49 protein-coding genes, 1 tRNA gene, 13 pseudogenes and 2 riboswitches (1 of these 65 running past the window's edge) are annotated in these 56,621 nt (G+C 57.4%); of the genes and pseudogenes, 28 read left to right on the top strand and 35 right to left on the bottom strand.

Annotated elements, in window-relative coordinates; translation table 11 throughout:
- Together JCM25354_RS13475 and JCM25354_RS13470 are read right to left on the bottom strand one after the other, a co-directional pair.
- Positions 1–1,054 carry the 5' portion of a YncE family protein gene (locus tag JCM25354_RS13475; RefSeq protein ID WP_025886387.1) on the bottom strand. The gene continues 254 nt to the left of window position 1, outside the view, so the window shows 1,054 of its 1,308 coding nt (coding positions 1–1,054); its start codon is at positions 1,052–1,054; its stop codon lies off the left edge, out of view.
- Between the two features lie 25 nt (positions 1,055–1,079).
- Entirely contained in the window at positions 1,080–1,847 is a 768-nt protein-coding gene (locus JCM25354_RS13470) for a creatininase family protein (protein WP_051537419.1), read from the bottom strand.
- A 188-nt stretch (positions 1,848–2,035) separates the two neighbouring features.
- On the opposite strand from JCM25354_RS13470, the gene JCM25354_RS13465 reads away from it, so the two are divergent.
- A complete protein-coding gene (locus JCM25354_RS13465) occupies positions 2,036–2,548 on the top strand; it encodes a DUF2721 domain-containing protein (RefSeq protein WP_025886385.1) in 513 nt (170 codons plus the stop codon).
- Between the two features lie 180 nt (positions 2,549–2,728).
- Complete coding sequence (locus JCM25354_RS23135) at positions 2,729–2,860, top strand: hypothetical protein (RefSeq protein ID WP_279379583.1); 132 nt, start codon at positions 2,729–2,731, stop codon at positions 2,858–2,860.
- Positions 2,861–2,952: 92 nt separating this feature from the next.
- Here JCM25354_RS23135 and JCM25354_RS19110 read toward each other — a convergent pair.
- From JCM25354_RS19110 to JCM25354_RS23585, 9 genes and pseudogenes are all read right to left on the bottom strand, one after another.
- Positions 2,953–4,603, bottom strand: a pseudogene (locus tag JCM25354_RS19110) (ArnT family glycosyltransferase).
- 8 nt (positions 4,604–4,611) lie between these two features.
- Positions 4,612–5,337 (bottom strand): glycosyltransferase family 2 protein, encoded by a 726-nt coding sequence (locus JCM25354_RS13450; RefSeq protein WP_025886384.1) that lies wholly within the window; start codon positions 5,335–5,337, stop codon positions 4,612–4,614.
- A gap of 51 nt (positions 5,338–5,388) precedes the next feature.
- A complete protein-coding gene (locus tag JCM25354_RS13445) occupies positions 5,389–5,916 on the bottom strand; it encodes a F0F1 ATP synthase subunit B family protein (RefSeq protein WP_025886383.1) in 528 nt (175 codons plus the stop codon).
- A 12-nt stretch (positions 5,917–5,928) separates the two neighbouring features.
- Positions 5,929–6,402: a F0F1 ATP synthase subunit B family protein gene (locus JCM25354_RS19105; RefSeq protein ID WP_243444078.1), complete on the bottom strand. Its 474-nt coding sequence runs from the start codon at positions 6,400–6,402 to the stop codon at positions 5,929–5,931.
- A gap of 148 nt (positions 6,403–6,550) precedes the next feature.
- Complete coding sequence (locus JCM25354_RS13435; RefSeq protein ID WP_025824649.1) at positions 6,551–6,775, bottom strand: ATP synthase subunit C family protein; 225 nt, start codon at positions 6,773–6,775, stop codon at positions 6,551–6,553.
- Between the two features lie 57 nt (positions 6,776–6,832).
- Complete coding sequence (locus JCM25354_RS13430) at positions 6,833–7,582, bottom strand: F0F1 ATP synthase subunit A (protein WP_025886382.1); 750 nt, start codon at positions 7,580–7,582, stop codon at positions 6,833–6,835.
- Between the two features lie 88 nt (positions 7,583–7,670).
- On the bottom strand, positions 7,671–8,012 hold the full coding sequence (locus JCM25354_RS13425; protein ID WP_025886381.1) for an AtpZ/AtpI family protein: 342 nt from the start codon (positions 8,010–8,012) through the stop codon (positions 7,671–7,673).
- A gap of 125 nt (positions 8,013–8,137) precedes the next feature.
- The gene (locus JCM25354_RS23590) at positions 8,138–8,320 is read right to left on the bottom strand and encodes a hypothetical protein (protein WP_369345794.1); all 183 of its coding nucleotides are present in this window, start codon (positions 8,318–8,320) and stop codon (positions 8,138–8,140) included.
- Positions 8,321–8,707: 387 nt separating this feature from the next.
- Positions 8,708–9,563: pseudogene (locus tag JCM25354_RS23585) on the bottom strand (chloride channel protein); the annotation flags it as partial.
- 489 nt (positions 9,564–10,052) lie between these two features.
- On the opposite strand from JCM25354_RS23585, the pseudogene JCM25354_RS19095 reads away from it, so the two are divergent.
- Positions 10,053–10,831: pseudogene (locus JCM25354_RS19095) on the top strand (alpha/beta fold hydrolase).
- Between the two features lie 31 nt (positions 10,832–10,862).
- Positions 10,863–12,254, top strand: a complete 1,392-nt coding sequence (locus JCM25354_RS13410) for a M20/M25/M40 family metallo-hydrolase (RefSeq protein ID WP_025886380.1) — start codon at positions 10,863–10,865, stop codon at positions 12,252–12,254.
- Positions 12,255–12,290: 36 nt separating this feature from the next.
- On the opposite strand, the gene JCM25354_RS19090 is transcribed toward JCM25354_RS13410, so the two are convergent.
- Complete coding sequence (locus JCM25354_RS19090; RefSeq protein ID WP_369345793.1) at positions 12,291–12,920, bottom strand: DNA-3-methyladenine glycosylase family protein; 630 nt, start codon at positions 12,918–12,920, stop codon at positions 12,291–12,293.
- 240 nt (positions 12,921–13,160) lie between these two features.
- Between JCM25354_RS19090 and JCM25354_RS13400 the strand changes: the two genes are divergently transcribed.
- Both JCM25354_RS13400 and JCM25354_RS13395 read left to right on the top strand, forming a co-directional pair.
- Positions 13,161–14,258 carry an energy transducer TonB gene (locus JCM25354_RS13400; protein WP_025886379.1) on the top strand — a complete coding sequence of 366 codons (1,098 nt, stop codon included), beginning with the start codon at positions 13,161–13,163 and terminating at the stop codon, positions 14,256–14,258.
- Between the two features lie 7 nt (positions 14,259–14,265).
- Positions 14,266–14,733, top strand: coding sequence for a YbaK/EbsC family protein (locus JCM25354_RS13395; protein ID WP_025886378.1), 468 nt, complete (start codon positions 14,266–14,268; stop codon positions 14,731–14,733).
- A gap of 151 nt (positions 14,734–14,884) precedes the next feature.
- On the opposite strand, the gene gcvP is transcribed toward JCM25354_RS13395, so the two are convergent.
- The 3 genes from gcvP to gcvT form a co-directional block, all read right to left on the bottom strand.
- Positions 14,885–17,752, bottom strand: coding sequence for an aminomethyl-transferring glycine dehydrogenase (gene gcvP / locus JCM25354_RS13390; RefSeq protein WP_025886377.1), 2,868 nt, complete (start codon positions 17,750–17,752; stop codon positions 14,885–14,887).
- A gap of 86 nt (positions 17,753–17,838) precedes the next feature.
- Positions 17,839–18,204, bottom strand: a complete 366-nt coding sequence (gene gcvH, locus JCM25354_RS13385) for a glycine cleavage system protein GcvH (protein WP_025886376.1) — start codon at positions 18,202–18,204, stop codon at positions 17,839–17,841.
- A gap of 28 nt (positions 18,205–18,232) precedes the next feature.
- Entirely contained in the window at positions 18,233–19,366 is a 1,134-nt protein-coding gene (gcvT, locus tag JCM25354_RS13380; RefSeq protein ID WP_025886375.1) for a glycine cleavage system aminomethyltransferase GcvT, read from the bottom strand.
- A gap of 118 nt (positions 19,367–19,484) precedes the next feature.
- Positions 19,485–19,574, bottom strand: a riboswitch (glycine riboswitch).
- A gap of 61 nt (positions 19,575–19,635) precedes the next feature.
- On the opposite strand from gcvT, the gene JCM25354_RS13375 reads away from it, so the two are divergent.
- From JCM25354_RS13375 to JCM25354_RS22735, 6 genes and pseudogenes are all read left to right on the top strand, one after another.
- A complete protein-coding gene (locus tag JCM25354_RS13375; RefSeq protein WP_025886374.1) occupies positions 19,636–19,938 on the top strand; it encodes a putative quinol monooxygenase in 303 nt (100 codons plus the stop codon).
- Positions 19,939–20,152: 214 nt separating this feature from the next.
- Positions 20,153–22,459: pseudogene (locus JCM25354_RS19085) on the top strand (proline dehydrogenase family protein); the annotation flags it as partial.
- Positions 22,460–22,539: 80 nt separating this feature from the next.
- Positions 22,540–23,184: an aldehyde dehydrogenase family protein gene (locus JCM25354_RS23120; protein ID WP_084294776.1), complete on the top strand. Its 645-nt coding sequence runs from the start codon at positions 22,540–22,542 to the stop codon at positions 23,182–23,184.
- Positions 23,184–23,762 carry a hypothetical protein gene (locus JCM25354_RS20340; protein WP_051537415.1) on the top strand — a complete coding sequence of 193 codons (579 nt, stop codon included), beginning with the start codon at positions 23,184–23,186 and terminating at the stop codon, positions 23,760–23,762. The genes JCM25354_RS23120 and JCM25354_RS20340 overlap by 1 nt, the downstream gene beginning before the upstream one ends.
- A gap of 127 nt (positions 23,763–23,889) precedes the next feature.
- On the top strand, positions 23,890–24,735 hold the full coding sequence (locus tag JCM25354_RS22740; protein WP_243444077.1) for a M61 family metallopeptidase: 846 nt from the start codon (positions 23,890–23,892) through the stop codon (positions 24,733–24,735).
- Positions 24,736–24,773: 38 nt separating this feature from the next.
- Positions 24,774–25,865: a M61 family metallopeptidase gene (locus JCM25354_RS22735; RefSeq protein ID WP_243444076.1), complete on the top strand. Its 1,092-nt coding sequence runs from the start codon at positions 24,774–24,776 to the stop codon at positions 25,863–25,865.
- Positions 25,866–26,073: 208 nt separating this feature from the next.
- Here the strand turns inward: JCM25354_RS22735 and JCM25354_RS13360 are convergent, their stop codons facing one another.
- A complete protein-coding gene (locus tag JCM25354_RS13360) occupies positions 26,074–26,430 on the bottom strand; it encodes a RidA family protein (protein ID WP_148301517.1) in 357 nt (118 codons plus the stop codon).
- Here JCM25354_RS13360 and JCM25354_RS13355 point away from each other — a divergent pair.
- From JCM25354_RS13355 to ptsP, 5 genes are all read left to right on the top strand, one after another.
- Positions 26,417–26,956, top strand: a complete 540-nt coding sequence (locus JCM25354_RS13355) for an HPr kinase/phosphorylase (RefSeq protein WP_148301516.1) — start codon at positions 26,417–26,419, stop codon at positions 26,954–26,956. The genes JCM25354_RS13360 and JCM25354_RS13355 overlap by 14 nt on opposite strands.
- 44 nt (positions 26,957–27,000) lie before the next feature.
- Complete coding sequence (gene rapZ / locus JCM25354_RS13350; protein ID WP_025886371.1) at positions 27,001–27,972, top strand: RNase adapter RapZ; 972 nt, start codon at positions 27,001–27,003, stop codon at positions 27,970–27,972.
- Between the two features lie 76 nt (positions 27,973–28,048).
- On the top strand, positions 28,049–28,648 hold the full coding sequence (locus tag JCM25354_RS19075; RefSeq protein ID WP_025886370.1) for a PTS sugar transporter subunit IIA: 600 nt from the start codon (positions 28,049–28,051) through the stop codon (positions 28,646–28,648).
- Complete coding sequence (locus tag JCM25354_RS13340; RefSeq protein ID WP_025886369.1) at positions 28,545–28,829, top strand: HPr family phosphocarrier protein; 285 nt, start codon at positions 28,545–28,547, stop codon at positions 28,827–28,829. The genes JCM25354_RS19075 and JCM25354_RS13340 overlap by 104 nt, the downstream gene beginning before the upstream one ends.
- Entirely contained in the window at positions 28,822–30,645 is a 1,824-nt protein-coding gene (gene ptsP, locus JCM25354_RS13335) for a phosphoenolpyruvate--protein phosphotransferase (RefSeq protein ID WP_243444075.1), read from the top strand. Before JCM25354_RS13340 ends, ptsP begins: the two co-directional genes overlap by 8 nt.
- A gap of 45 nt (positions 30,646–30,690) precedes the next feature.
- On the opposite strand, the gene JCM25354_RS13330 is transcribed toward ptsP, so the two are convergent.
- Positions 30,691–31,086 carry a DUF3597 domain-containing protein gene (locus JCM25354_RS13330; protein ID WP_025886367.1) on the bottom strand — a complete coding sequence of 132 codons (396 nt, stop codon included), beginning with the start codon at positions 31,084–31,086 and terminating at the stop codon, positions 30,691–30,693.
- A gap of 261 nt (positions 31,087–31,347) precedes the next feature.
- Between JCM25354_RS13330 and JCM25354_RS13325 the strand changes: the two genes are divergently transcribed.
- A complete protein-coding gene (locus JCM25354_RS13325; RefSeq protein WP_025886366.1) occupies positions 31,348–32,175 on the top strand; it encodes a sulfotransferase family protein in 828 nt (275 codons plus the stop codon).
- Positions 32,176–32,191: 16 nt separating this feature from the next.
- Here JCM25354_RS13325 and JCM25354_RS23785 read toward each other — a convergent pair.
- Together JCM25354_RS23785 and rlmB are read right to left on the bottom strand one after the other, a co-directional pair.
- Positions 32,192–33,188 (bottom strand): annotated as a pseudogene (locus JCM25354_RS23785) (zinc-binding alcohol dehydrogenase family protein).
- Between the two features lie 102 nt (positions 33,189–33,290).
- Entirely contained in the window at positions 33,291–34,082 is a 792-nt protein-coding gene (rlmB, locus tag JCM25354_RS13315; protein WP_025886365.1) for a 23S rRNA (guanosine(2251)-2'-O)-methyltransferase RlmB, read from the bottom strand.
- A 95-nt stretch (positions 34,083–34,177) separates the two neighbouring features.
- Here rlmB and JCM25354_RS13310 point away from each other — a divergent pair.
- The 3 genes from JCM25354_RS13310 (at position 34,178) to JCM25354_RS19065 (ending at position 35,711) form a co-directional block, all read left to right on the top strand.
- Positions 34,178–34,263 (top strand) — tRNA-Tyr (locus JCM25354_RS13310).
- 244 nt (positions 34,264–34,507) lie between these two features.
- Positions 34,508–34,999 (top strand): nucleoside hydrolase, encoded by a 492-nt coding sequence (locus JCM25354_RS23115; RefSeq protein ID WP_279379581.1) that lies wholly within the window; start codon positions 34,508–34,510, stop codon positions 34,997–34,999.
- The gene (locus tag JCM25354_RS19065; RefSeq protein ID WP_279379580.1) at positions 34,980–35,711 is read left to right on the top strand and encodes a nucleoside hydrolase; all 732 of its coding nucleotides are present in this window, start codon (positions 34,980–34,982) and stop codon (positions 35,709–35,711) included. The genes JCM25354_RS23115 and JCM25354_RS19065 overlap by 20 nt, the downstream gene beginning before the upstream one ends.
- Positions 35,712–35,817: 106 nt before the next feature.
- On the opposite strand, the gene JCM25354_RS13300 is transcribed toward JCM25354_RS19065, so the two are convergent.
- On the bottom strand, positions 35,818–36,762 hold the full coding sequence (locus JCM25354_RS13300) for a carbohydrate kinase family protein (RefSeq protein ID WP_035447871.1): 945 nt from the start codon (positions 36,760–36,762) through the stop codon (positions 35,818–35,820).
- Between the two features lie 57 nt (positions 36,763–36,819).
- Positions 36,820–37,509, bottom strand: a complete 690-nt coding sequence (locus JCM25354_RS13295; RefSeq protein WP_051537414.1) for a transaldolase family protein — start codon at positions 37,507–37,509, stop codon at positions 36,820–36,822.
- Positions 37,510–37,643: 134 nt separating this feature from the next.
- On the opposite strand from JCM25354_RS13295, the gene JCM25354_RS13290 reads away from it, so the two are divergent.
- Positions 37,644–38,624 carry a sugar-binding transcriptional regulator gene (locus JCM25354_RS13290; protein ID WP_025886362.1) on the top strand — a complete coding sequence of 327 codons (981 nt, stop codon included), beginning with the start codon at positions 37,644–37,646 and terminating at the stop codon, positions 38,622–38,624.
- 98 nt (positions 38,625–38,722) lie between these two features.
- Here the strand turns inward: JCM25354_RS13290 and JCM25354_RS13285 are convergent, their stop codons facing one another.
- The 3 genes and pseudogenes from JCM25354_RS13285 to JCM25354_RS13275 all read right to left on the bottom strand — a co-directional run bounded on the left by JCM25354_RS13285 (position 38,723) and on the right by JCM25354_RS13275 (position 40,928).
- Complete coding sequence (locus JCM25354_RS13285) at positions 38,723–39,226, bottom strand: hypothetical protein (RefSeq protein ID WP_035447868.1); 504 nt, start codon at positions 39,224–39,226, stop codon at positions 38,723–38,725.
- Positions 39,227–39,254: 28 nt separating this feature from the next.
- Positions 39,255–40,593, bottom strand: a pseudogene (locus JCM25354_RS19060) (ammonium transporter).
- The gene (locus JCM25354_RS13275; RefSeq protein WP_025886360.1) at positions 40,590–40,928 is read right to left on the bottom strand and encodes a P-II family nitrogen regulator; all 339 of its coding nucleotides are present in this window, start codon (positions 40,926–40,928) and stop codon (positions 40,590–40,592) included. The pseudogene JCM25354_RS19060 and the gene JCM25354_RS13275 overlap by 4 nt, the downstream one beginning before the upstream one ends.
- A 169-nt stretch (positions 40,929–41,097) precedes the next feature.
- Here JCM25354_RS13275 and JCM25354_RS19055 point away from each other — a divergent pair.
- Both JCM25354_RS19055 and cysE read left to right on the top strand, forming a co-directional pair.
- Positions 41,098–42,320: pseudogene (locus JCM25354_RS19055) on the top strand (UbiH/UbiF/VisC/COQ6 family ubiquinone biosynthesis hydroxylase).
- Positions 42,317–43,117 carry a serine O-acetyltransferase gene (gene cysE, locus JCM25354_RS13265; RefSeq protein ID WP_025886359.1) on the top strand — a complete coding sequence of 267 codons (801 nt, stop codon included), beginning with the start codon at positions 42,317–42,319 and terminating at the stop codon, positions 43,115–43,117. Before JCM25354_RS19055 ends, cysE begins: the two are co-directional and overlap by 4 nt.
- A gap of 7 nt (positions 43,118–43,124) precedes the next feature.
- Here cysE and JCM25354_RS13260 read toward each other — a convergent pair whose 3' ends face one another.
- From JCM25354_RS13260 to JCM25354_RS13225, 8 genes and pseudogenes are all read right to left on the bottom strand, one after another.
- On the bottom strand, positions 43,125–43,682 hold the full coding sequence (locus tag JCM25354_RS13260; protein WP_025886358.1) for an AIM24 family protein: 558 nt from the start codon (positions 43,680–43,682) through the stop codon (positions 43,125–43,127).
- Between the two features lie 114 nt (positions 43,683–43,796).
- The gene (locus tag JCM25354_RS13255) at positions 43,797–45,254 is read right to left on the bottom strand and encodes a carbohydrate porin (RefSeq protein ID WP_025886357.1); all 1,458 of its coding nucleotides are present in this window, start codon (positions 45,252–45,254) and stop codon (positions 43,797–43,799) included.
- A gap of 110 nt (positions 45,255–45,364) precedes the next feature.
- A pseudogene (locus JCM25354_RS19050) lies at positions 45,365–47,956 on the bottom strand (MMPL family transporter).
- Between the two features lie 115 nt (positions 47,957–48,071).
- A pseudogene (gene ribH, locus JCM25354_RS19045) lies at positions 48,072–48,544 on the bottom strand (6,7-dimethyl-8-ribityllumazine synthase).
- Positions 48,545–48,554: 10 nt separating this feature from the next.
- Entirely contained in the window at positions 48,555–49,844 is a 1,290-nt protein-coding gene (locus JCM25354_RS13240; RefSeq protein ID WP_035447866.1) for a bifunctional 3,4-dihydroxy-2-butanone-4-phosphate synthase/GTP cyclohydrolase II, read from the bottom strand.
- A pseudogene (locus JCM25354_RS19040) lies at positions 49,841–50,451 on the bottom strand (riboflavin synthase). The gene JCM25354_RS13240 and the pseudogene JCM25354_RS19040 overlap by 4 nt, the downstream one beginning before the upstream one ends.
- Positions 50,451–51,550: pseudogene (gene ribD, locus JCM25354_RS19035) on the bottom strand (bifunctional diaminohydroxyphosphoribosylaminopyrimidine deaminase/5-amino-6-(5-phosphoribosylamino)uracil reductase RibD). Before ribD ends, JCM25354_RS19040 begins: the two co-directional pseudogenes overlap by 1 nt.
- Positions 51,551–51,613: 63 nt before the next feature.
- A riboswitch (FMN riboswitch) is annotated at positions 51,614–51,761 on the bottom strand.
- Between the two features lie 194 nt (positions 51,762–51,955).
- A complete protein-coding gene (locus JCM25354_RS13225; RefSeq protein ID WP_025886355.1) occupies positions 51,956–52,150 on the bottom strand; it encodes an entericidin in 195 nt (64 codons plus the stop codon).
- A 226-nt stretch (positions 52,151–52,376) separates the two neighbouring features.
- Between JCM25354_RS13225 and JCM25354_RS22715 the strand changes: the two are divergent.
- Together JCM25354_RS22715 and JCM25354_RS22710 are read left to right on the top strand one after the other, a co-directional pair.
- Positions 52,377–52,814, top strand: a pseudogene (locus JCM25354_RS22715) (deoxyribodipyrimidine photo-lyase); the annotation flags it as partial.
- A 158-nt stretch (positions 52,815–52,972) separates the two neighbouring features.
- Positions 52,973–53,839 (top strand): cryptochrome/photolyase family protein, encoded by an 867-nt coding sequence (locus JCM25354_RS22710; protein WP_243444069.1) that lies wholly within the window; start codon positions 52,973–52,975, stop codon positions 53,837–53,839.
- On the opposite strand, the gene JCM25354_RS13210 is transcribed toward JCM25354_RS22710, so the two are convergent.
- The 3 genes and pseudogenes from JCM25354_RS13210 to JCM25354_RS19020 all read right to left on the bottom strand — a co-directional run bounded on the left by JCM25354_RS13210 (position 53,834) and on the right by JCM25354_RS19020 (position 55,514).
- The gene (locus JCM25354_RS13210) at positions 53,834–54,082 is read right to left on the bottom strand and encodes a hypothetical protein (RefSeq protein WP_025886353.1); all 249 of its coding nucleotides are present in this window, start codon (positions 54,080–54,082) and stop codon (positions 53,834–53,836) included. The genes JCM25354_RS22710 and JCM25354_RS13210 overlap by 6 nt on opposite strands.
- The gene (locus JCM25354_RS20335; protein WP_025886352.1) at positions 54,079–54,435 is read right to left on the bottom strand and encodes a hypothetical protein; all 357 of its coding nucleotides are present in this window, start codon (positions 54,433–54,435) and stop codon (positions 54,079–54,081) included. The genes JCM25354_RS13210 and JCM25354_RS20335 overlap by 4 nt, the downstream gene beginning before the upstream one ends.
- Positions 54,436–54,453: 18 nt before the next feature.
- Positions 54,454–55,514, bottom strand: a pseudogene (locus JCM25354_RS19020) (A/G-specific adenine glycosylase).
- Between the two features lie 9 nt (positions 55,515–55,523).
- Between JCM25354_RS19020 and JCM25354_RS13195 the strand changes: the two are divergent.
- The gene (locus tag JCM25354_RS13195) at positions 55,524–56,135 is read left to right on the top strand and encodes a DUF721 domain-containing protein (RefSeq protein WP_243444068.1); all 612 of its coding nucleotides are present in this window, start codon (positions 55,524–55,526) and stop codon (positions 56,133–56,135) included.
- 287 nt (positions 56,136–56,422) lie between these two features.
- A partial coding sequence (locus tag JCM25354_RS21425) for a hypothetical protein (protein WP_159103503.1) occupies positions 56,423–56,621 on the top strand: 199 nt, incomplete at its 3' end.

The following is a 56,621-nucleotide window of genomic DNA, read 5'->3' as shown; positions in this document are numbered from 1 at the left end:
AAACGCTGCCGGGGCTATGGCGAGGCCCATGGATCTTGTGCGAACCGCGATTGGCCACATACATAAATTTGCCGTCACGGCTAGGGTATTCGCCATGTGTACCGGGACCGGTCGGAATGAAACCCGTTTCCCTGAAGCTGTCGCCATCAACCACAAACACACCATCAGCATGCATGTCGGCGATATAGAACTTATGCCCGTCCGGCGCTGTGAGGATATCCTGAGGCATGCCACCCTTCGAGAGCTTCAGATAGCCGACAAGGCTGCGATTGACCGTGTCAATCTTGGCCAGATAACCACCGAACTCACAGGTGAAGATGGCATAGCGTCCATCTATCGAGAAATCGGCGTGATTGATGCCCTTGCATTGCGGGGCTTCAACAGAGCCGATCAGCGCCATGCTATGCGGATCACGGAAATCGAGACGTTCATGCGCTTCGGCTACCACGATGGCGTATTTGCCATCCGGAGTGAAATACATGTTGTAGGGATCATCAACCTTGACCGCTGTGCCAGGCTTGCCCGTGCGCGGGTCGATGGGCGTCAGGCTGCCATCATTGCTGCCTTCGGCATTGTTCGTCACCCAGAGCGTACGCAGATCCCAGCTCGGGACCACATGCTGGGGGCTGCGACCGACCTTGAAGGTATCGACCACCCTGAATGTCGCCGGATCGATCACCGATACGCTGTTACCACGCAGATTGGGTACATAGACGCGGGCAAGATCATCCTTGATCGCAGGCGAGATACGGCCGGCGACCGTCTCGCTATAGATATTCTTCGGATCGATAACCGCAGGCATGCCAGGAATAGTCTGTACAACGCCAGGCGTTACCGGCGCGCCAGACACTGTCGCATCAGGGGCTGCACTCGTGGCCGGGGTTCCTCCCTGTACAGCGGTCTGGGCCGGGGCCGCAGGCACTGCCGTATTGGCTGACTGTGAAGAGGAAACCGGAGCGCCATTCGATGTGACGTCCTGAGCCCATGCTGCGGGAACAGCACCAAGCGTCAGGCCGAACAGCGATACGATGAACGCATGATGTGAGAACTTCATAGATGCTCCTTGAAAACGACTCATCTCAGCGGGCCTTGCCAAGGGCACGGAGCGCTGCCTGAACCTGAATCTCTGTACCAATCTCTCCCAGCGCCGCGGTAGCGGGTCGGGGGTCTCCTCCGTAAACGCCCTGAGCGATTCCCGGCAGCGGTGCTGCTTTCAACGCGTCCAGCCTGACCATGGTCGGGTCAATGGCCAGCATGAGCGCCGTATCACTCAGATCGGCATGTTTGCCGAGGGCAGCGCCATATCCTCTCTGACGTAGCGTATCGGCAAATGCGCCGCCAATACTGTCATAATATGCCGCCAGATAGAGGGCATCCCCCTGGCCACGCCATTTATTGTTCAGCTTTGCCACAGCTGCCTTGAGATAGGACAAATATCCACCGTGATCTGCAATGAAAATCACATGGCGGAACCCCTGAACGTGAAAACTCTCGCCAGCCCCTTCAATCAGACCTTCAAACACGGCGGGCGGAATCGATATTGTCCCGGCGAAACGCATATGCGAACTGCGCGGCGTCGTAGTGCCCTCAGGCACATAGGCAATGACCGGTGCGACCAGCGCATGCCCAAGACGCCCGGCAATATGCTCTGCCTGAACCTGCGCCCGGATATTATGCTTGCCGACCGCAATATAGGGACCACTCTGCTCCGTACCACCGACAGGAACGATAATCGTATCGGTTCCATTCTGGATCTGCGCCTGAATCTCGGTCCAGGTCAGTTTTTCAAAGGAAACTGTCCCGGCATGAGCCGCATGTGTCGCTCCATATAGAATAGTCAACGCCATGAACAACTGACGTGCGACAGGACGCAGGCAGGTAATAAAGGTCACGCTCGAGATTTCCTCAAAAGAAACGTCCCTTGTTCTATCACAGGTGCAGACTGGCGCCAGAGCCTGGTCTCGATGTTGCAGAGTTTTGCTGGCACTGTAAAACACATCACTGATTTCACATCAGTTATGGAGCCACCGTCCCCATGCCGCTCGACCCCGTCGGCCTTAATGCTCTTCTGGCACCCGAACCGATCGATAGCGTGGCACATGTCATTCAGGTCGCGTTAACCCCTGTCTTCATGCTGTCAGGCGTGGCGTCCCTCCTGACACTCTTCAATACGCGGCTCGCCCGCGTGTCCGATCATGTGGAAGAGGTAGCCCACCGCCTGAACGAGACAAACGAGGATAATGACGAAACAGCTCGGCTCGAACGTCACCAGCGCCGTTTGCGGCGTCGCATTTTTGCTCTCGATTCTGCAGTCATGCTTGGTGGTGTGGGAGGCGCTTCAACCTGTGGCGCCGCTCTGGCCCTGTTCGTCGGCAGTCTTCACAACAGTCAGACGGTAGCCTGGCTCATCTTTCTGTTTGGCGGCGCGCTTTTCTGCACTGTGGGAGCACTTTCGGCATTCCTAGCTGATACCTTTCTTGCCTGGCACGGCCTGAAAAGAGACGGGGCTCTCCCCAAGCCGGTGCCTGTGATCAAAGCAACAAGATAGCGGTCTCCCTAGGCAAGAGAGTAATTTTATTACCATAATACCAGGCAAATAACGATCAAATAGATATACAGTTCGTTCCATGCATTTACTGCATTGCTGAAGCGCGTTTTCGACGATTGTCTTTGATCAGGTTTGAGCGCTTTTTCCGCCGCCACACTTCAAATATCTTGGAAAAACCTGATGTTCACCGTTGAAATTGCCAATCTTATCGCCCACCCGCTTACTGCACTCAGCGCATTGACAATGATCTCTTTCACCCCTGTCATTGCTGCACTTCTTGTTGCAACGATCGCTGCAGACAGAACAGCCTGACTGGACTTATCCGAGAAAGATGATTACTTGAAGAGGAGATAAGAAAGCCTTCTGGCTTTCAGTCCCGTCTTCAAAATTATCATTGCCCCTGCCTATTTCCGGGCAGGCGCATAAAGTCCCAGATCAAGATGGTGGCCATTGGAATAGTTCAGTCCGGTCACTCGGCCATATTCCGTCAGAGCAAACCCTTTCTCCAGCATCCGGCTGATAAGTGCAGCCTCATCCTTTCGATCAACAAGGACGAGTGCGCAGGAAGAATTGGCTGCAAGATACTCCGCCGCCTTGGGTACACCCAGCAGCTTTGTATTTGATCCGGCCAGAAAAGCGAGACTTGGTTCGGAATAGGAAACCGAGACGAGCGTACTGTTCTCACAGGGACGATAGTCATCGTAAAGAGCAGCGGCTCGCGGGGCGAGCTGCAACAGGCCCAGATTGGGAATTACGGTCAGGAAAATACCCGCATGCACTACTACAGCGGCGGCGATAATGACCCAGGCAGCATGAAGCCGCCGTGCTTTCCAGAGCAGCCAGAATGCATAAAGGACGAGAGGCAGCGCACCAAAAACCGCAATAAGCGCTCCGTAATTGAGCTGGCCTTCACTCTTCCAGAGCAGAATGACCCCAGCGACAACGAAACCAGCCGCCAGCATCCCCCAGAGCAGGGTATACAGCCCCATCAGACCGCGTGCCCAGACCGCTTTTGGTCGACGCAAGGGCCATTTGGTCAGGCTAGCTGCTGCCAGTATTGCAATAGCTGGATAGGTAGGCAGCACATAATGCGGCAATTTGGTCGCAATCGCCTCGAAGACGAGCCAGTGAGGCACAATCCAGCAGAGCAGGAAGCGCACAGCAGGCTCGCGATGACGCGACCAGATCGCGGGCAAACCAAGTACGAGAAATAGGGAGCCCGGCCAGAAAGCCAGCAAAAACACCACGACATGAAAACCGGGCGGCAAGCATGGGCCTGTTGACCATGGCCGATCTTACCAAGAAAATTGGTCCCCACCGAGTGGGAGAAAAAGGCCCCATGGCTGACGACACCAATCGCAATGCACCAGGCAACACAAACGCGAGCGTTACAAGCCATCCCCAGCGAGGACGAAGACGGGCAAACCAGACTGCCTGACGATCGATCACACGCAAGGCTAGCGGAGTTGCAAAACCCGGGATCAACACCACAGGCCCCTTGAGCATCAGCCCGCATCCCAGTGCGCCCCAGTAGAGCAGAGCAATGCCCAGAGACGTTGTCCGGTTTCGCTGCTGGTCAAGATAAGCCCGCAAAAGCGCCGTCTCGACCAGAAGGATATCAAGCAGCAACACCGTATCGATCGTCGCCATTCGCCCTTCAGCGGTGAGCAGGGTCGAAACCGCAAGCAGGGCTGCCGCCACGAGACCAGTGAGCCCACCGAACAATGTTGCGCCCAGATAGGCTGTCAGTGTGACAGCAGAAACAGCAGCAATCAGGCTGGGAATGCGATAAGGCCAGGCTATGTGACGGTCATGGGGACCACCAAAGATCTTCTGGGCCCCCGCCTCAAGCCAGTAAATGCCGGCAGGTTGCAAATAGCGTGGCTGATCCAGAAATCGGACATCGATGAAATTGCCGCTCTCAAGCATCTGGGCCGAGGCTTCCATATAGCGTGGCTCGTCCCGGTCGAGGGGGACAAGACTCATCCGTCCCGGCAGAAAAATCAGCAGGGTCAGCAAAGCCACGCCAAGATAATGGCGCCAGGTCAGAGTCATGAGAGCCCTCAGCGTTCGGTTACGCGGCCCGGCAGTCTCGTGCGATTGAGCAGCCACATGACACCCAGAAGATCACGGATGCCAACAAGCGCGCGATTGAAATTGGTATATTTGGACTGTCCGTGCAGGCGCGCCCGATGGCGCGTCTCGACACAGATCAGTTCTGCTCCATAGCAGCCAAGCAATGCGGGCAGAAAACGATGTACCCCCTCGAACTGGGGAATACGCAGAAAAGCAGAGCGGGCAAAAAGCTTCATGGGGGCGCCCGTATCAGGGCAGCCATCTTTCAGCAGACGTCGACGCAGGCCATTCGCAAATCTCGTGGCAATGACACGTGAGAGGCGGTCATTACGCTTGAGGCGTACACCGACCACCAGAGGCTCGCCATCCTGGCAGGCTTCGGCCCGCTTGAGCATGTCTATGATAACAGCAGGATCATCCTGGCCGTCACCGTCGAGTGTCGCGATCCAATGACCCTTTGCAGCCTCAATACCGGTGCGCAGGGCAGCTGACTTGCCGCGACGCCGGTCGTGACTCAGAAGACGCAGACCCGGCAACACACGCATACGCTCGGCAAGAAGCGCCTCGACCGTTCGGTCCGTGCTGCCATCATCAACAAAGATCAGTTCGATTTCGGGGTCATTCTCGAAGACGTTTGCGAGTTCCTCACAAACGGGGCGGATATTTTCCGCTTCATTGAGAACAGCAATAACGACGGAGAGACGAACACTCATGGCTGAACCGCCTATGGCTTGTCCGGACTGCAAGCGGCCCGGGACAGATAATCAGGCAGCGTTCTGGCTGCGCGATCCGGCTTCGTTGGATGCCCTGAGAGCCTGTGGCAGATCGCTGATAGCGGAGTCGAGAAGAGCAGAAGCCCCTGCCTGTTCAGTCCCGAGATGTTGTGCAAGCAGGCTGCGTGCCGCCTTGATGGCGGCATCAGCAGCAAGCTCACGCATTTCACGAACTGCAGCACGTTCCGAAGCCGCAATACGATCACGTGCCATCTGCTCACGGCGCCCGGCAACAGCCTCTGCTTCACGACGGGCGTTTTCCGCTATTGTGGCGGCTTCCTGACGCGACCGTTCGATCAGGGCGCGGGACTCTGCAAACGCCTGCTCACGCTCACGCGTGGCATCCTCAAGCATCTTTTCCGCTTCGCGACGAAGACGGCTTGCTTCATCAAGATTGCTGCGGACCTGCTCTGCACGGGCATCGAGGATGGCAGAAATCGCCTTCCATAGCTTACCGCCAAACAGGACGAAGAAGAGAACGAAGGAAATAGCGACATAAAAACGCTGATCGTGGAACATCGCGTGACTTCCTTAGCCTCTGCTTGCCGAGAGACCGGCCTGAACGGCGCTCTCCACCTGATCTTTCGAGATGGTCGTTCCGAGCCCGGAGGGACGAAGCAGTTTCTCGATCAGACTCTGAGCTGTATCTGCGGCAACGCCTGGCAGGCTTGCAAGCGCGTCGACACGTGCAGAAGCGATACGCTTCTCGGCCTCGGCGATATCAGCCATAAGCCGATGATTCATTTCGTGGGTCTGAGCCTCGGCAGCCATACGGGCTTCCTGAACAACCCGGTCGATATTGGCCTGTGCCTGAGCGGCTGCATCGTGGCGCGCACGGCGCAGCTCGTCAACGGCGCGATCAGCGTCGTCACGGGCACGGCGGGCAATATCAAGATCGCCCTCGATCCGGTTGCGTCGATGGGTCAGAACCCCTTCGATACGCGGCAGGGCCGAGCGACTCAGAACAAAGTAGAAAACCGCAAAAATGACTGCGCCCCAGACCACCTGCGATAAGCAGGGGGTTGGCGAAGTCGAGCTGCGGCATGCCAGCTGCCCAGGCCCGTCCCGGCACAGCGCCAAGCGCAAGCGCAATGGCCAGCGGGGCAGCGAGATTACGAGACGGAAGGCGCATGACTTTACCCTGCCTCTCTAATCAGACGAACAGGATCAGGAAGGCGATCAGAAGAGCGAAAAGCGCAACAGCTTCCGTCAGTGCGAAGCCGAGCATGCCGAGGCCGAACACATGCGGGCGAGCAGCCGGGTTGCGGGCAATTGAGCTCACCAGCGTGGAAAAGATGTTGCCGAGGCCGATGCCGACACCGGCAAGAGCGATAACAGCAATACCGGCACCGATTTCGCGAGCAGCAGTAACGTCCATGAGTCAGTTTCCTTGGTTACGACAAAACAACAGTTAAACGTGAAGAACGATCCGCACTCAGTGCGCTACGGCCTCACGCAGATAAATGCAGGTGAGGATGGCGAACACATAAGCCTGCAGCACGCCCACCAGCAACTCCAGAGCTGTCAGCGCGACATTGATGACGACGGGCGCCACAGCCAGCACTGAACCGAATGCTCCAAGACCTGCCAGCATCAGAGTGAAGCCGGCAAAGACTTCGAGCAGAACGTGACCAGCCATCATGTTGGCGAAAAGTCGGATCGACAGGCTGACAGGTCGCGAAAGGAAAGAAAGGATCTCGATCGGGATCAGAAGTGGCGCAAGAAATACCGGGGCACCTTCAGGCATGAAATGCGTGAAGAACTTGAAGCCCTGATACCTGAAAGAGGCCAGAATCGACACCAGAAACACGAGCAGAGCCAGAGACACAGTAACGACGATATGGCTCGTGAAGGTAAAGCTGTAAGGGATCAGACCGAGATAGTTACCCGCGAGGATAAAGAAAAAGATCGCGAATACGAAGGGAAAGAATGCTGTCCCTTCCTTGCCGATCGTCTCGGTAGCCATGTTATGGATGAAGTCGTAGCCCAGCTCGGCTGCAGCCTGGAGACGCCCCGGCACCACAGCGGCAGGACGCATACCCAGATACAGAAACGCCAGAACGACCACAACGGCGATCAGCATGAAAAGCGGCGACTGACTGAAGCGCAGAGCCTCGCCAATCTGCCCGAGAACAGGATGAAGCTCGAACTGGCCGAGCGCGTCAATCGTTGATCCGGCGGCCAAGCTGCCTCTCCCGCTTCTCATTCGGGCTGCCCGGATACCGGCCAGCCCATGAAACCATCACCATGGCGCGTAAAACTGCGCCGCACTGTCAGACGTTGGCGTTTTTCACCGCACGCCAGACATTCAGCATCCCTGCTGCACCGCCGATCAGCGAGAACAGAATGATAAACAGGGGCTTCGTTCCGCACAGGCGATCAAGCCCGTATCCCAGAACCACGCCAACGACGAGTGCGGCAACCATTTCGGTTCCGATCCTCATCGCAAGACCAAAAGCCGAGTAGTCGGCCTTGTCTCCTTGCTCTGTGGTGCTCATCTCCGACTTTCCGTTCTTACCGCGCATACGAGCCTCAGCGTCGGCCAGCCTTTTTTCAAAGCTGTCGGCACCCTTTCCCGCTTGCGAGGAAACGTTCAGGTCGTCCTGTGCGCCCACGATTCCATACCTCGCCTTCCTCCCCGATATGAGGAGTCCTTGGTGCGCGGTTGCTACCCATCAAGACGTGTCCTGTCAACGCCTCGTAACTGCAGGACAACGATTTCCATGACGCCTGTCACGCCTCAGACCCGTCTTGCCTCACCGAGCAGTTCGCGGCGCGTACGGTCCAGAGCTTCAGCATAGCGACGCAATACATATTTCTCGCTCAGAATCCCCACGACGCGCCTTGTCTTTGGATCCTCAACCACAACAAGGGCGTCTGCCTCAGTCCGTTCGAAAAGGTGCACGGCTTCCTCGCACGCCATGAGGGGCAGAAGGGTAACAGCCTGATGCATTGCAATTGCGCCCAGGATCCGCTCAGGCGGGTGGTCAGGGGAATGAATCTCGGCAACCAACACGATCCCGCGATATCTGTTTTCTGTATCAATCAGCACGATCTGTGGTGCCATCCCGAGGGGGCAACTGACTCTTGCTTCACCCACAGTCATGCTTTCCTGCCGACAGGGAAAATCACGCTGCATCAGGCGTTCGATCGTCAAGGCACGTAGCCGGCTCACATCGACAGCAGAGCGAATCGACTCGCCTCGCTGATGAAAACGCCAGGTAGCGAAGGAATAGCCGAACAATCGACGTACAGTGAGAAGTGACAATACACTGGCAAGCAGAACTCCGCTTGCCAGTGTCAGATCAGCCGTCATCTCGAGAATAAGACAGGTCATCGTCATCGGCACACCGATGATCGCGACCGCAGTGGCACTCATGCCCAGCACAGCGCAGGTCGCAACCGATGGGCCGCCTGCACCAAGAGCCTCCAGCCCGAAGCCGAACAATGACCCAGCCAGCACGCCGAGATAGAGTGAGGCAAAGAACAGCCCCCCACGAAATCCGCTGCCGATCGAAACCGAAGAGGCCATCATTTTCAGTATCAGCAGCAGAAACAACGGCCAGGGCGATAGACCGCCCTGAAGCACCTTGAGAACGGCGGCATGTCCTGCAGACAGGATGGACGGAGAATAAAGAGCCAGCCCCCGACCACCACCCCTCCAAGTGAAGGCGCATCCAAACAGGCAGGGGAAGCAGCCGGAATCCGGCCTCTGCAAGCGTTACCCCACGCATTGTGGCTATCCCGACCAGACCGCAGAAAATACCCAGTGCCAGAACGGGCATGGTCTCACGCGCCGTAAGCGGGCCATGAGGAAGCAACGGAACCGTAGCGCTCATACCCCCCAGAAGATGCCCTGTACCAACGGCCGCAATCGATGCCACGGCCACCGGCGCAAGATTCACAAGGGAATAGGTGCCGATTACCAGTTCGAACGCATAGAAAGCGCCAGCAATCGGTGCGTTGAACGCAGCGGCAATCGCTCCACCTGCACCACATCCGACCAGAATGCGCAAATCGGCACGACGCACACGAAACAGTCGTCCGCACCCGCTTCCCAATGCAGCAGCGATCTGGGTGAAACCCGCCTCCAGCCCCAGAGAAGCACCGCTGCCATTGGACAGAAAGGTCTGGAATGCGACAATGGCGCTGTCTCGCACTGACATACGCCCGCCACGCAATGCGTTGGCTTCGATCGGATCGACGGGCCTGTGACTGAAGCGCCGCGCAAGAGCCAGACCAAAGAGCCCCAGCACAGCACCACCGAGACAGGGCATAAGCACTGTACGCCACGGGCTGAGACTCACGAGACCGGAAAGCCGCCCGTCATTGTGAAGCGCATAGAGCACCCGATGAGCGTAAAGTGTGCTGCGCGTCATCACCCAGACGCTCATCCCGGCGAGAACGCCGACACAAGCTGACAGAACAGTCAACCAGATTTCATTGGATCGAACGAGCGCACGCACATAGTACGGGACATGCACCAAATGCCGAAGCCATCTGAATGTTCTGTATAACCCTGAGGCCAAGAAAGATCCTGACATGGCTTTAAAGACAGGTGAAGAGCGACACCCTTATTGTCGTCCAGACTTGCCGCAGGCAACAGAAAACCCCAGACTTCGCCCATCACGCCTCCCTGAAAGGAGCCTTTTATCGTGCTGCTGAACGTCATCGAACGCCTTTCGGCCCAACCGGGGGGCCACCCGCCGGTCGTGTTTTTGCATGGTCTGTTCGGGCGCGCACGCAACATGGGCTTTCTGCAGCGTCAGGCGGCCCGCACACATCGTACATTGGCCCTCGATCTGCGCAATCATGGCGATAGCCCTCATGGCCCCATGGATTTTCCCGCTATGGTCGAGGATGTCGTCGAGACGTTGCGTGCCCATGAGGCCCTGCCCGCCATTCTGGTCGGGCATTCCATGGGAGGGAAAGTGGCCATGATCATGGCGCTGCAATATCCCGAGCTCGTAGCCGGAATACTGATTGGCGACATGGCCCCGGCCCGTACCGGCTTTGGCCAGGCAGCCCTCGCCGAGGCGATGCTGCATATCCACTTTCCTGACCAACTCGACCGACAAGGGGCAGATCAGCTGCTGGCAAAGGAGATCCCGAACCGCAGCGTTCGCGATCTCATGCTCCAGAATGTGCGTCTTGGCACCGAACCCGGCTGGCAGATCGGACTACAGGATATCACCAACTCGATGACCAATATCGAGAACTGGCCCTATGTTCCCGAAGGCTATGTCTATGAAGGCCCTGCCCTGTTCCTGAGGGGGAGCATTCCCCCTATATCGGGAAAGATCACGAACCTGTCATGAAGCGTCTTTTTCCCAATCATCGCCTTGAGACCATTCCCGATGCGGGCCATTGGCTTCATGCTGACAATCCAAAGCTCTTTTCTGAAAAGATGCTTGGTTTCATTGATAGCATCTGACCGACACGCCTTCTCTTCAAGGTATCGCCTGATGATCAAACGCATTGCGCTGTTACTGCTGCTTTCGATCGGTTCCGCGCAGGCCGAGCCCCTCCCCGTCCTCACACGTGACGGACTTCAGGCACTTACCCTGGCACAGACTTCAATTGCACTGCATTCGGTTTCAGGCGCGAATAACCAGACTGTCGATGTTGCCGAGCTTTACCGCAAAACGCTCATCAAGGGCGGCTTTCCTGCCGACTGGATCACTGTCACCCGACTGAATGATACTGCCTATATGGTTTTGCGCTGGCCTGGTCAGGAGCAAGAGCTCAAGCCTTTGGTCATTTCGGGTCATATGGATGTAGTCGCAGCCAGTCCCTCCAACTGGACGAGGGACCCATTCACCCCGATCGTGGAAAATGGCTATCTTTACGGGCGTGGCGCCTCGGATATGAAGATGAGCAATGCCCTGGCCATTACAGCGTTGATCCATCTTCGCCATGAGGGTTTCAAACCGAAACGTGACATCGTTCTGGCCCTGTCGGGTGATGAGGAAACAGCGATGAAAACCGGTCAGATCCTGGCCGACATGTTTCCGGATGCCAGAGAAGTACTGAATCTGGATGTAGGAGGCGGTACGCTCGACGAGGCAACCGGGCAACCGCTCTTTTACAGTTGGTCAGGCGCAGAAAAGACTTATGCCGATATCGGACTTATGGTGACTGATCCAGGCGGGCATGCCTCCGAACCGCGCACTCGTAACGCTATCACGATACTGGCAAAAGCCCTGCTCACTATACAGGCACATCCGTTCAGGCCGGAACTGAATGCCCTGACGCGCAGTTATTTTCTGAATGCTGCGCGCTTCACATCACCAAAACTTGCGTCTGCCATGCGTGTCTTCGCCGCGAGCCCGGACAACGCGCAGGCCGTTGCCGTTTTGCGCGCGACTCCCTCTCTAGTCGGCGCAACCGGTACAACCTGTGTCGTTACCATGATCAAGGGGGGACATGCTCTTAACGCGCTGCCACAGCACGCTGCCGCCAACATCAACTGCCGCATTTTCCCCGGCCATTCCCGGTCTGATATCATTCATGAACTGACAGCTATTATAGACGATCCTTCCATTCATATAGAGGATCACAGCCAGGGCTCAGTCGAGACACAACCTTCACCATTAAGTGGTCCACTTCCTACCGCCGTAACACGCGCTGCCCAGCAGGCCTATCCGAATATACCGGTCTTTCCGACCATGAGTTCCGGAGCAAGCGACAGCATGTGGTTTCGTGAAAAAGGTGTGCCTTCCTATGGTGCCAGCCCGATCTTCATGAAAGCCTCTGATGACTTCAGTCACGGCCTCAATGAGCGCGTCCCCCTTTCAACCATAACGCCCGGTTTGCATTTCATGCTTTCACTGGTAACTGACCTTTCACAGAACTGACTCCCGGATATTTTTCATAGGCGCTTCAATCGCCTGTCAGAACATTCCTGATGGTCTTTCCCTCCTCGGAAAGCCGCCAGAGATACCAGGCAAGGGCCGAACGATAAGGCTGAAGCGTTCTCCCTCCTTCCTGAGAGCAGCCGGTTTAGGGGGCAGAGGCAGGCTGTGCAGTTTCTGCCATCCTGCCCGTACGGCAAAATCATCCACAGGAAGCACATCACGCCGATTTAATGTAAAAATAAGCAACATTTCCACAGTCCAGCGGCCAATACCACGAAGCGTAATCAGCCGCTCAACCAGCACCTCATCGCCCAGTACTGCAGCCTCTGCCAGATCAGGGACAAGCCCTGTCAGACGTGCCTGAGCCAGCCCCTGAAGTGCCAGTAATTTCGAAGCTGAGAGGCCACATTGACGCAGACAGTCTTCCGTCTGCGCCAGAAATGCTTCGGGATCGGGTATTTCACCCCCTGTCAGCGCACAGACACGACCCAAAATGGCCTCGGCCGCGCGCCCATGCAGCTGCTGTCCAATAATCGCACGAAACAGCGCCTGATAGGGTGTCTTGCCGTCAGATCCTCTCAGCCGGCACGGACCAATACGCTCCATGGCAGCCGCCAGGACGGGATCCTGCCCGAGGCAGGCATAGAGAGTATCATCTTCCGACATGGAATTTCTCCTCTTACGGTTACCACATGCCTCACGCCCGCTTGGCAAAAGGAGGCGTCCAATGTCATGATAGGCGCAAGTGCCAGATCGTGTAGTCATGCAGAATTTATTGTATGATTCACCGCGTGTTGGCGTGTGTTCTGATTCTCTGCAGGTGTTCTTCTGAAACGCACCCAGCCCGTTGATCCGACCTCGCCCTCTTCGGGCGTGGCTCCAGCTCCGCGCCCAGACCAAAAACGGGTGCGCAATGAGCCGTTGCTTTTCGCGTCGGCAGAAGAGCAGACCCGCGCCCTGCCCTCCATGACCCGCAGCCGCGCCAGACTGGGCCATTACGAACCCAAAATCGGGAGCGAACCGCCGGTCAGACCGGCTGGCGCGTCACTGATACGCCCCCAGACCCTTGAAGATTCCGGCGTCACGACAGTTCTGATCGTGTCAGCGATCGCCCATGCGGTACTGATCGCATTGCTGATCTATGAAAGCGCTCATCATGCCCGTGGTCTTTCCGAGGGGATCGAGCAGCCTCAGATAGAGATGATGTTTGCCCCACCGAGCAAAAGTGGCATGGCAGGCCCGCATGAGGAGAAACCCGGAGGTCCTGAAAAACCATCCACCAGCCATGATTCGTCCTCTGCCAGCACTCCGGACACACAGCAGGAGCAGCAACCGGATGAGGAGGAATCAACGCCAACGCCTGCTCCGCCCACACCAACCCCGCCTGCAGCGCCACCTGTACCGGAAGGGCCTTCAACCGAATTGCCAAAGACCCAGACAGACCGCCCTGTCAGTCCGGGCATTCCCAAATCCGGTCGGCACAGCCAGACCCATGCCCATAGTCATCGTTCGAGCAAACGGCCGACACCCAAGCAATCGGATAATCCGTTTGCCAACATGACGACGCTCGATTTCAGCGAGGCCCCTTCGACACCGCGTCGACAACGCGGCCGGCGCGGCGGGTCAGGTGCGCCTATAGACATGTCGCTTGGTCCACTTTCGACCAATGGACAGATCAATGCGCCATTCATGACGCGTAATTCGATCCGGGGCGTGAGCGATGATTATGGCAGCGAGATCGATCGCTGGATCCGGGCACATCTCTATTATCCGGAAGACGCCATAAAGAATGGCGAAGACGGCCCCTCTTCCGTTCATGTCGTGCTCGACCGTTCAGGCCGCGTCAAATCAGTGCGTCTGACCGGGCAATCCGGCTCGTATTCTCTCGATGCTGCCACTACAGGTATGTTCCAGGGGGCGCAGCTTCCCCCCGTGCCGCCAGACATGAAGGGCGACCATTTCGATATTGATCTGACGATCAATTACATTCTGATCAGACGTTGAGTACCGCATGAGCCTCGATTCCGTTCGCAACGAACTCGCCCGTCTCGCCCCTGAACTTGCCATCATTGATGATGGCCTGAGCACGGCCACCGTTCTTGAAGCCGCAGCAGTGCACAGGGTTGTTCCCGACCAGATTGCCAAGACGCTTTGTGTCGATGTCGGGGGGAAGATCGTACTGGTCGTCATGGCGGGCACGGCACGCCTGGATAATCGGCGCGCCCGCGAAATTCTGGGAGGGAAACCCCGCTTTCTCGGACCAGAAGCCGTGCTGGAGGCAACCAGCCACCCCGTTGGCGGCGTCTGTCCTTTCGGGCTGCCTTCCCCTCTGCCGGTCTATTGCGATGAGTCGCTGCTGCAATTCGAAGAGATTATTCCTGCAGCAGGCTCGATTACAGCTTCAGTGCGCATGACGCCGCAGAAGCTGGCCGAGCTGACCAAGGGCGTCTGGGTGCATGTGCGTCAGGATGTGGGTTAAGGGTTCTTTTTCGAGAAAATGAACTGAAAATTCTTGTTTGTTAGCCATCTGCGAAACGCAGAGCACGCTGATCTCAAGATACAAAAGTCTTTTCTCTATCTTCAGAAAAAGAAGATCCCCCGCCCCACAAGGAGACGGGGAACAAGCTCTTTTACTCCGCTGCTTCAGCGTAAGTAGAGATATCCGGGCAGGAGCAGACCAGGTTGCGGTCGCCCCAGGCATTATCGATACGGTTGACCGGCGCGAAATACTTCACACGGTCGAGACCGTTCGGGAAACAACCCTGCATGCGGTCATAAGCGCGGTCCCACTCACCGACGAGATCGGCGGTGCTATGAGGCGCATGACGCAGCGGGCTGGCTTCCATCGCAATCTTGCCGGCTTCGATCGCTGCGATCTCCTGACGGATGGCGATCATCGCATCACAGAAGCGGTCCAGCTCAGCCTTGCCTTCGGACTCGGTCGGCTCGATCATGAACGTGCCGGCAACCGGAAAACTGACCGTCGGTGCATGGAAACCATGGTCGATCAGGCGCTTGGCGATATCATCCACGGTGACGCCGACCGCATCCTTCAAAGGACGGAGATCGATAATGCATTCATGCGCCGTGCGACCGTTGCTGCCACGATAGAGCACCGGATAATGCCCCTCGAGGCGGGCCGCGATGTAGTTGGCGTTGAGGATTGCCATTTCGGTGGCTTCACGCAGCCCGTCATCGCCCATCATCAGCACATAGGCGACCGAAATCGGCAGGATCGAGGCCGAACCGAAAGGCGCGGCTGACACGGCGCGTGCGTCGCCCTTTTCGGGGCGACCCGGCAGATGCGGGGCGAGATGCGCCTTGACGCCGATCGGGCCCATGCCGGGACCACCGCCGCCATGCGGAATGCAGAAGGTCTTGTGCAGATTGAAATGCGAGACATCCGCGCCATAAAGCCCGGGACGGGCTAGCCCGACCTGAGCGTTCATGTTCGCCCCGTCGAGATAGACCTGACCGCCCGCCTCGTGAACGAGGTCGCAGATTTCCATCACGGCTTCCTCGAACACGCCATGGGTCGAGGGGTACGTCAGCATGAGGGCCGCAATACGCCCCTCATGCTGGGCAATCTTCTTGCGCAGATCGTCGAGATCGACATTGCCCGCGGCATCGCAAGCCGTGACGACCACGCGCATGCCGACCATCTGGGCCGAAGCCGGATTGGTGCCATGGGCCGAGGCCGGGATCAGGCAGACATCGCGTTCGCTCTGGCCATTGGCCTGATGATAGGCGCGAATGGCCAGCAAACCGGCATATTCACCCTGCGCGCCCGAATTCGGCTGAAGCGACACGGCATCATAACCGCTGACGGCGCAGAGCGCGTGTTCGAGAATACCGAACAGCTCGTGGTAGCCTTCCGTCTGATCGGCAGGCGCGAAAGGATGCAGCGCACCGAATTCCGGCCAGGTAATGGGGATCATCTCGGCGGTCGCGTTCAGCTTCATAGTACAGGAGCCGAGCGGGATCATGGTACGGTCCAACGCCAGATCCATATCCGACAGGCGGCGCATATAGCGCAGCAGATCGGTTTCGGAACGATGGGCGTGGAACACGGCTGCCGTCAGGAAAGTCCCGCTGCGCTGCAGGGAAGCCGGAATGGTGGTTGCGCCGTCGAGCTTCGCTTCCAGCGCAGCCAGACGCGCATCATCCGGGCAGACGCAGCGCCACAACGCCTTGATGTGGTCGGGCTGTGTGGTTTCGTCACAGGATATGCCCAGACGACCATTGCCTGCATCGCGCAGATTGATTCCCGCCTTGCGGGCACGTTCAAGCACGAGCGCAGCAGATTCGCCGGCGTCGATGGTGATCGTGTCGAAGAAAACGCTCGTTTCGACCTTCACCGCGAGTTCACGCAGGCCCTGGGCCAGAATGGAGGCGAGACGGTTCACGCGATGGGCGATGGCACGTAGCCCTTCGGGGCCATGATAGACCGCATACATCGAGGCGATGACAGCCAGAAGCACCTGCGCCGTGCAGATATTCGATGTCGCCTTTTCGCGACGGATATGCTGCTCGCGGGTCTGAAGCGCCAGACGATAGGCCGGGGCGCCACGGCTGTCGCGTGACACACCGACAAGACGGCCCGGCATGGTGCGCTTATAGGCATCGCGAACGGCCATAAACCCGGCATGGGGTCCACCAAAACCCATCGGCACGCCGAAACGCTGCATCGAACCGATGGCGATATCGGCGCCGAGCTTGCCCGGTGCTTCAAGCATGACAAGCGCCAGCGGGTCGCAGGTCATGGCCGCGACGGCACCCTTGGCGTGCAGGGCGTTGATCACGCTGCGGAAATCGCGGATTTCGCCCGAGCTGCCGGGATAGGAAAGCAGTGCGCCAAACACGTCTGCTTCTTGCAGATCGGTCTCGGGATCGCCCACCACGATGGTCCAGCCCAGCGGTTCGGCACGGGTGCGCAGCACGGCGAGCGTCTGCGGGTGCGTGTCGGCATCGACGAAGAAAACCGTGCTCTTGGTCTTGGCATTGCGCTGGGCGAGCGCCATCGCCTCGGCGCAGGCCGTGGCTTCGTCAAGCAGAGACGCATTGGCGATATCGAGACCGGTCAGATCACAGACCAGCGTCTGGAAATTGAGCAGTGCCTCAAGACGACCCTGGCTGATTTCGGGCTGATAAGGCGTATAGGCCGTATACCAGGCCGGATTTTCAAGGATATTGCGCTGGATCACCGGCGGCAGAACCGTGCCGTGATAGCCCTGCCCGATCATGGACTGCATGACGACATTGCGGCTGGCGATCTGTTTCAGACGGGCCAGAGCCTCGCTCTCAGTCAAAGCCGGACCAATGCCGGAAGCCTTGCGGTCAAGAATGGCAGCTGGAACCGTCTGTTCAATCAGCGCGTCGATGCTGGAAACGCCAAGCGTTTCGAGCATGGCAACGACTTCGCCGGGGCGTGGCCCGTTATGGCGGGAAACGAATTGATCGGCAGCCTGACTGGGCCAAAGGGGAGCGTTACGGGTCACGTCTCGGCAAATCCTCGTCGGGAACGGGGTCGGTCACGGGTCAAGAAAGCAAAGGCGGCACAATATGCCACCTTTGTCGGTCAGATTCAGAGAGAAGCCTTGTACGCCTCGGCATCAAGCAGGGCTTCGAGCTGGGCAGAATCGGTGACACGCAGCTTGAAGATCCAGCCGTCACCTTCCGGATCGGCACCCACCAGTGTCGGCTCATCGCTCAGACGGGCATTGAAACCGGCCAGAACGCCGCTCACCGGCGCATAGATATCGGAAGCTGCTTTCACGGATTCGACTACGGCAGCGGCATCGCCCTGGGCGACTTCAGTGCCCTCGTCCTTGGCTTCGACAAAAACCAGCTCGCCCAGCTCTTCGGCAGCGTGACCGGTGATGCCGACGGTCGCGATCTCGCCTTCAAGACGGATCCATTCATGGGACGGGGTATAATAGGTGGTGCTCATGACGAGGTCTTTCTCTGTGAGATGGTTTTCAGCGTTTGAAACCAGGAGGAACGAAAGGCAGGGCGCGCACCTGAACCGGCACGAACTTGCCGCGCAGCGCGCCGTAAAGAACGGTACCGATGGCGGCATGAGCGGTGGCCACATAGCCCATGGCGACAGGAGCATTCACGCTGGGGCCGAAGGCGCCAGAAGTGACCACACCGACTTTCTGCGTGCCCTTGGCATCGGCAAAAAGCTCTGTACCACCACGTATGGGCGCCCGACCTTCAGCAGCAAGCCCTACACGCAGACGTGACACGCCATCACGGGCCTGTCCCATAATGATTTCTGCACCCGGATAGCCACCTGCACGGACACCGCCTTCACGACGGCTTTTCTGCATGGCCCAGGTAAGCGCCGCCTCAACCGGGGTCGTAGTTTCATCCAGATCATTACCGTAGAGGCACAATCCTGATTCCAGACGCAGGCTGTCGCGGGCACCCAGCCCGATCGGCAATACACGTTCATCGGCCAGCAGGGCACGGGCAATCTGCTCGGCGTGCTCGGCCGGAATGCCGATTTCAAAACCATCTTCGCCCGTATAACCCGAACGCGTGACCGTGCAACGCACGCCGTCCACATCGGCCTCGATCGCATCCATGAAACGCATGGCTTCCGCTTCGGGGCAGAGATCAGCCAGAACATGCACGGCTTCCGGGCCTTGCAGGGCAAGGAGCGCACGGTCAGCAAGGGTCTCAATCACGATGCGATCACCAAGCTCTGCCTGCATCAGGGCGGTATCGGCTGCCTTGCAGGAGGCATTGACGACCACAAACAGCCAGTCACCCATATTGGCGACCATCAGATCGTCGCGAATGCCGCCCTTCTCATTGGTCAGGAAGCCGTAACGCTGGCGGTTGACGCCGAGCCCGGCCAGATCGACAGGGATGAGGGATTCCAGCGCCAGAGCGGCGTCTTCGAGCGTGGCTGTGCGCGACGTGACGCGCAGCTGACCCATATGGGACACATCGAACAGCCCGGCCTTGCCGCGCGTATGCAGGTGCTCGGTCATCAGCCCGGCCGGATATTGCAGAGGCATGGAATAGCCCGCGAACGGCACCATACGCGCCCCGAGTTCAAGATGCAGGGCATTCAGCGGCGTGAAAAGAAGCGCGTCGGACATAGGACAGAATCCCCCGGAAACAGGAAGCGAGAAAAATCGTCGCCCCTTCTGTCACCTTTGCCTGAGATCGCTATCCCGTCGGCGGACATCCCACGGGAATGCCTCTCTCCAGAAGTTCCAGCCGATCGCGGTCCTTTTGCCTGAGAGTTTCCGGGGCGGTTGCTCCTTCGGCGCCGGAAAAGTGTCCGGTCTCTCCCGTGAATCGGTGTTTACTCTTCGCAGGATTAGGGCTGAAAAGTCAATTCAGGAAACGAGAGGGATTTGAAGTCATGTCACAGCATTTCACGGTCATCGCAGAATTTGCGGCTCCCGCCGAGAGCTTCGAGGCCTTTCTGGAAATATGTCGCTATGACAGCGATCGTTCACTGGCTGATGAAGAAGGCTGTCTGACCTTTGACGTACTCACCCAGCAGGATGCCTCGGATATTATTGTCCTGCACGAAGTCTATACGGGCCGACCTGCTTTTGATGCCCACCTCAAGACACCCCATTTCGAGAAATTCGCTGCTGCTCTTCGCGATCTCAAGATCGAGGAGCGCAATGTCCGCTTTTTCACCCATCAGCATCCCTGAGATAGAGGGGCTGTACCCTCCGCCTGGCAACAGGGGTAAACGGCATTGGCGAAAGGGGCCTGAATGCCCCTTTTTTCATACCTTCTTCCCTCGGGATCAGGCGACAGGATCGCACATGACTCAGACGTAACGACCAGAGAAGAACGCAAAGGGTTTTCGCCATCCAAACCCTCGCCTAATCTGTCTTTTTAGGTTCCTGCGTGACTGAGACAGCATGACACCGTTTTCCTGCTTCCTTCCCTCAATGGCAGGGCTTTCCCCGTCGCGGGAAGCAATCACCCGCGCGAACCGTCTGCCGGAAGCCGAGGCACTTGCTGCCCTGCTGGTCAGCGCAACTCTGGGTGAGCCGTTTCTGGAACAGATAGAGCAGCAGGCGCGCTTTCTGGCCACTCATCTGCGTCATCATGACGACAGGAACGGCGTGGAAAGCATGGTTCAGGCTTTTCCTCTTACTTCGCCTGAAGGGAAAGCCCTGTTCTGCCTCGCCGGAACCTTGTTACGCATCCCCGATTCGGCCACACGCGACACAGTAATTCGCGATCAGATCAGTCAGGGCGCCTGGCTGCAGCATGGCGGGCAAGACCACCCTTTCTTTCTCAACGCCGCGAGCTGGGCCATGTCCACCTCATCCCGCCTGCACAATCTGACAGGAGGGCTGCGCCGCCTCGCCATGAAAAGTGGCGCACCTTTCATCCGCCATGGGGTCGAGCGCGCCATTACCATGATGGGCAGTCAGTTTGTACTGGCCGAGACCCTTTCCCAGGCGCTCAGACGCAGCCGAAAGGCCGAAGAGAAAGGATTTTCACTCGCCTTTGCTGCCCTGCATGAAACGGCCCTGACAACCGAAGAAGCCGATCGTGCGGGGCGCGAGGTTATGGCAATGATCGAGTCCCTGGGACGGCATGCCCGGGGCGTGGCACTCTATGATCGCCCCTCCCTGTCACTCAGGCTCTCCGCTCTGCATCCGCGCTTCGAACGCAGCCAGACAGCGCAGGTAATGAGCAGGCTTCAGCCTTTTCTCGTCGAACTCGCCTTGCGCGCCAAGAGCGGCAATATCCAGCTGGTTTTTGATGCCGAGACCAGCGATACGCTCGGCCTGAGCCTCGATCTGTTCGACGCTTTGTGTCACATGCCCGAGCTGAACGGCTGGAATGGGCTTGGCTTTACGGTCCAGGCCTATGACAAGCGTGCGCTTCCCCTGATCGATCATCTGATAACACTTAGTCTTGAGACCGACCGACGCATCACATTGCGTCTGGTAAAAGGCGATTACTGGGAGAAGGAAATCCGGCAAAGCCAGGCGCAAGCAGCGCGCGATTATCCGGTATTCACACGCAAATGCCACAGTGATGTCAGCTTCATCGCCTGCGCCAGACGAGCGCTAGAAGCCCCTGATGCGCTTTACCCCCAGTTCGCCACCCATAACGCACGCAGCATTGCTACGATCCAGACGCTGGCATCTCCCTGGAAGCCCGACCTGTATGAATTCGGCTGTCGACATGGTATGGGCGAAACGCTGTATGCACCGCTCGTTCAGCCACATATGCGCATCGCTCAATGCCGTGTCCTGATGCCGATAGGCGCTGATCACCAGTTTGCACCTTTTCTCATACGACGTCTGATCGAAGCTGGCTCCCCTTCGTCCTTCCTCAATCAGGCCGCGAACGGATCCGTGACCCTGGACGAACTGATTGCGGATCCGGTCAACCAGACACGCAGCTTTCTCCCGCATGGTATGCCCAATACCACCATCTCCCTACCCTGCGATCTGACGCTACCGGAACGCCAGAAGGCACACGCGCCTGATCTGAATGATGATCTGACCCTGAATTTCTTCGCCACGACCCTGCCCGACACATTGCATGCGTTTCAGGCTGGCCCCATGGGACCAGCCATGCCCAGGGTAGAAGGGCGCTCACATCCAATTCGTAATCCCGCCAACCATACCGATCAGGTGGGCATCACGCATTATGCCCGACCGCGCGATATCGATGCTGCGCTCAACGCTGCCGAGACTGATCAGATCTGGCGGCGTATGTCAGCCGAGGACCGTGCCATTCAGCTCGATCGCCTGGCTGAAACACTGGAACAGGATCAGAATCCTCTTCTCGCGCTTCTGATACGTGAAGGAGGCAAATCTCTCGCCGGTGCATGTAACGAATTGCGCGAGGCAATTGATTTGTTGCGTTACTACGCCTCCCGGCTTCGTACCCTTTCGGAAACGGGGCTGATCGGTGCACCACTCGGGACAATCCTGTGCATCAGCCCCTGGAATTTTCCTCTGGCAAGCTTCATCGGCCAGATTGCTGTCGCTCTTGCTGCTGGCAATGCCGTGATCGCCAAGCCAGCAGAAGAAACACCATTGATTGCCGCCCATCTCGTCACGCTGTTTCTCGAAACCGGTCTCCCGGCAAGGGCCCTTCAGCTTCTGCCCGGCGAAGGCAATGTCGGTGCCTCTCTCGTAGCTGATTCCCGTATCGATGGCGTATTATTTACCGGCTCGACTGCAGTCGCAAAAACCATCAGCGTGAATTGCTTGGCCGTACAGGACGCACTGGTCAGCCCGTCCCTCTTCTTGCTGATACAAGCGGGCAGAATGCCATGCTGGTGGACAGCACGGTTTCGCCACAACAAGTCGTTCCCGATATTCTGGTTTCCGCTTTTGACAGCGCAGGTCAGCGCAGTGCCTCGCTTCGTGTGCTTCTGGTGCAGGAAGAGGGAGCAGATGCACTGATCCAGGCGCTCCAGTCAGCCATCAGCGCACGCCATGTAGGCGCCCCTGATCAGCTGAAATGCGATATAGGACCGGTTATCTCGGCTGCCGCCCGAACCCGTATCGAAGACCATGTCGATCGTATGAGACGAGCGGGTTATCGTGTCTGGCAGCCAGATCTGCAGGCCGAGACCCTGAATGGCCATTTCGTGGCGCCAACCCTGATCGAAATAGGGCGTGTGGCCGATATCGGCCCCGAGGTTTTCGGACCGGTTCTGCATATCAGGCGCTATGCCCGCCACGAACTCGACGGGGTTATCGATGCTCTGAACGCTACCGGCTACGCGCTCACTTTTGGCGTACAAAGCCATTTGCGTGACACGGTGGAACGCGCCTGCGCCCGCATTCGGCAGGTAATATCTATGTCAATCGTCCGATCATCGGCGCGACTGTGGGAATGCAGCCCTTCGGAGGGCATGGGCTTTCCGGATCGGGGCCCAAGCTGGGCGGGCCTCTTCTTCTGCCGCGTCTGATGCATGGGGCACCCTGCCCGCTCACGGCAGAAACAACAGCCCCCGTACCATCAGCCGCACGCGCGTTTCTGGCCTTTCTCGAACCACGTGACCCGCCCTCGGCACGGAAGGTACGCGCTGTCATTGCTCATGGCCTGTGCGGACTCAGCCTCGACCTGCCTGCCATATCCGGCGAAACGAACCGCTACACCCTGCGCCCCAAGGGAATCGTACTTTGCGCCTGTGAGAGCTGGCCAGCTTTGCTTCATGCCGTGGGTCTGGCTCTTGGTACCGGCAATTCGGTTCTGGTCCTTGCCCCTGATCCGGCGGTTGAATGGCTACGCCAGGTGTCACGTCAGCTTGCCAATCTGATCACCCGCGTCAATCCGGGCGCCCTGCCAGAATGCGACGTCATGCTGATCCAGCGTGGTGCCGAAACAGCAGAACAGGCGGCTCTGACCATCACGGCGCGTGAAGGCCGGGTCGTGCCTGTTTACGATCTTGATACAGTACAGCCCGAATGGTTACTGAGCGAGGTGGTCACAACCTTCAATCATGCTGCCATCGGTGCCGATCTTGCTCTGGTCGCAGGCTCCTGATCTCCCTGACATCACAAAGAGCCTGTCCTTCATCGCAATAAAACCTTCGTTACGGGTTGTCACGCGGGTCTGTTTCCGTTCTGTTAATGTATTGATCCAGCCCGAACCTCTCTCGGAGTACCCCCGCTTGACTATCCGTCTCTTCCGCGCCGGCACATTCCTGACCGTCCTGTTACTGGGCACGCGCGTTCTGCCTGCGCTGGCTGCCCAGCCTCAACATGATCAGCCCCAGCCCGAAGCGACGCCGCTTCCCTCACCACTCCCTCAGGCCAAGGACGTCGCTTTTCCAGGTACGCTCAAGCTCAGCGTCAATGCGACCGACCTTGCCCATCACGTCATGACCATGCATGAAACCCTGCCCGTGCCACAATCGGCGCGTGAAGCAGGCGATCTCGTTCTTCTCTATCCGAAATGGATTCCGGGAGGCCATGCACCCGAAGGCACTATTACCCAGCTGGGCGGCCTGAAGATTACCTCTGAAGGCAAACCCCTTTCCTGGCTGCGTGACCCGGTGGATGTCTTTGCCTTCCATGTTCCTGTTACAAAGGCGCAGACCCAGATTGATGTCGATTTCAATCTGCTTTCGCCCGTGACCGATAATGAGGGGCGCGTTGTCATGACACCTCATATCGTGAACGTGCAGTGGAACGAGGTCTCCCTCTATCCAGCCGGTTACTACTCACGCAATATTCCTGTCCAAGCGAGCGTGAAGCTGCCTCATGGCTGGCAGGCAGCCACGGCTCTGCGCCCGACAGGTCCTGCTGTGGGCGACACCCTGACCTTCGGTACCGTGCCCTATAACACACTGGTCGATTCACCGATTTTTGCGGGCGCCTATTTCAAAAAGGTCGCCCTTAACGCACCGGGCGGCGTGCCGGTCACACTCAACATGGTGGCCGACAAGCCGGGTGATCTGGCCTATGACGATGCCGAACTTCAGATTCATCGCAATCTCTCACGCAGGCCCTGCTGACTTTCGGCTCCCAGCATTACGCGCATTACGACTTCCTGATGGCACTGACCGATGAGCTGGGCCGTATCGGTCTGGAGCATCATCAGTCGAGCGAAGACAGCGTAAGTGAGGATTATTTCACGGACTGGAAACATTCCTTCCCGCAGCGCGACCTGCTGGCGCATGAATATACCCATTCCTGGAACGGCAAATATCGACGCCCTGCCGATCTGTACGGTGCCACTTTCAATGCCCCGCAGCGCGGTTCTCTGCTCTGGGTCTATGAAGGGCAGACCGAGTTCTGGGGTAACATTCTTGCTGCACGCTCCGGCCTTGTGTCGAAGGAACAGGGCTTCGACTCCCTTGCACTCATGGCTGCAACCTACGACGCGCAATCGGGCCGTACCTGGCGCCCTGTAGCCGACACCACCAATGACCCGATCATCGCCCAGCGTTCGCCGCTCTCATGGCGCGATTTCCAGCGTTCGGAAGATTATTACGTGGAAGGTCAGCTGGTCTGGCTCGATGCCGACATGATGATCCGCAAGCTCTCACATGACACAAAATCGCTTGATGATTTTGCCAAGGCGTTTTTCGGTACGAATGACGGCAGCATCATTGTGAGCACCTATACATTCGATGATGTCGTTCTGACCCTGAACAAGGTAGTACCGTATGACTGGGCCAGGTTCCTGCATGACCGTATCAGCACAGTACAGAAACGCGCACCTCTGAACGGTCTTGAAGCCGGCGGTTACAAGCTAGTTTATACCGACAAGGAAAACGCCTTCGAAGCCCAGGCAGGCAAGAACTATCACCGCTTGCCGCTGCGCTTCTCTCTTGGCGTAATCATCAACCAGAAAAACGGATCACTTGGCACAGTTGCCTGGGACAGCCCGGCGTACAAGGCTGGTCTCGCCATTCATGACGTGATTGTCGCCGTCAATGGCGATACCTTTACGTCCGAAGGGCTGGTCGATGCCGTCAAAGCGGCCAGGAGCGACAAAACGCCCATTACCCTGCTGGTCAAGACCGGATCACATTATCATACAGTCTCGATCCCTTATTATGATGGCCTGCGCTACCCCCATCTCGAACGCATCGAGAACACTCCGGACCGTCTGACAACGCTGTATTCAGCACGTCACTAAGCCTTCAAGCGAGAGAGTATTCATCCGGATACTCTCTCAGGGAAGCCTGGATACCCCAGGGGTTTCATGAAGGCTTTCAGGAAGAATCAGACTCCCGAAGCGCATCCCGATTCAGGCGTATCCTGCGTAGAAGATTTCAACCTTTCCCGTACAGATACCGGGGTTGCCCCCTCGTTCACGGCGCTGATGAACAGGCCTCTTCATAAATCTACGGTATCGCAATAAAATTGAATTCCAGTCTCTGCCCCGGCACATCGAAATGGGGTTTGACGCGTAGCGTCATGGCAGGGCAGGCGGGGCCAAGGACTTCGGCAATGATCCGCTGGCAGGGAACAAAAATACTGCTGTCGGGAATCATATAGGCCAGATGAGTGATGTCTTCTGGAACCAGACCATTAGTGGCCAGAATTTCCCGGATACGGGCCAGAGCGTTCTGGCATTCGTCGATCAGGCTCTCCGGCACCTGTCCATCAGCATCAAGTCCTGTCACACCATAAACGGTCACACTGTCTTGCAGCACAGGACGGGAAGAAGATGAGGAGTGATCGTGCATGACCCAGAGCATATCGCAGAATCCCGACCCTGCCCATCGCTTATGCATGGAAGATATTGCTCCCGTTCCGGCTATCCATGCTTCCTGTGCCAGTTGGGAGGGGTTGGGCGTAATTCTCACCGGGCCATCAGGTTGTGGCAAATCAAGCCTTCTGCTGCGTCTGATCGATGCCGGATTTGCGCTTGTTGGTGACGACCAGATTCTGATGGAACAGGAACATGCCCGCCCTGCTCCTGCTCTTGCCGGGCTGATCGAGATACGCGGTCTGGGCATCGTGCGAATACCGCATCTATCCGCAACGCGGGTCGTGCTGCAGATCGATCTGACACGTCATGCGCCTGTGAAACGCCTTCCTGATTACGCCATCGATCCAGAAACAGGCATCTGGCATCTGACTCTTGATGCGTTCCACGCCGATGCCGTCGCACGGATACGATCAACCCTGCGCTGTATCCGCGGTGAATTCACGCTGCTTTGTGGTGCGAATGGCGGTTTGGAGGTGTTGCCCCCCTTCCCCCTGAAGCGTGAAGAAAGCTAATGTCAGCTCATGTATCCCGGCTTTGAGGACAGGAGAAGCGGTCTGTGATTTCCGCGCGACGCGTGCTGCTGGTCACGGGACTCTCCGGGGCTGGCAAATCTTCCATTCTGCGCATTCTTGAGGATATCGGTTATGAAGTAACCGATAATCCACCTCTGAATCTGCTGGATGCACTCGTCGCCCGCACGGAACATCCTCTTGCTATTGGTATTGATGCCCGTACGCGCGGTTTCGAAGCCAGCGCCGTGCTCAACGCATTGGCCACGCTGCGCGCCCGACCCGGTCCGCAACATGTCGAACTGATCTACGCCACCGCCGAAAGCGATGTGCTGCTGCGTCGTTTTACCGCTACCCGACGGCGTCATCCGCTCGATAACAGCACTGATAGCGGCCCAGGTCTCATGGCCTGTATTGAACAGGAAAACGATCTGCTGACCCCCCTGCGGGGTACAGCTGATCTGGTCATCGACACCTCTGATCTGCCGCCGCCCGATCTGCGACGTCTCATCGAGTCGCGTTTCGGCCATCAAAATGATGGCGACTCGATGACGACCACGCTCCTGTCTTTTGCCTATCCGGCAGGCCTGCCGCGTGAGGCCGATCTGGTGTTTGATGCGCGCTTCCTGCGCAACCCTCATTACGATGCCATCCTCAAGGCCCGGACCGGCCTGGAAGAAGACGTGCGCGAATACGTGCAGACAGATCCTGATTACCACTCTTTCTTTTCCCAGATTGTCTCCTTACTCAGACTTGTACTGCCCCGCTTTGTCGCCGAAGGAAAAAAGCATGCGACAATTGCTATCGGCTGCACTGGCGGACAACATCGCTCTGTAACGCTTGTTGAGGAAATTGCCGGTGCTCTGGTCAGATCGGATGACATTACACTCTTGTCAGATGGACCAATCGCCGTCATGCATCGGGAACTGGCACGACAGGGGCGCAGCTCCTGGCGTTGGGTTCGCCCCCCGCAGCACCGTGTCACACCGGATGAACAGATACGGACAGAGCCGTCTTGATAACCGTGACAGATGACCAATATCTTGTGGGGTCGCCAGAGATCTGGCGTTACAGCCCCCTCGAAGGAAGGCCCCGATGATCGGGATCGTTCTTGTTACCCACGGTTCTCTCGCCCAGTCTCTTCTCGAAATCGTCACCCATGTGATGGGGCCGCAATCCCAGATTGCCGTTATGGGCATCATGCCTGATGATGATGTCGTTCTGTCCCGCGCTCATCTCAATGCCGCCATCAGCTCGGTCGATACCGGCGATGGTGTGCTTCTCTTGACCGATATGTTCGGCAGCACCCCTTCCAATCTGGCTCTGTCCCTGCGTCTTGACGGTCGCGTTGAAGTACTGGCAGGCGTCAACGTGCCGATGCTGGTCAAGCTGGCAAAGACGCGCTGCACACGCAGCCTGGCCGAATGCGCCGAGCTGGCCACCATGGCAGGACGCAAATATATTGCCGCCGCCTATCAGCTGCCCGAGTCCTGTTTGCAAGGCGGCAAAAGCTGTGAAATGGTGGTGACGACTACCATGAGCTACCCCCCCCTATCCCTCCGCTTCTGGCCCCGCTGCGGCAGGTCGCTCGATGAGCACAGGTCCGACGCTGGAACGCGATGTGACCATCGTCAACCGACTCGGCCTTCACGCCCGTGCCGCGGCAAAATTCGTCACGCTCGCCGAAAGCTTTGATGCTGTTATCGAAGTCAGTCGCCATGGCCAGCGCGTCTCTGCGCTGTCGATCATGGGACTGATGATGCTCGGCGCCGGACGCGGTGAAATGGTCAGAATTCTGGCCAGTGGTTCTCAGGCCAGCGCAGCCATCGATGCCCTGGTCCTTCTTGTTTCCGACGGCTTCGGCGAACGTGATTAAGAGATTACGCCGCCCCTCCAACGATATTACCCTGCCCGACGACCGGCCCATGAAAATCCTGCAGGGTACGGGAATCTCTGCCGGCGTCGTTATTGCGCGTGCAAGCCTTACTTTCGAACGCCCCTTGCCCGTTATCGAATCCCTGCCTTCGCAGCTTACGGCCGAAGCGGAAAGCGCGCGTCTCGATCAGGCCATTGCCCTGACTCTTAAGCAGCTCAAGAAGCTGCGAGGCAAGCTGAGTGGCCTGCCCGATGAAGGGCGCATCGAGATCGATGCAATGCTTACCGTCTACGAACATATGCTCAGCCATTCCCGTCTGGTGCGCGCCGCGCATCGCCGACTGACCGAGGACGGGCTAACCGCAGAAGCTGCCGTGCAGCTCGAAAGTGACATTCTGGCTGCTAAGGCCGGCCCTCAACCCGGCATGCCGGAAGAGGAAATAGAAGGGGCAAGACGGCGCGAAGGCGAGTTCCGGGAAGTGGCCCGCAGGCTGCTGCGCAATCTGACAGGTGTATCGTTTCGCGCTTTTTCCGATATTCCAAGCGGGTCCATTCTGGTGGCGGAGCAGATCCGTCCCGCCGATGCGGCTGTCATTGATCCGAACCGTATAGCGGCCGTACTCTCCGAAGGGGGCGGAGCCACAGATCATACCGCCATCATGCTGCGCGCGCTGAACGTTCCTGCCGTGCTGGCCGTGCCGAATCTGACTGATCTTGTCGAGGAAGGCAGCCTCCTGATCGTTGACGGATCGAGCGGACGAGTCGTGATCAACCCTGATTCGGCGACACTGGCCGAAGCCCGCAGCGCGATGGCGGAAGAAGCCAAAGAGCGCAAAGGTATCGGGCGTTTGCGTCGTCTTCCGAGCCGGATGGTGAGCGGCGAGGATATCGAACTTATGGCCAATATCGAGCTCGCCAATGAGCTTCCATTGCTGCACCGGAATGGCGCAACAGGGATTGGTTTGTTGCGTACGGAATTCCTGTTCGATGAAACCGAACCTCTGCCCGATGAGGACGGGCAATACGAAGCCTATGCCGAGCTTGTTGCCGATATGCAGGGTATGACCACGACGATCAGGGTCCTTGACTGGGGCGGAGAAAAGGGTCTTGCCCGTCTCAGACAACTGGGAATTCATGACGAAGCTGAAGAAGAAAATCCGGCTCTCGGTGTAAGAGGTCTCAGGCTGCTTTTACGTCATCCGGAGATTCTTGAAGCCCAGCTTTGTGCAATTCTGCGCGCCAGTGTCGAAGGAAATTGTCGTATTCTTCTGCCAATGATCAGCTCTGTGAACGAGGTGATCGCAGCCAGACAGATTTATGAGCGCTGCGCCAGAAGACTTCGACGCCGCGGCGTCAAACTGTCCGGAGAACTGCCGCCTCTTGGCATTATGATAGAGACGCCCGCAGCCGCGCTGACGGTGGGTGCGCTTGTTCGTCAGGCTGATTTTTTCGCACTCGGCACCAATGACCTGACCATGTACACTCTGGCTGTAGATCGCTCTGCGGCCATGGGATCAGAACTGTATACTGCGCTTCATCCGAGCCTTCTCAGATTGCTGCGGCTCTCGGTAGATGAGGCCTTGCGCTCCCATCGTCCTATCTGCGTCTGCGGTGAGATGGCCGCTGATCCACGCAGCGTGGCTCTACTGATCGGTATGGGATTGCGCTCGTTTTCGATGTCCGCCGCTTCAATCCCTGCTGTAAAGCGCATGATCCGTTCCCTGAGCATCGAGGCCTGCGACGACCTCTACCGTCGTGCCATACTCATGGAAGATCCGATTGAACTGACGAAACTGGTACGCAATTTCGCCAGTTAGGAAGATGCGGCTTCCGCCCCAGAGCGGAGGCCGCACCCTTTAGTCTCAGTGACGGAGGTCTTCAGGTACCTTGCCGCCGTTTTCCGACAGCTTCTGCATAACCTGACGGATGAGCCAGACATTCATGGCGGCGCTGTCATCGGTACTTTCAGAGTAATGAAGTTCTTGGGCCAGATGTTTGCGCGCCTCAAGCGAGCTGTCCATATCGAGCAGCTTGAGCAGATCAACAATGGAAGTGCGCCAGTTGAGGGTCTGACCCTTTTCAGAAGCGAGACGGGTCAATACGGCATCGACATCAACAGGAGCACTCGGGGCTGAAGGCGTTGCGGAAGATGACGCGTCCTTACTGGAGGCAGATGCCGCACTGCCTGCTGACCCGCTTGCAGGTGCAGCTTCTGCATGACCAAAAATCTTTGTCATGATTGTGCTGAAAATGCTCATATCTGGTTCTCCTCGACGAATAATGCGCACATCCCGATCATGGGATCAGGTTTGATAATATTTCGTTCAGTAACGAAAATTGACATGTTGCTTCAGCGCATCAGTTGCGCCGCAATATGTCTTATCGCGTCAAAGAGATGAAGGTTTTGTATTGCATAGTGGTTTTTCTGACACGCCCCTGAGGCCTGGACGCCTCATTGCCCTGGGGCACGAACCCCGATAGGCGGAATTTTCCGCCTTTTTTGAGGATCAGCTCACGCGATGTCGTCCAGCCCAGATGTCCATTTCATTTCCGGCCTTCCCCGTTCGGGTTCGACACTTCTTTCCGCCTTGCTCTCGCAGAATCCGGCTCTTGTCACCTCGGGCCGTACCTCACCCGTCGCCCCCATGATCCTGCGTGTTTCCTCTCTTATGGCGGAAGGGGAATATGCCTGCGATTTCGACGCCATCCGTCGTGATCGGGTACTCCGCCAGATTCTTGACAGCTATTATGCCCCGGACGCCGATCGACGCATCATCATCGATACGCACCGGGACTGGTGCGCCCGGCTTGGGCTGATTGACACGATCTTTCCCAAAGCAAGGGTAATCTGTTGCGTACGGGATCCGATCTGGATCATGGACTCCCTGGAACGACTGATCGTACGCGACCCGATCCTGTCATCACATCTCGTACCAATCGGAAGACGCGCCACCCAGCATGACAGGCTCGATCACCTTCTTTCGCCAGATGGCGTGTTTGGTTATGCATGGCGTGTGCTGATCGAGGCCTTTCATGGCCCTTTCGCCAACCGGCTCATTCTGATCGATTACGATTATCTTGCGCGCTACCCAAAAGCCGTACTGTCGGCACTGACCCGGGAACTGGGCCTTCCTGCCCATGACTATGACCTCGATCATGTCGAGAGTCTCGATCACGGAGCTTTTGACCAGACACTGGCCACGCCCGGCCTGCACAGGCTGCGGCCCAAAGTGGAATTCGAGGCACGACGCTGCATTCTGCCCCCTTCAGTACAGGAACGTCTTGCAGGCGGCATGTTCTGGCGTACCCCTCAGGCAGCCGAAAACGGCGTACGCATTCTTGCCTGAGGGCTGCCCGTGTGTGTCAGAATACCAGAACAGTCTTGCCGATACTCGTGCCGCTTTCGCTTTCTCGATGCAGTGCAACAACAGTCGCAGCACTCAGACCCTGCAGGCGTCTGTGCTCTGTGGGCACGAGATCTCCGGACTGTACCAGAGAGGAAACCTGCTCGAGAATTTCATGCTGGCGCGCGCGATCAGACGTCGCAAAAAGCGAGCGCGTAAACATGAATTCCCATGAAATTACAGCACTTTTACGCTTGAAACCCATGATGTCGAACCGGGCAGGATCGTCAATAAGACTGAGATGCCCCTGAGGCGCCAGGATCTCCTCATAGCACGCCTGATGCTGATCGCTTGCGGTCAGGGATGCAATATGGGTGACATTTTCCAGACCCAGTGCCCTGATCTGCGCCACCATGTCACCACGATGATCGATCACATGATGCGCGCCCATTTTCTGCACCCAGTCACGCGTTTCAGCACGGGATGCTGTGGCGATCACGGTCAGACCAGTCAGTTTGCGTGCAATCTGGGTCAGGATTGAGCCCACACCTCCGGCACCGCCCACCACAAGCAGTGCTCCTGACGTCAGATGGTCAACTGCAAGACGGTCAAACAGCAGTTCCCAGGCGGTTACTGCAGTCAAGGGCAAAGAGGCTGCCTGCCCCCAGTCCAGCTGCGGGCATATGACCGACCAGCGTTTCCTCAACGAGTTGCAACTCGGCATTGCTCCCCTGACGCATCAGCGCGCCTGCATAGAAAACATGATCTCCCGGGCGGAAAAAGGTGACATCCGGCCCGACCGCCTCGACAGTTCCGGCAGCGTCCCAGCCCAGAACACGCCATTCGTCTCCATCAAGCGCGCCGGCGCGCTGACGGATCTTGGTATCAACCGGATTGATCGACACGGCCTTGACCCGGACAAGCAGGTCGCGCCCTTGGGGTGGCGACGGATTGGGGAGTTCTAGATCCTGCAGGATGTCAGGTGCGCCTTGCCCTTTGTAACCGACCGCTTTCATGCGGATCTCCCTCTTCGTGAAAGCTCGACGAAGAGAGAAGCCTAACACACCGGTTTTGAACGAAGCAGCGTTTTAGAACGCCATTCGACAGATAGGCCTCAGTCAGGCCGGACGAACGAGCTCATAAAGGGCTACAGCTGCAGCATTGGACACATTAAGGCTTTCCATATCCCCGGGCATATAGACACTGGCGATTTCATCACAGCTTTCACGTGTCAGACGACGCAGCCCGGCACCCTCGGCGCCCAGCACCAGCGCTACACGACGGCCTGTATAGCTCGGCCCGTTCAGAACCGAGCCACCGGCATCGAGACCCACGGTCCAGAGACCGGCATTCTGCAACTGGGCAATGATACGCGACAGATTGACCTCACGTAGAACCGGCACAACATCGAGTGCGCCGGAGGCCGCTTTTGCAAGCGCCCCGCTTTCCTGCGGCGTGTTGCGATCCTGAACCACGAGTGCCGCGGCACCGAAAGCCGCAGCAGAACGCAGAATGGCCCCGATATTGCGCGGGTCAGTAACCTGATCGAGAATCAGCAACGGACCCTCACTGCCTTCAAGAACCTCATCGAGAAAAGGCGGAGTCAGGGGTTCGACACGCAAGCATACCCCCTGATGCACGGCATCGCGCTCGCAGAGCAGATCAAGGCGCTGGCGTTCCACCACATTGGGGGAAATCCGTATTGGCGCCTGTCTGGATTCGAGCGCCGACAACCCCTCTTTTGTCACGAGCAGTTCGTGCAGGTGGCGATCCGGATTACGCAGGGCGGCCTCAACCGCATGCAGACCATACATCCAGTAACCGCTGGCTGCGGCGCGCCCCTCGGCAGAGCGGCCCGAACGGCCTGACGGGGAGCGGGGAGAAGACGGGCGTGAAGGGCGTTTCGACATGAAGGTTCTTCTAGAGGAACCCTCATGTCATGCAACAAAAATGAAGAATGCCCGTTGACACCAATCCTGATCCGCCATATTTCCCGTCCCGACCTGGAGAGATGCCCGAGTGGCTAAAGGGGGCGGACTGTAAATCCGCTGGTGTACGCCTACGTTGGTTCGAATCCAACTCTCTCCACCAGGTCCCCTCCCTTCTGAATCATGAATATAAAGAGCGCTATCCTGCTGTGCTACAGGCTGATGGAATGCGTAATGGCTCGACAGGGCAATCTCATTTTCCGACCTGCCTTGTAAGCTGAAGATGCATTGCTTCCCGCAGGCTCCACGTTACACAGTCTTGAATCTGGTAGTGCCTGAATAGGTTCCGGGCAGTCTGTAGGACTGCGCCCGCCCCTCGCAGCGTGACCATGAATTTCAGGAGTGTGATGTCAATGCGTTCTGACTCGATCCGCCAGCAGTTTTCAGAGCGGATAATTTCCTCCAGGCATGGTCGCACGGCCAGGAGGCTTTCGCGCTCCCTGGCCGCTGCGTGTCTCGGCATCTCCTGTCTCGGGCTGTCCGTAGCGACGGCTTGGGCCGAACCGCGCAAGGTCATTCTGGATGATGACGGCTTTGCCCTTGCTCAATGGATGGTGATCAAGGCGCCCGATGTGCAGGTTCTCGGTGTCACGACCGTCACCGGCGATGCCTGGGCGAAGGAAGCCACTGCCATGGCCCTGCGTGGTGTCGAGATCGCCGGGCGTCCTGACCTGCCGGTCTATACCGGTGCCAGTTTCCCTCTGGTGAATACAGAAGCCCAGACGGAACGCTGGGAAACGCTTTACGGCAAGCTCGTCTGGAAAGGTGTCTGGATGAAGCACTGGGTGGAACCCACCCTGCAGAAACTGCCGCCCTATCATGGGCGATGTGGTGCCTGATCTGCCGCAGGGCAATCCGACTGTCAAAGCACAGTCGGAACGTGCAGCCGATTTCATGATTGATATGGTGCACCGCTATCCGCATCAGGTCTCGATCATCGCAACCGGTCCGTTGACCAATCTCGCCTTGGCCCAGCGTCTCGATCCGGAATTTGCCTCGCTCGCCAAGGAGCTGGTTTATATGGGAGGCAGCCTCAACCCGCGTCAGACACGCCCCGATGAAGTTGCCCATCAGTTCGCGCGTGAATTCCTCAATGCGCCGCGCCGTGAATTCAATATCCGCTTCGATCCTGAAGGGGCCAGTATTGCCCTGCGTGCACCCTGGGCAAAAATCACCATGATTCCTGTCGATCCATCGACAGATACCGAGCTGACGCCCGCGCTTCTCAAGCGTCTCTCCCGTTCCGACACGCCGGTTGCCCGCTCGCTCAAGACAAGGGAAGCCGGTTTTCCGCTCTGGGACGAAATTGCAGCGGCTGTCTGGCTTGACCCCAGCCTGATCACCCGGAAAGCCGATCTCTATGTCGATGTGAACACGCAGTTTAACGCGTCCTACGGCGACATTCTGTCCTGGTCACCCGGTTACCAGCCCGGTCTGGGAGAAGGCCGGACGATCGTCGTACAGAGAATCGATATTCCCCGCTTTGAAGATCTGATGGACCGCCTCGTTGCCGCCCCGCAAAAGCCCCTGAGCGGCAGACCTCTCCCCTGAATGCTTTCTACAGAAACTGTGGCGCAGCCAGATTTGGCAGCGCCACGACTGGTATTTCAGAACCTGAGATGCGGGAACGTATTTCTCGGGCAGATGTCCATACTATCTACGAAAACTGTCCGACAATTTCCGATCTCCACGGAGAATCTGCCCCTCGTCTCGCGCAGGTCGTGCTGGCAACCTTCTGACCAAAGGCAAGGGCATCATGCAAGGCTTTGTGTGAGGGGTGTCCCAGCGCTTCGGGTGTGAGAAGACCGTTTTCATGCAGCCCGGCAAGAAGCCCGGCCATGAAACTGTCTCCCGCCCCTACCGTATCGACCACTTGGGTCGGGATGGCATCGGCATGGGCGTGTGAGACACGACTCCAGCCGCTTACACCGTCCTTGCCATGGGTAATCACTACTACTCTGGCTCGGTGCTGAAGCCATAATGTCGCAGCATCCCCGTGAGCCAGACCGGGGAAAAGCCAGTCGAGATCCGCACCACTTATCTTGATGATATCGGCAGCCCGCAGCAGCCTGTCGATACGCGCACGATATCCGACCTCGTCACGCACCAGAGAAGCACGGATATTCGGATCAAAACTTACCAGACGCGATCCGCCGGTCTCGCGCAGAAAAAGCCGTTCATAAGCCGAGGCCGTTGGCTCACGTATCAGCGCAATCGAGCCGAAATGCAGCGTACCCACTCCGGCGAGCGCTTGATCGGAGGGTATTGTTTCAACAATACGATCGGCTGCGCCTTCATCGTAGAATGCATAGGCAGGCTCGGCCTGATCGAGACTGACAAAACCCAGTGTCGAGGGCGCGTTCAGCCTTTGCAGAAAACGCTGGCCTACCCGGCTCTCTGTAAGACCGGCGACAAACTGGTCGCCAAACAGATCGTTTGAGACGGCACAACCATACTCGGTTGGAACACCCAGCCTGCCCAGTGCACGGGCCACATTATAGGACGAGCCGCCCAGACAGGGGCGATACGCCCCGCCTCCTTCGGCCTGGACGGGAATAAAGTCGATCACTGCCTCACCAAGGCAGAGAACAGAGTCTGTCATGGCTGTTTTTTCCACCCCATACAGGCGAGTCATTCATACCGGCGCAAAACGTTGACTTCAGACACCCGCTGCCGTGGCTTCGAAGACGGCAGAGGCTTCAGTCGTCTGTGGATCAGAAAAGAGCTGCTCTGCGACTGCCGGGCTGAAAGTGAAGGTATCACAGCCCAGAGAAGCCAGACGTGCCATATCCTCGGCGTGACGAAGACTGGCAACCAGCAGGCGTGTCGATGTACCGCTTGCAGCCAGAATGGCCCGCATTTCGGTAATAACCGCCAGCGCATCGCGCCCGCTGTCACCGATACGTCCAAAATAGGGTGCAACATAATCAGCACCGGCTGCCGCAGCGGTCAGGGCCTGATGAGCGACATAGACCGCTGTCAGCGTCGTGCGCACGCCACGCGCATGCAAAGCGGCGACTGCTCTTATGCCATTCTCGGTAATTGGCACCTTGACCACGAGACGCGGGTCAAGAGCAGACAGGGCCAGGCCGGTTTCAATCAACGCCTCGGTTTCTGTACCCCAGCACTGAGCCTGCACCTCGTGCACAGGATAGGCCAGTATCTCACTTACAAGCGGCGTCAGATCATCGAGGCGACTATGCAGCCCGGCACGATCAAGAATGGTCGGATTGGTTGTGACACCATGAAACAATCCGGTTGGAAGCCAGCGGGCAAACGCAGCCCGATCGGCTGTATCAAGAAACAATCTCAGACCCTGGCGTTCGCCCGGTGCGGCTCTGTGAACCATGTCATCCTCCTGACATCATCTGGCCAGCATAGATGGCCGACTTTTGTCTTATTGTCAGGACATATGTTGGTATAGACAAACACATCTGCGTCACCAGCTTGCGTGACGCAAATGACAGATCCAGGAAGACCATCATGACACGAGTGAAGCGTGTATCAGGCAGGAACGTAACATCAGATCGTTCAGTACGCCTGCGCGTGGCCTGGATGTACTACGACCGCAAGATGACCCAGAAAGAGATTGCCGACACACTGGGTCTGGCACGCACCACCGTTATCCGCCTGCTTGAAGAGGTACTGCATCGTGGCGAGGTACAGATATGGATCGCCACTGATTCCGATGAGTCACCAGGCCTCGCGGCCGATCTTGAGAACCGTCTCGGACTGGCTGAAGCCATTGTCGTTCCTGATACCCGGAGCCAGGAAGAGGCCAATCACTCTGTCGGCACCGCTCTTGGGCGCTTTCTTTCTGAAACAATGCAAGACGGCATGACCATAGGTGTCGGCTGGGGCAGAACACTCAATGCGTCTCTGTCCAGCTTTCGCCCTGCGCGCCTGCCGGATACGCGCGTCATTTCGCTCCTTGGCGGCATGATCGAAACAGGGCGTGAGAATACGACTGATTACGCCTGGCAACTGGCCAGCCGCATGGGTGCGGAATGTTTTCTTTATCCGGCACCACTTCTTGTCGACTCTCCTGAGACGGCGAATGTCCTGCGTAAGGCCTGTGGACTTGACCGGCTCGATCGCATGGCAACATCGCTCGACATGGCAGTACTCAGTGTAGGTGATATTGGCGAGACCGCCACATCGTTGTCACGCAATCTCATTTCCTCGCTCGACTATACAGCGCTTGTCGCACAAGGCGCGGTCTGTGACGTGATGTGTCACGCTCTGGATGGGAGGGGTACCGAAGTCGACCACCCCCTGAACAGGAGAATCATGTCTGTTGCGCTCTCTGTGCTGGCTGAAACACGCCAGCTGGTTCTGGCATCCGGCGGGCGAGCCCGAGCCCCGGCCATTCTGGCCGCCATAAAACGACTGGGGTGCCACACCCTTATTACAGATGAAGGTGCTGCACACGCTCTGCTCGATCTGACGGCAGACACACCCTGAGAGCATGGCTGTAATTGCACTGCAAAAGAAAACGCCGCCCTTGCCATGAAGGAGCGGCGCTTCGAAAAAAATATAAGAGAAAAGAACAGAAAAAGCTTTTACTTCAGCTTAGCGTTACACTGCGAGTAATAGCCACCGCCTTTCTGTATCCATTTCAGAGAGCCATTTCCCCCTGTCTGCTGATTGGCATGATACTGGTCAAGGCAGGTTTTCATGCGTGCCTTGCCAGCAGACAGCTTGGCATATTGCGCCGACACAGATCCCGGAAACACCACATTGCCAGAAGCAACCGTGCTGGGCTTTGAAGCAATACCCGCACCAGGGGCTGCAGGGGCATCGGTGGTTACTTTCCTGTCAGCTGCGGCTTCTTTCTCGGCAGGAGGCATGTTCTGTTGCGCAGCCTGGGCCGAAACCTCACCGCACTGAGCCGCCTTGAAATCCTTGTAGGACTGACCGTTCAGCGTACCTGCCTTCTGTGCAGCCTGAAATTTCGCATGACATTCCTTTGCGGTGAGCGCCAGAGCCGGTGAGCTGGCGAACGCCGCGCCTCCGAGCATGAGACCGGCCAGAAGCGCATGGCCATGCGAAAATTTCAGTGCCATCGACATTTTCCTCACAAGTCAATGCGGATCAGTTGATCCGCTCGCCATGAAGAACCATGTCCAGACCTTCAAGTTCCTCATCACGCGTCACACGCAGACCAATTGTCAGATCAATGGCTTTCAGGATGATGAAGGTAAAGATCACGCACCAGACAATAGTTACTCCGACAGCCTCGGCCTGACGGATAAACTGACCGAAAGACCCTACCACACCGGCAGGGTTTGCATCGGTTGCCGAGAGCGGGCCATAGGCAAACACGCCTGTCAGCAGCGCCCCTACAATACCACCTGTCCCATGAACGCCAAAAGCATCAAGACTGTCGTCATAGCCAAGGCGTGGCTTGAGAATGGCAGACGCCCAGAAGCAGACCACACCGGCTACCAGACCGATAATCAGTGCCGGGCCGGGCAGAACAAAACCGGCAGCCGGGGTGATAGCCACCAGACCGGCCACAGCACCTGAAATGATACCAAGAGCCGTAGGCTTGCGGGAATGAATCCATTCTGCGGCCATCCACGCCATGGCACCGCCGGCTGTGGCAATCTGCGTGGTCAGCATCGCCATGCCGGCACGGCCGTTGGCCCCCCCGGCAGAACCGGCATTGAAGCCGAACCAGCCTACCCAGAGCAGCGACGCACCAATAATCGCATAGGTCAGATTATAGGGCGACATATCGTCATGGCCGTAGCCCCGGCGCTTGCCGAGTACCAGGGCCGCAACAAGGCCCGCAACACCAGAATTGATATGTACAACCGTACCACCGGCAAAATCCACGGCGCCGATACCGGCCACCCAGCCCAGCGGGCTCCAGACCCAGTGTGCGACCGGGGCATAGACAACCAGAGACCAGAGAACCGTGAACACACACAGCGCCGAGAATTTCATGCGTTCAGCAAAACTGCCCGCGATCAGCTGGTGTGATAATGGCAAAGGTCATCTGGAACATGACCCACACGCTTTCAGGAATGGTCATCGCCACGGGATTGGCCGAACTGGCCCCCATGGTGAAAGCCTGATCAGCACCCTTGCTGATATGCTCGGCCACGCCATTCAGCATGAAGCGGGACATGTCACCGATCCAGGGCGTACCTGTACCGAAAGCAAGACTGTACCCCACCACCAGCCAGACAATGCTTGCAATACAACAGATGGCAAAAGACTGGATGAGCGTGGCCAGCACGTTCTTCTTGCGTACCATACCGGCATAAAACAGGCCGACACCGGGAATGGTCATCAGCAGCACAAGCGCCGTGCTGACCAGCATCCAGGAGGTGTCACCGGTATCAATAGCGGCAGGCGCCGCGAACGCAGGCAGCGGCAGGAGAGCGAGGGAAAAGGGAACAATCGCCTTGAAGATGCGGCTCATATGGCGGTTTCTCCCGTCTCACCGGTACGAATGCGAATGACGCTGTCGAGCGGCGAAACAAAGATTTTGCCATCACCGATTTTTCCGGTGCGGGCGGCGTTCAGGATCGCATCGACCACTTCGTCAACGATAGCCTCGGTTACGGCAATCTCGATCTTGACCTTGGGCAGAAAACTGACCTGGTATTCCGCCCCTCGATAAATTTCCGTCTGCCCCTTCTGACGACCGAAACCCTTGATTTCGGTGACCGTTAGGCCTTGCACCCCCAATGGGGTGAGCGCTTCGCGAACATCGTCCAGTTTGAACGGCTTGATAATCGCCGTGATGAGCTTCATTACATCCTCCGCGCCGCAAGAGGCCTCTGTTTCTGCAAACAGTCCTGCTGATTGTGATGAACGCAAATCGTGCCAGTTTCATAACGATATTGGCAAGAGCCCAGAACGATCCATTTCCCATTTCGTGCGACTGCATTAAAAAAGCCACGGTTGTTCAGACTGTGGAGAAATGAGCCCCATGCGACAGATCGATATCTGCATCAACGGCGCTGGCCCGGTTGGAGCGACTCTTGCCTGTCGTCTCGCAGCCTCGGGGCTCAGAATCCTGCTGATTGACCGCGCCCCCCTGCCCGGTATGGAACATCCCTCCCTTGATGGACGCGCCTATGCCATTACCGAAGGGTCACGCCGCATGCTCGATGCTGCCGGAATATGGCCGCACCTGACGGGGCCGACACAGCCAATACGCAGCATCACGGTCAGCGATGGCCGCCCCGGTGAGCCCGCATCACGTCACGGGCTCTGCTTCTCGCCTGATGACGCTCCGGTCGAGAACGGCAGAGCCATCCCTTTTGGCTGGATGATCGAGGCGCGGCTGCTGCGCGCCGCCCTGAATCAGGCCCTGACCGCGCATGAAGGCGCGCTCGAGGTCGCCGCGCCTGAAACGGGCAGCTTTGTTTTCGAGCCGGACCATGTCGCAATCACCCTTGGTTCGGGCGTACGCTATCGCGCTGCCCTGGTCATTGCTGCCGAAGGCCGCCAGAGCCTCTGCGTCAGCAGGCAGGCATCATGGTCACACGCCTGCCCTATAACCAGTGCGGGCTCATCAGTATCATCCACCATGAGAGGCCGCATGAAGACCGGGCTCTTGAACATTTTCTGCCGCAGGGACCTTTTGCCCGCCTGCCTTTGCCAGGCAATGACGAGCACCCCTATCGTTCCGCAATTGTCTGGGCAGAGGCCACAAAACGCGCGGAACGTTTCTACGCCCTCGACCAGAATGGTTTCGCCAGGGCCATCATGCAGCGCCTTGGTGACGATGTCGGGAATGCCGTACCGGTTGGTCGTCGCTGGATCTATCCGCTCTCGGCCCAATATGCGCAGCGCTACACGGCTCCCCGCCTCGCTCTCGCGGGCGATTCTGCTCATGGATTACACCCGATCGCCGGTCAGGGACTGAATGCCGGATTCAAGGATGTCATCGCCCTGACAGCCGTGCTTGAAGAGCGTTTTGCAAAGGGGGGCGATCTTGGCAGTCCTGATCTTCTGATGCGCTACCAGAGGCGCGTTCGCCCCTCAAACATGGCCATGATGGCCGCATGTGACGGGCTCGAACGTCTTTTCGGCAATGATAATCCGGTCCTGCGCTTCGGGCGTGATCTGGGCCTTGGCGCCATGAGCCGCCTGCCAAATCTGCGGCGCGCCTTCGTGAAAAAGGCTATGGGACTATGAGCAGGAAACCCGATCTCGACGCTATCTGGCAGGAAATGCTGAAACAGAGCGATGTATGCTGCGACGTTCTGATCCAGGGGGTATTCGCGACCGGCATCAGTGATCATCGAAACTTCCAGGGCGCGCTTGCCGCTCTTCTGGGCACCAAACTGGCCGACCGGGCACTTTCGGCCCCTGTCCTTTCTGCTTTGGTAACCTCGGCTCTGGTCGCAAATCCCGAAATTGCCGAGGCAGCCGCCGAGGATATGATCGCGGTTTTCGAACGCGATGCCGCCTGCCCCGATTACGTCACCCCTTTCCTGTTCTTCAAGGGCTATCACGCGATCCAGGCCTATCGGATCGCGCACTGGCTCTGGCAGCATGACCGTCAGCATCTGGCACGCCATATCCAGAGTCTGGTCAGCGAACGCTTCGGCCTCGACATCCATCCCGCCGCACAGATGGGTCGACGACTCGTTTTCGATCATGGGGCCGGGATCATCATTGGTGAAACCTGCATTATCGAGGATGATGTCTCGCTGCTTCAGGGCGTAACACTGGGCGGCACCGGCAAGGAAACAGGCAACCGTCATCCCAAGGTACGCCGCGGCGTTCTGGTCGGGGCCGGGGCCATCGTTCTCGGCAATATCGAACTCGGCGAAGGGGCCAAGATCGGCGCCGGTTCGGTGGTGCTGGAAAACGTGCACCCCTATACCACTGTCGTTGGAAACCCGGCTCGCCGCATCGGCACACGTCATACCAGCATGCCAGCCCTTGGTATGGACCAGCGCCTGCCTCCGGTGGATTATGTGATCTAGGGTAGCCTTAATCGAAAGCCTTGCGCACGAGAGAGCCGAGCAGCGTTCCTTCCACCGCCCCCTTTGCCTCTGTGGCACCCAGATAGGGGCCAAGAGCCCCTGCAAGGTTTGAGAGGGTCAGCGTCTGGAGCCAGATGCGTCCGGGCCCTGTCAGCCGCGCGAGAAACAGGCCGTCGCCGCCAAACAGGCCTGCTCCCAGCTTGCGCTGAAAGGCAAGATCAAGACGCACACCTTCGGTACCAGCTATAAAACCGTGACGATGGACGAGATAGGCGCGGGATCCATCGAGCTGATGTCCGGTGATATGTCCCGGAATCTTGGCAGCGAAAGCGACAATACCCGGGGCGCCCTCTGCGCGGTACTCGGTCATGAACAGACCGCCTCCCGCGACCATACGCGAAATCGAGCCGAGAAAACCGCTGTTCCCGGCACCAGCCGTACTGGTAGTCAGGGTAACATTCGGACTCTTCCAGGAGAGTTCGCCCGTTTCGGCTACCAAACGCTCCCCGGGTTGAAGAGCGATCCGCAGCACCGGAAAAAGCGACCCGTCAATCTGTACGTCCATTCCATGCTCCTCTTCCAATACTCAGACACAGGAAATGGCATGATCATACAGAGCCGCACATCGTCAAACTGACAATCCTTATTTTCCTGGATGTACGGGTCAGGAACAATCAGATCAGAGAAATTCCACGTGGCTCTTGAAGCCCAGAAGTACCGCGTCCTTCAGGTTTCCCTGTCCGTTTGGCCTGATGAAAAGCTCGACCATGGGTTGCATCAACACACCACGCAAAGCATGCCAGCCATAATTGGCTTCCATGACAATTGCGTGCCTCTGGATACCGGTTGCCCGATAAGGCAGCACCCCGCCTCTGGCACGAAGCAATTCCTCTGTGCGCTGCACCCCCGGGGAAATAGCCGTATAGCTGAAGGCCAGTGCAATCGTGTCTTCGGGACGTGAAACCCAGGTACCCCGGCTTATGAGACCGCCGTAGACCTGCCAGTGGCGCAGGGCAACGCGTTTGTCATTATAGAGAAACCCCCAGAGAGCCGTCAGACCTGAATCCGTGTCCTTGCCCTCTGCATCGTGCCGATAGGTCATGAATTTCTGATCCATCAGTACCCAGGTATTGTAACTGGCACGATGCTGCCGCTGGGTCATGCCAGTAAGAACGTAAGGCTGACCGTATTGGTCCTCGTGAATGTCCGAAAGCGGTGCAGTCGTAAGAGCGGCGCCAATCTTATAGTGGCCGGGAAGATGGCCTTTCAGCTTCGGTTCCCACCCCAGTTCAAGCGGCAGACGGACACCATTGATATAGGCACTGTTGAATTTGAAACCGGTCCTGTTCATCGAATAGGAAAACATACCCTCTTCGGTCAGATAAAGACCAAGCTGGATATAGGACTGGGACAGGGGTCTCCCTCGGACACGCATCCCCCAGACGCCGGCCGGAAAGGTCGAGGCAAAACCGGTATCAGCCGCGGCACGGGGGCGACCGCAAATAGCGTTGATCTGAAAGGTACAGAACAAGGGACTCGCCACAAAATCGGAGAGCTCGGCCATACGTCCCGCCGCAATGGAGAGTCTGCCACCGTAAAGCGTCTCTTCGCCATAAGCCATGACGAGATGCACCACCACATTGCCACCACCGCCATAGATTTCAGAAGAATGGTTCAGCCAGTCGCCGAACATACGATTGGACGGCGTTCCATAACGTCCGGTTACCACCATATGGGTAGCAAAACCTTTGATATGAGCGATGCGTTCCCAGTCCATATTGAGCGAGAGAGCATATTGTCCCGCATTGCTCGAACCCTGCCGATAATCTCCGACATCTCTGGTCGGTTTGGTAACAGCAGCCGCATATTCATTGGTGTTATCCAGAAGAACACCGATCCCGTGACGACGCAGCCAGTCGGTCAGACCATAGGGATTATAAAAGATGGCCTTGGGCTGGCCGAAATCCGGCACACTTGTGGGCTGCAACGGACGATCAGGAAACGGATCATTGATCTGATAGCTTGGTTCGGCCCCCGTCTCGTCTTCGTCATTCGAGTCTGCCCATGCAGGTAGTGGCATGGTGAGTCCTGCAAGGCATGCAGCAGCAAGACTCCAGCGATAAAACTGACTCAGCACGATAGACGGGGCTCGCGAAAATTTCAGGCTCTTTTCTCTATTATCAGAAAAGCTCCCTTGACCATCCCTCTTTCTGGTCAATTCCGCCATGCATGAAAAAAGGGAGACATCTATTCGTCATCGATCCTGCGCTTGGGCAGGAGCGCCGGAATGAAGGTCAGAGTGGCCAAAAGCGTACAGGCCAGAGACATCAGCAGCAATCGGCCCATACTTGCCGTACCAGGATGCTGCGATGCTGCCAGCGAACCGAAAGCCGTGCCCGTTGTAAGCGCCGAGAACAGGACAGCGCGTGCTGTAGGCGATGTCAGCGGACTCTTGATCCCGGCACGCCAGTTCATGACGAAGTAAATATTGAATGACACGCCTACCCCCAACAGCAGAGGCAAGGCGATAATATTTGCGAAATTCAGTGTCTCCGGCACTACCACAATCAGAATAACCGTGAGCAAAGCCGAAAGAAGCAGCGGTGCCAGAACAAGCAACACATCCAGCAGGCGACGCAATGCCACAAAAAGGATGATCGCAATCATGACCAGCGCAGAAACAGCCGCCGTAGAAAAGGCATGAACCATTGTATGCGCGCTTGCGACCACTTCGAGTGCCGTACCAGCCGTATTTTTATCCACTGAAAGCAGATCGTTCAGGAAGCGATACAGCACCTTGTTGTCTGACATGCGTCCTTTGGGAAGAATTTTCAGAAGTGCACGGCCATCAGGCAGAACGTAATCGCGCGCAATATCCTGTGGGATACTCTCAATGGTCACAGCTGTCGGCTGGAGTACATCTACCAGCTGTGAAAGCTGCTCGGGAAGAAAGCGTGTCAGGGCGGTGTTGGCCGCGATGATCTGTGCATCCGGCGCTTGGCGAGAATGGCAAGAGATTTCTGGATGTCCCGCAGGGGCGAAGTCGGCGCGGTCTTGTCAAGAACGGCACCGAGCTTGCTGGCCGCGGCAGCCGCGGCGGCACGCAGTTCATCCGCATCCGGTGCAGGCTGTACTGTCTGGCCTACCAGGGTCGGCAGCAGGATTGATGCCGTATCCTTGATCATCGCCAGTTTTTCTGTCTGGTTTTCCGGCACAAACATGCCAAGCCACATCACCGAAGAGACACTTGGCAACGCATCAAACTGCCTGACGCGTTCTGCCGCAATCCTGAGGTTGGGCACAATGACCTCACCGTCATAAGGCGAGGCACGTGGATCCTGCTCCAGAAGATGAAGTGCACGCATCCCTTCTGTGTCAGGATTCTTCGTATGCAACGGATCTGCATCAAAACTCAGCTGAGGGATCAGCACGCCGCCGATGACCGCCAGTACGGCAAAAAAGGCCAGAACGGGTTTACGGTGGTGACGCAACAGGCGATCAACCCCGGCGAGCTTTCTGAAGCCCGGCTCACCACGACTGAGACGCGCACGGAACAGGCAGAGCAGGGCCGGAAGCAGTGTCATGGTGCAGAGAAAGGCGATGATCATGCCGATACCGGCAATGAGTCCCAGCTGGGCGACCCCAACGAAATTGGTCGGCACGAAAGCCAGAAAACCTGCGGCCGTGGCAAGAGACGCCACCAGAATCTGATGACCGGTTTCTCGCCCTGTTTCGGCCAGAGCATCGGCAGGTGACATGACACCTCCCAACATCAGGCGCTGGCCGCGAAAGCGTACCGAGAACTGGATTGCGAAATCGACAGCAATTCCGACAAAAAGCACAGCAAAAGCAACGGAAATCAGATTGAGCTTGCCAACGGCTATGGCCGCAAAACCGGTGGTCAGAAGCAATCCGATTATCAGCGTGATGAGTATGGGCACGATGACCCGCACCGAGCGCACAGCCAGAACCAGCCAGCAGGCAACCAGCACAAGCGAGGTTACCAGTCCGAGCCCCATGCCATGCGCTACGGTCGAAAACTCCTCATCACTCAGCTGTACGGGCCCCGTAATCATGGCAACGGCATTACCGCTCTTGATGAAAGGCAGGCTGTCAATGGCCCTACGCATTGCATCGCTCGCCACACCACCGGGCTGTAACGATCCGAAATCCTGGTGGGGCTGGGTTATGACATATTGATAGTTGCCGGCCATATTCGCGAGGGGGCCTGCAAGAAGATTCTGCCAGGAAAGATCTTTCGGATGCCCCTGTGCTGCATCATGAAGCGCTGCGGCAAAGCCTGGAGTTCGGGTGTGAAGCTTTCCGGAATGTCCTCACCGGCTGATAGCCCCTCACCCATCAGTCCAAGGGCAGAAAAGATGCCGCGTGCCGAAGGGTCTGCTGAGAGTGTACCGAGAAATGGCTGTGCTGCACGATGGAATCAAGCAAGGAGCCAAGAACCGGCTTGTCCAGATAGAGCAGACCGTGATTTTCCAGAAACGGCGAATCATCCGGCAGTCTGACCGTGCGGAAATTCTTGTGGTCGGCCCGAAGGATCCTGGCCAGTTCACGTGCCGTCGCCCGTCCCTGTTCAGGCATGTCAGCCTTGATGATAGCAACCATCAGATCGTCATTTTGCGGGAAAAGCCGGCTCAGCTCCGCATTGCGCTGTTTCCAGGGCAGACTGGCCGCGAACATCTCACCAGTATCGGTTGTCACGCCAAGACGTTGCGCTGTCAGATACAGACTGCCAGCCGTCAGAACCGCAAAAAGAAGAATAACGATCCAGACGCGTCTTGTGCAGAACGAGACGATCGTGCCTATGAAATTTGCAAGCATAAGAATGCGATGAACCCTGCCACGGAGAGACGTCGAAACGCCACGGTCCGGGCAGGTTTAGAGCATTGTTCCCCGATTGGGAAACGTCACGTGCAACGCTTGTGTAACGTCATTCTCAACTGCGGGTATTACGGAGAAAAGCAAGCGTCTCCACACAGGCAGCTGAGGCCTCACGCCCCTTGTTATGCACGTCCTTGCGCGAGCGGGCCTGAGCCTGTTCATCGGTATAAGTCGTCAATACCCCGAAAGAAATCGGTGTTTCGGTTGTCAGCTGTGCCTGCATGATCCCGATCGTGGCACCAAGGCTGATAAACTCGAAATGGGCGGTATCACCCTTGATGACGCAACCAAGGCAGATAATACCTTCATACGTCCCGGTCTTGGCCAGGCTTGCGCCATGAGGGGCAATTCGAACGCACCCGGAGCATCGAAGACATCCACGTCACGAATATTATGCTCTTCCAGCCATTCAAGCGCGCCATCACGCAGACCATGCGTGACATCGGTATTGAAGCGGCTGACCAGGATGGCGAGCTTTGGAGTCGGCACCAGTGTCAGATCAGGGGCGACAGGAATGGTCTTGCTCATGGGGTAATCCTTATTTCCTTACCATGGTATCAATGAGTTCGGGCCAGACATCGCTCAGCTGATGTCCCATCCGGGTACGCTTGGCATGCAGATAGGCACGATTGAAAGGGTTTGAACCTGCTTCAAGACGCTGCTGGTTCACCACCTTCAGTCCTGCGGCTTCAAGACCGGACACCTTGTTCGGATTGTTTGTCAGCAGGGTCAGGGTGTCGATGCCGAGCAATTGCAGGATGGCAGCGCCCGTCACCCAGTCGCGCGCATCACCAGGAAGACCGAGCTCGAGATTGGCATCGAGTGTATCCTTGCCATCATCCTGCAACGCATACGCCCTGATCTTGTTGCCCAGACCGATTCCCCTGCCCTCATGACCACGCAGATAGACAAGTACGCCGGATTGTACTTCGGCGATACGCTCCAGTGCCTCGCGAAGCTGCGGACCGCAATCGCAGCGCAAGGAACCCAGCGCGTCACCGGTCACGCACTCCGAATGCAGGCGGACCAGAGGCACACTCTGGGAGAGGTCCCCCTTGACCAAAGCCACGTGCTCAATACCGTCCGGTGCACGAAAGGCATGAATACGCAGATCATGCCCACCATAGACGCTCGGCAGAGCTGCTTCGGCAATACGCTGGACAGCAGGCGGAACAGGGCTGGGGACGACAACCTCATCCAGAGCTTCACGACCCTGTACTCGGCACCAGGCTGCAATTTCCTCGATACTGATGACCGGCATGTCATGGCGGGAAGCGAAGTCCTGCAATTCGGGCAGGCGTGCCATTGTGCCATCACGACTCATCATTTCGCAGATTACCGCTGCCGGGTGCAGCCCGGCCAGACGGGCAAGGTCAATCGCCCCCTCTGTATGACCGTCACGGGCAATCGTTCCCTCCGGATGGGCACGTAACGGGAAAATATGACCCGGCGTGCTGATATCCTCCGGGCGCGCGTCAGGGTGAGCTGCGAGCTGTATCGTACGCGCACGATCGGCTGCTGAAATACCGGTCGTAATCCCCGTCGTGGCTTCTATGGAGACAGTAAAGGCCGTTCCCCGTGGATCATGCCCTCGACGCGGCATCATGGGCAGATCGAGACGATCAATCTGTTCGGCTTCGAGTGGCAGGCAGATCAGCCCTTTTGCATGAGTTGCCATGAAGTTGATGGCCTCAGGCGTGGCGAACTGCGCGGCGATCACCAGATCACCCTCGTTTTCCCTTCCCTCATCATCGACCATCATGACCATACGTCCTTCTCGCAGGGCCGTAACGGCGCGCATGAGCGAGTCAAACGGCACCGTGCTCATGAGCGCACTCCGTATTTCAGCAGGCTTTCGACATATTTGGCCAGAACATCAACCTCGACATTGGCACTCGTGCCCGGCACGATTTCGGACAGGCCGGTATGATCCAAGTGTGGGGAATGATCATCAGGGCGATGGTAAAGGCGCCATCGGTAATATCGCTCACCTCATTGACCGTCAGGCTGATGCCATCAAGCGCGATTGAGCCTTTTTCCACCACATAGCCACGCAGGGCAGCAGGAAGACGAAAGACAATATGATGCGACTCACCAACAGCGTTTACGGAAACCAGAGTCGCCAGACCATCAACATGGCCTTGCACGATATGGCCGGAAAGCCGGGTCGCTGGCGTGCTGGCCCGCTCGAGATTGACTCTCACCCCCTCTTTCAGGCGACCAAGCGCCGTACGCGACAAGGTCTCAGCACTGACAAAGAAATCCGCGAGCCCGGTAGAATCATAGGTAGCAACAGTCAGACACACCCCGTTAACAGCAATGCTCTCACCCAGATCCATATCCGCAAGCCCTGTCTCGACCTGAAGCAGAATGGCCTGATCGCGAGGTTCGACGGTCTTGATACGGCCGATATGTTCGATAATGCCGGAAAACATCAGAAGGCAGCCTTGTCAGCAGGAAGGGGATTGATCCCTTCAGCAAGTATGAAACGCAGGGGAGAAGGAGAATGAGCGCGCACCGAACATCGGTCCGGCCCCTCATGAGACGCCCTGATTGTCAGCCAGTCATCCCAGAGTCCGAGACGATCAATCTCTGCCAGCAACACCGGACCAGCCTCGACCATGGCCCAGTTCACGCCATGATCACCCAGCATGCCAGGGATCTCTGTCAGATCATGTGAGACGATCACCCGGTAACCGCTACCAATCATCATTTCGCGCCAGGAATCCGGCACACGGTTCTGCCGATCGCAGACAACAACCAGCCGGGGGGCACGATCTTCATGATCGACGACATGCCGAACGGTAAATCGCGGACGATCGGCAAGTACCGTGCCGATTCCGGTGATAATTGCATCACTTGCGCGTCTCAACCGATGGGCAATTTCGAGCGAATTCTGACTGGTGAAAGTTGTCTTCCCCTCAGGAGGAATCATCGATCCCTTCCCGTCGCAGGCCTGTTTGACGGTTATCCAGGGGCGCTGCCTGATAATGCGTGTCGCAAACGGGGCCAGCAATGCCTGGCAGGCACGATGCGTTTCGGCCAGGGCCGGGCATTCCTCAAGAAGAATGACATCACGCCCCTCGGGCATCTGACGAAGACGGGCAATACCCCCTCCTGCCACAGGGTTAGGGTCGCGCATTCCAACCCAGACCGTGCTGACAGGACTGTCACGCAAGGCTTCGCTGCAGGGCGGTGTGCGACCCACATGATTGCAGGGCTCCAGCGTCACAAGTGCTGTTGCAACCCTGTCAATCACGCCCAGTTCTCTGGCACGATACAGGGCCAGTGCCTCGGCATGGCGTGCACCCGTACGATGATGCGCTGCTGTCACGAGTATGGCTCCCTCACGATCGAGCAGGTACAGCCGACAGCAGGATTGGGAGATGTAGCGCCGAGATAGCGCGAGGCTTCTGTCAGTGCCGCATCAAAGCCCAGACGAACGGTCTCGATGACGGACTGGGAGAAAACGCCGCTTTCCCTGTCAGATCTGGAGGAGAAAACTCCCGGCACGATAATATGGTCCCATCCCATCAGGACGGTCCCCGGGCGTGAACATCCGTTACGCTCGAAATGGCTGGCCATCAGGAGCGTATTTTCTGTTCTCTATCATCCGGACTATGACCGTCGGCTCCGGATTCTGACCGGATCTGCTGACCTTTCGACAACAAGCCGAAAGCGCTCGCGGGCTTGTGCTGAAGCACCTACCGCCGGTGGGGAATTACACCCCGCCCCGAGAACGTCGTTAACAAACACCGGCCTGTCGTGACCGGAGAGACACTATGTGCTGTCTTTCAACCAATTTGCAAGAGAGGGAGGCAGGTAAGGCTGCACCACGATCAGCATGGCTGTGGTCAAACTATGCAAAATGAACTGCCATTGAAAAAGGCGGAGCCAAGCTCCGCCTTTTTCAATGCACTATTTCCGCAATGCAGCGAATCAGCGCGTCGCAGCCTGTGGAACGGAATTATGGATGGCGCCCTGAGTGGCACTCGCACCATTGCTCACATTATGTCCAATAGAGCTGACATCGCGTCCCGCACCATCAACCGTATTACATGCGGTCAGGCTGACAGCCGGAAGTGCAAGGAGAACAGCGAAAGCACTTGCGCGGAAAAAGGAAATCTTAGTCATGGAACATTTCCCTAGTAAAATGTGTGGGGCCAGTTAACGTCCCGATAGCGAGACGGTTCTCTGTGTTACAAAAGAGATGCTCCTGTCGTGACATGCCTCTCTGGCAGCACCAAAAACCTACGTCCCGGCGCCCCAGGAAGAGCCTCATTTTTGCATTGAACCTCTTCTTTCTCCCCGCGCTTTCTCCTTGCCTCTTTCCGCTGACCTTCATGTTTTCAGGATCTGCATGACACGAACACCCCCTGCACTCCTCTGGTTTCGGGACGATCTCCGTCTTGCAGATCATCCAGCCCTGAATGCTGCCGTAGAGGCCGGTGAAACCTGTCTGTGCGTGTATATCCTCGACAGTTCCAACACGACACGCCCCATGGGCAGCGCTCTGAAATGGTTTCTGCACGAGACCCTTGTGGCATTCAGAAAGAGCCTGAAAGATCAGGGCGGAGACTGCCTCTTTCTGGAAGGGGATCCGGCAGAACTCATTCCCCAACTGATGGAGCAAAGTGGCGCCAGAAAGCTCTATTGCCATCATCGTTATCAGCGGGAAGCGCGGGATCAGGACGAAGCCATTGCCAGAACTCTGGAACAATCGGGACGCGAAATGCGTCGCTTCCATGGCACTGTGCTGCGCCCACCTGAGACAGTCACAACCAAAACGGGATCACCCTACAAGATCTTCACAGCCTGGTGGAAAGCCTTCAAGGCACTCGGCACACCGCCACTGCCCATTGCAGCACCCAAAAAACCAGAGTTTTCAGACTGGAATTTTCTGAACGGAACATCCAGGAAGGATAAAAAAGCATTTCTCCTGCAGATCCAGAAAAAATGCTCCTGCCCGGCCATCCCGACTGGGCGGGTAAAATGGGTGAATACTGGGAGTTCGGCGAGCAGGCTGCGCAGGAAATCGCCCATGATTTTGCTTCCGGCCCGCTTGATCACTACGAAACCGGTCGCAATGACATGGCGGCAGAAGACAGTTCACGACTTTCCCCTTATCTGCGTCTGGGCGTCATCTCACCACGTCAGGTCTGGCACATCTGCGCTGACAAGGGAGCCAAGACAGACCGGGAGATTTATCTCTCAGAGCTGGGGTGGCGGGATTTCTCCTGGTATACGCTCTTTCATAATCCACATCTGCCAGACAGAAATCTCAAGACCCAGTTCGACGCGCTTGGCTGGCGGCGAAGCAGAAAAGACCTAATCGCATGGCAGAAAGGTCAGACAGGTATTCCTGTTATCGATGCCGGTATGCGCCAGCTCTGGGAAACCGGGTGGATGCATAACAGAGCGCGTATGATTGTTGCCTCCTTCCTTGCAAAACACCTGCTCATTGACTGGCGTCAGGGCGAAGCCTGGTTCTGGGATACCTTGATTGATGCTGATCCGGCGTCGAATGCGGTCAACTGGCAGTGGGTAGCAGGAACAGGGATAGAAGCCTCTCCGTTCTTCCGCATCTTCAATCCCCTCCGTCAGACCGAAAAATTCGACCCAAAAGGCGACTATATCCGCAGATGGGTACCCGAGCTAGCGCGCCTGCCGGATGAGGCCCTTGCAGCTCCCTGGGAAGCAGAATCAGCTGTTCTGGAAAAAGCGGCAGTCACGCTTGGCAAGACCTATCCGAAACCGGTCGTCTCGCTCAATGAAGGACGCGACCGCGCCATGGCTGCCTACCGCAAGACCCGCGCGTCATAGACGCGTAACGGTAAGCTTCAGCAGGTCGCCGTTATGTGTGGATAGCGTGAGAGGCACCGTGTCACCCGATGCAAGTATCGCTACCGCCTCCAATGCAGGCAGATTGGTTGCAAGAGAAAAAACGTGCTCGCCGATCTGGGCATTATGACCCTGTATCAGACGGAGGGGTTCAAGCGTCTCTCCTGCCTCGTCCGTAACACGGCTGACTGTTTCCTGACTGAGAATGGCGTAGCTGTGTATCATGGGCTCTGAGAGGATGAAGAAATTTTCCCAGTCCTTGGCCTCAGTTGCCTGAAAATCCAGCCTTCATTCTCGATACTTCTGAGAAAGCGGCTGGTCCCGTCCATACGTTGCAAGGTGACTAGTCCGTTCGGCAATCGCTTTGCCAGCAATTGAGGAATCGGCATCGGTAACGAGACTACCTTGCGCAAGGTGACGGGAAACTCGGCGAGCGAGACATTGTCAGCAAAAAAGAAGAGACCCGGGTAACGTCCCGGTGACGGCGTGATCGAGAACAGACAGTCGCGCAGCGGGTCATGATCGACGACATGCCCAAAGAAATCAAGAAGCCAGAAACGGGTAGAACCATAAAGCATGAAAGCGGGTCTTTCTCTTCAATCGACTGATGCCACGCCTGCGAGGGTGAGGCATTTCTGCATGACACTGGGCAGGGCCTGATGTGCCACGCGCTCAGGCGGACAGGCAAAACCGGGCTGATTGTGCAACGCAGCGAAATCCGCCAGTCGCGCCACCATAACTCTCAACTGCAATGTGAAATGTGTAAAAACATGACGAATCTGTCCAGCCTCTTTCCAGGCTGCCTCTACCGGAGCCTCTTGCAGCATCTCGGGCAGGGAGAGAGCGCTATCCAGCCAGGCGGAACCGGGCAACTCGGTCATGCCACCAAGTAATCCCTTTTCAGGACGTTGACGCAACCAGATTGCCCCCTGTCTGTCGCTGGTCACAAAGACGACACCATATCGTTCCGGCTTTGTCTTGCGCGGCGCCGAACCGGGAATCGTTGCGGAGCTCCTGTGGCATAGGCCTTGCACGTGGCACGCCAGGGACACATCAGACAGGAAGGACGACGCGGCGTACAAAGTCCGGCCCCGAGATCGAACAATGCCTGGGCAAAATCACTGGGGGCCTCACGGGCCTGAGGATCATCATTCAGGAGGGTTGCCAGACGATCAAGCTGACGTCTTGCAGCGGGCAGAGGCTCTTCAATGGCATGAAGCCGGGAAGTAATCCGTTCAACATTCCCGTCCACCGGGACAACAGGCACCCCGAATGCGATCGCTGCAATGGCACGGGCCGTATAGGCCCCGATGCCAGGCAGAGCCTGTAGCCCCTCAACGTCGGAGGGAAAACCGCCTAACTGGGCCAGCTTTTGCGCACAGGCATGCAGATTACGCGCGCGGCTGTAATAGCCAAGCCCGGCCCATAATGCCAGCACCTCCTGTTGCGGGGCTGCTGCAAGAACCTGAACGGTCGGATAGCACTTCAGAAAACGCTCATAGTAAGGCATAACCGTCGTGACCGTTGTCTGCTGCAACATGATCTCACTCAGCCATACGGCGTAAGGATCAGCTACCTGACCGGGGAGGGCACGCCAGGGCAATACGCGTCTCTGATGCGCGTACCAATCGAGAAGAGCAGAAGCAGAAGGAGTCACCCGGGCGATATGAAGCGAGATCCCTCATTGGACAAGAGCCGGAATATCGAAAAAGGCGCCGGTAAGAACCGACCCCGACAAGACAAGATGCACACGACCAACCCGCCCCGGTCACAGCACACCGCACCGAATAACGATAAATCTCCCGTGCCGGAGCGTCGCAGCTGGTCGCCACGCGCTCTGGGGTCAATTCTGCCGCATGTCACGAAACCGGCTTTCGCAAAACGGGCTGCTCCGGCTGTAAGGCTGATACTCGACTGGCCGGAGATCGTGGGACCCGCTCTCGCCGCCCAGACAGAGCCCAGACGCCTGAGTGTCGGCACTCTGACAATTGCCTGTACCGGCCCTGTCGCGCTTGAACTTCAGCATCTGGCACCGCAGCTGATCGAACGGATCAACGCTCATTGCGGCCCGTTGCGAAGTGGACGCAATCTGCGTTTTGATGACGGGTCGATTCTGGTAAAAAAAATCAGGATCCTCCAGGATCCTTCGATCCTGCGCCCTGTGACGCCTGCAGCACGGCCGGCCCCTCTGCCAGTCACGGTACCAGATATGAAGGAGGGTGAACTGCAGGCCGTACTCGCCCGGTTGGGCGGATATATCCGACGAAAACCCAGATAGCGACAGGGCGCTGAAAGACCATTTTCTGCCCTGTTCCTGACAAGTCGACCCTTTGTCACGAAACGACATCGCGCAGTTACGCTTTCGTCTTTATTCCGCCCTTTCACGATACGATATGCATGAAAGAGAAAACGGATTTTCACCGCTTTCCCTGGAAGGAAAGACCCAGTCCATGAATCGATCACAAAGGGTTAAGGCAGGACTTCTGACCCTCCCGCTGCTCCTGCCACTTGCTGCCCATGCCCAAAGGGGAGGCCCTGGTGGAGGCGGACCAGGGGGTGGATTTCATGATGGAGGCCCTGGCGAAGGTGGTTTCAGAGGCGGTGGCTTTCCGGGAGGTGGCCCCGGCAGAGGACCCGGAGGCGGCTTTCCGGGCGGAGGGCCTGGCAGAGGACCTGGCGGCGGATTCCCAGGCGGAGGGCCTGGCAGAGGATGGCATGGAGGAGGTCCCGGCTGGGGTGGTCCTCATTGGGGCGGCGGCGGATG

Source organism: Asaia prunellae JCM 25354, from assembly GCF_000613885.1.
Taxonomy (GTDB): domain Bacteria; phylum Pseudomonadota; class Alphaproteobacteria; order Acetobacterales; family Acetobacteraceae; genus Asaia; species Asaia prunellae.
This window is presented reverse-complemented; position numbering and strand designations above follow the sequence as displayed.

Excerpts from the sequence above, each read along its gene's own strand:
- JCM25354_RS13450 (WP_025886384.1), bottom strand. The coding sequence starts at position 5,337 with ATGAGTGTTCGTCTCTCCGTCGTTATTGCTGTTCTCAATGAAGCGGAA.
- JCM25354_RS13260 (WP_025886358.1), bottom strand. The coding sequence starts at position 43,682 with ATGGACGTACAGATTGACGGGTCGCTTTTTCCGGTGCTGCGGATCGCT.
- JCM25354_RS22735 (WP_243444076.1), top strand. The coding sequence starts at position 24,774 with ATGGCACTGACCGATGAGCTGGGCCGTATCGGTCTGGAGCATCATCAG.
- JCM25354_RS22710 (WP_243444069.1), top strand. The coding sequence starts at position 52,973 with ATGCTCCTGCCCGGCCATCCCGACTGGGCGGGTAAAATGGGTGAATAC.
- JCM25354_RS20335 (WP_025886352.1), bottom strand. The coding sequence starts at position 54,435 with ATGCTTTATGGTTCTACCCGTTTCTGGCTTCTTGATTTCTTTGGGCAT.
- JCM25354_RS13330 (WP_025886367.1), bottom strand. The coding sequence starts at position 31,086 with ATGAGCATTTTCAGCACAATCATGACAAAGATTTTTGGTCATGCAGAA.
- JCM25354_RS13465 (WP_025886385.1), top strand. The coding sequence starts at position 2,036 with ATGCCGCTCGACCCCGTCGGCCTTAATGCTCTTCTGGCACCCGAACCG.
- JCM25354_RS13210 (WP_025886353.1), bottom strand. The coding sequence starts at position 54,082 with ATGATACACAGCTACGCCATTCTCAGTCAGGAAACAGTCAGCCGTGTT.
- JCM25354_RS13285 (WP_035447868.1), bottom strand. The coding sequence starts at position 39,226 with ATGGCACTGAAATTTTCGCATGGCCATGCGCTTCTGGCCGGTCTCATG.
- JCM25354_RS13355 (WP_148301516.1), top strand. The coding sequence starts at position 26,417 with ATGACCCAGAGCATATCGCAGAATCCCGACCCTGCCCATCGCTTATGC.
- JCM25354_RS19075 (WP_025886370.1), top strand. The coding sequence starts at position 28,049 with ATGATCGGGATCGTTCTTGTTACCCACGGTTCTCTCGCCCAGTCTCTT.
- JCM25354_RS13295 (WP_051537414.1), bottom strand. The coding sequence starts at position 37,509 with ATGGTTCACAGAGCCGCACCGGGCGAACGCCAGGGTCTGAGATTGTTT.
- JCM25354_RS13435 (WP_025824649.1), bottom strand. The coding sequence starts at position 6,775 with ATGGACGTTACTGCTGCTCGCGAAATCGGTGCCGGTATTGCTGTTATC.
- JCM25354_RS13325 (WP_025886366.1), top strand. The coding sequence starts at position 31,348 with ATGTCGTCCAGCCCAGATGTCCATTTCATTTCCGGCCTTCCCCGTTCG.
- gcvT (WP_025886375.1), bottom strand. The coding sequence starts at position 19,366 with ATGTCCGACGCGCTTCTTTTCACGCCGCTGAATGCCCTGCATCTTGAA.
- JCM25354_RS13375 (WP_025886374.1), top strand. The coding sequence starts at position 19,636 with ATGTCACAGCATTTCACGGTCATCGCAGAATTTGCGGCTCCCGCCGAG.
- JCM25354_RS13275 (WP_025886360.1), bottom strand. The coding sequence starts at position 40,928 with ATGAAGCTCATCACGGCGATTATCAAGCCGTTCAAACTGGACGATGTT.
- JCM25354_RS23115 (WP_279379581.1), top strand. The coding sequence starts at position 34,508 with ATGTCAATGCGTTCTGACTCGATCCGCCAGCAGTTTTCAGAGCGGATA.
- JCM25354_RS23590 (WP_369345794.1), bottom strand. The coding sequence starts at position 8,320 with ATGGCGTGCGAGGAAGCCGTGCACCTTTTCGAACGGACTGAGGCAGAC.
- JCM25354_RS13225 (WP_025886355.1), bottom strand. The coding sequence starts at position 52,150 with ATGACTAAGATTTCCTTTTTCCGCGCAAGTGCTTTCGCTGTTCTCCTT.
- cysE (WP_025886359.1), top strand. The coding sequence starts at position 42,317 with ATGAGCAGGAAACCCGATCTCGACGCTATCTGGCAGGAAATGCTGAAA.
- JCM25354_RS13290 (WP_025886362.1), top strand. The coding sequence starts at position 37,644 with ATGACACGAGTGAAGCGTGTATCAGGCAGGAACGTAACATCAGATCGT.
- JCM25354_RS13395 (WP_025886378.1), top strand. The coding sequence starts at position 14,266 with ATGAGCCTCGATTCCGTTCGCAACGAACTCGCCCGTCTCGCCCCTGAA.
- JCM25354_RS13360 (WP_148301517.1), bottom strand. The coding sequence starts at position 26,430 with ATGCTCTGGGTCATGCACGATCACTCCTCATCTTCTTCCCGTCCTGTG.
- gcvH (WP_025886376.1), bottom strand. The coding sequence starts at position 18,204 with ATGAGCACCACCTATTATACCCCGTCCCATGAATGGATCCGTCTTGAA.
- JCM25354_RS19065 (WP_279379580.1), top strand. The coding sequence starts at position 34,980 with ATGGGCGATGTGGTGCCTGATCTGCCGCAGGGCAATCCGACTGTCAAA.
- JCM25354_RS13240 (WP_035447866.1), bottom strand. The coding sequence starts at position 49,844 with ATGAGCACGGTGCCGTTTGACTCGCTCATGCGCGCCGTTACGGCCCTG.
- JCM25354_RS20340 (WP_051537415.1), top strand. The coding sequence starts at position 23,184 with ATGCATGGGGCACCCTGCCCGCTCACGGCAGAAACAACAGCCCCCGTA.
- JCM25354_RS13445 (WP_025886383.1), bottom strand. The coding sequence starts at position 5,916 with ATGTTCCACGATCAGCGTTTTTATGTCGCTATTTCCTTCGTTCTCTTC.
- JCM25354_RS19090 (WP_369345793.1), bottom strand. The coding sequence starts at position 12,920 with ATGTCGGAAGATGATACTCTCTATGCCTGCCTCGGGCAGGATCCCGTC.
- rlmB (WP_025886365.1), bottom strand. The coding sequence starts at position 34,082 with ATGTCGAAACGCCCTTCACGCCCGTCTTCTCCCCGCTCCCCGTCAGGC.
- JCM25354_RS13300 (WP_035447871.1), bottom strand. The coding sequence starts at position 36,762 with ATGACAGACTCTGTTCTCTGCCTTGGTGAGGCAGTGATCGACTTTATT.
- JCM25354_RS13470 (WP_051537419.1), bottom strand. The coding sequence starts at position 1,847 with ATGGCGTTGACTATTCTATATGGAGCGACACATGCGGCTCATGCCGGG.
- JCM25354_RS13340 (WP_025886369.1), top strand. The coding sequence starts at position 28,545 with ATGAGCACAGGTCCGACGCTGGAACGCGATGTGACCATCGTCAACCGA.
- JCM25354_RS23135 (WP_279379583.1), top strand. The coding sequence starts at position 2,729 with ATGTTCACCGTTGAAATTGCCAATCTTATCGCCCACCCGCTTACTGCA.
- JCM25354_RS23120 (WP_084294776.1), top strand. The coding sequence starts at position 22,540 with ATGCTGGTGGACAGCACGGTTTCGCCACAACAAGTCGTTCCCGATATT.
- JCM25354_RS13195 (WP_243444068.1), top strand. The coding sequence starts at position 55,524 with ATGAAGCGAGATCCCTCATTGGACAAGAGCCGGAATATCGAAAAAGGC.
- JCM25354_RS13410 (WP_025886380.1), top strand. The coding sequence starts at position 10,863 with ATGATCAAACGCATTGCGCTGTTACTGCTGCTTTCGATCGGTTCCGCG.